Source organism: Boudabousia liubingyangii, from assembly GCF_001907245.1.
Taxonomy (GTDB): Bacteria; Actinomycetota; Actinomycetes; order Actinomycetales; family Actinomycetaceae; genus Boudabousia; species Boudabousia liubingyangii.
This window is the reverse complement of sequence record NZ_MQSU01000005.1, coordinates 1-57,671: the sequence shown is the minus strand read 5'-3', so window position 1 is coordinate 57,671 and position 57,671 is coordinate 1. Positions and strand designations below refer to the sequence as shown.

The following is a 57,671-nucleotide window of genomic DNA, read 5'->3' as shown; positions in this document are numbered from 1 at the left end:
GCCGCACTTCAAATTGTCACTGCCGCCAGCATTGTCACCTATGACCAGTTCCGTAAACGCCGTATTCCCGGTGGTTTCGAAGGCTTCCCGCACCTACCCCCGACCAGTGCTGAACTGGCCGGAAATGAACTCACCGTTTACACCAATGGCCAGCAACTCTACGACGATATGCTCAAGGCCATTAACGAGGCCGAACACAGCGTCTTCTTTGAAAGCTTCATCTGGAAGGGCGATGACACCGGTAAGGCTTTTAAAGAGGCCATGATTAATGCCGCGGCCCGCGGCGTACACGTCTACTGCATCTACGACACCTTTGCGAACCTGGTGGTCAATCCCGCCTTTAAAATCTTCCCACATCTAGAGAATCTGCATATTCTGCGCTTCCCGATCCTGCGTCCCGATATGTTCTTGATCAAGGGTCGTCTATTCGGACGCGATCACCGCAAGCTACTGATCGTTGATGGCAAGGTCGGCTGGGTCGGCGGCTATAACATTGGTGACCTCTACGCCACTGAATGGCGTGACACCCAGATCAAGATCGAAGGTCCAGCAGTCTGGGAACTAGAAAATGCCTTCGTTGAATTCTGGAACGAGTTCAAACGCCCACATCACCCGGAACTGCCTGACCGCGGAGCCCGAGCTTGGGATTCCAGAATCCAAGCAGTTGCCAATACTCCTTCGCGTTTAACTTTCCCGATTCGTGGCCACTACTTGGACGCAATTGCGAGGGCCTCCAAGCAGATCCTGATTACTCAGGCTTATTTCATCCCCGACCGCGAGTTCATTGACGCCCTCAAGCGGGCCGCCAAGCGCGGCGTGGAAGTCAAGATCCTGATCCCGGAGCGATCCAACCACGTGTTGGCTGACTGGGCGGCAGCTACCACCTTCACTGAACTACTCGATGCGGGGATTCAGATTTGGCTCTACCAGCACGCCATGGTGCACGCCAAGACCGCTACCATCGATGGTCGCTGGACCACGGTAGGCACTGCGAATATTGACCGACTATCCCTGCAGGGCAACTTTGAGGTCAATGTGATCCTGACCGGTAAGGAACCCGCCCAAGTGATGGAAAAGGTCTTCCTCAAAGACATGAGTACCGCCCGGGAACTGAAGCTGAAGAAGTGGGCAAACCGCCCTCGCTTCTGGCTGCTCATTGAACGGATCGTCCGCCCAATGCGTTTCTGGTTATAATCAGAGCTCTTCAAGCAGGGCCGCGCCTTTTTCTAGCAGTTCCCCAAAGCGTTCTGCCGGGATAATCTTCACGCCCAGGTCCTGGGCTTTGGTGGCCTTCGACCCCGCACCGGGACCCGCCACTAGAGCCGAGGTCTTCTTAGAAACCGAGGACGCCACGCGCGCACCCCGGACTGCCAGCGCTTCCTTAGCTGAGTCGCGAGTATAGCCTTCTACGGAACCGGAAACTACCAGGGTCAAACCGGCTAGCAGGTCTGCGGTTTCGGTATCCTGCTGTACGCCCACGCTGAAGTTCACGCCCGCGGCCTGCCAGTCAGCAATAATCTGCTGGTGCCAGTCCACTTCGAACCAGCTGCTTAGGGATTGGGCAATCTGCGGGCCGACGCCATCAACTTCGGAAAGTTCTTCTACACTGGCGGCCTGCAAGGCATCCAGAGATCCGAAGCGGGCGGCTAGGTCGCGAGCGGCAACCGGACCGACGTGACGAATGGACAAGGCCACGAGGATGCGCCAAAGGGGACTTTCTTTGGCGGCTTCTAACTGCTCCAGCAAAGCCACGGTGGACTTAGTTGGTTGCGGTTCGGCCACTACCTCGAGCGCATCTACCGGACCACGATAGGTACCCTGAGTGTAGAAATAACGCAGTTGACGCCAATCCCCCGTCGGTTGTCCCTCATTGAGGATCGGCTGCCAGATCATGACGTCTTTTAAGTCCTCAGCACGAAGGGCGAAAAGTGCGCCTTCCGTGTGTAGGACCGGCTGAGCGGCCGGCGGCATGAGGGCTTGGGCGGCCTCGCGTCGCTCTGCTTCTTGGCCCTCTGCCTGGAGTGATTCTGGGAGTTGAAGTTTTTGGCCAGTTTCTAGCTCTACCCGGTGGCCTCCCATAAGGGCGGCAGCTACCAGTTCCCGGTTCGCTTCCGGCTGGGTCAGGGCGAGGGCGCTCTGGTCACCTAGGCCCTCAATATCCAGGGCTGAGCGCGCCCCTAGGTGGGCAATACGTTCGGTGAGCTGTGCCGGGCAGGAGGCCGCGTTCAAACAACGCAGGTCCGCGTCACCTTCCTTGGCCGGTCGAATCGGGTGACCACAGGAGGGGCATTCGGTGGGCATGACGAAATCACGTTCCGAACCATCCCGAGCGGATAGTACTGGACCTAGGACTTCGGGGATCACGTCGCCAGCTTTACGCAGTACCACGAGGTCGCCGATTTTTACGCCTTTTCGGGCTACCTCGCCGGGGTTATGGAGGGTAGCGCGCGCAACCACGGAACCATCTAGGAGGACCGGTTCCATAATGGCGAAGGGGGTGACCCGGCCGGTGCGGCCAACCTGTACGCCAATGTCATGTAAGCGAGTATGAACCTCTAGGGGCGGATATTTGTAGGCGCAAGCCCAACGGGGCACGCGCGCAGTGTAGCCCAAGGATTCTTGAGCGGCGCGGTCGTTGATCTTAAGGACGACACCGTCGATCCCGTGCCGAAGGTTGAGGCGGTTCTTGCCTAGGTCGTCGATATAGTCGTGAATGTCTTTTAGGGAAGAAACTACCTTCGTCAGTTCTGAGGTTTGGATGTGCCACTGTGAGAGCTGCTCGAACCAACCCGAGAGCGTCTTCGGGGCTTCAAAACCGGCGGCCTCGGTAACTTGCCCGACGCCATGTGCTAGGAAATCTAGCGGGCGACGGGCCACTAGCCACGATTCTTTACGGCGTAGTGAGCCGGCGGCGGCATTACGGGGGTTAACGAAGATTTTCTGTTGTCCGATTCTGGTTTTGAGTCCGGCTTTGGCCATTTCTGCCCGGGTGAAGAGCGATTCACGGTTCATCGCTTCGCGGTCTTGGTTGAAGAAGGCAAAATCGTCGAGGGGGCAGAAGACTTCTCCGCGGACCTCCACGGTTTGCGGGTGCGGGGCGGGTAGGAGGCGTGGGATGGAGGTGATGGTCAGGACGTTGCTGGTTACGTCCTCGCCAATATTGCCATCGCCCCGGGTAACTGCGCGTACTAGTTGGCCGTCCTCGTAAACCAAGGAGAGGGCGAGGCCGTCGATTTTGGCTTCCGCGGTGATTTCCGGTTGTTTTTGTCCAAGGGACTTGGCCATGCGCGTGAACCAGTCGTCGACCTCGGCTAAGGAAAAGACGTCTTCAAGGCTGGTCATACGCTGCAGGTGCGCAACTTTAGTAAAGCCTTCCGCGGCGGTTACTGAACCGCCTACCTGCGCGGTGGGTGAGTCCTTGGTGGCCAGCTGGGGGAAGCGGCTCTCGAGTTCTTGTAGTTCACTGTAGAGCTGGTCGAACTGGGCGTCGGAAAGGGTGGTGAGTCCGGCTTCCAAGGCTTCCGGGGTGGCGTCGTAGTATTCGGCGCGGGCGGCCTCAATCTGTTCGGCTAGTTCCTGCCAGCGCTGTTTTTCCGCCTCCGAGGGGGTGGCGGGCTGAATCTGCAGGTCTTCTGCGAACAGGGAATCTTCTAGATTTTGGGGCTCACTCATTCCCCTATTTTCATACATGGGACGGACTTGTACCACCTGACAGTCGGGGTAGCTGTGGAGCTCACCCTTGGGGACTCGCATGTTTCCACAGGCATGCTTTTCCACAAAAGCGATTAGCGCAGAGGAGCCGGCACCTAGGTCCGTGTCATAGTCACCCCATGTCGTCACTGCAATACGTTTTGGCTCCGCACCTGGCGGTAGTTTCGGGCCCCGATCAGGGTTGCAGCCTGGGGCCTGGGTTAATCGGTCGAAATCGACTCTTATCGGACCCCAATCTGTCAAGATCCGCCGGCTATCTGGAGCTAAATGAAGACCGACTACTCTTGCACGTCCAAGAGAGAATCCGAAAGCTGCGGCCCGGTCAAAGCTTCAGGCTGGGCCAGAATCGATTCCAAGTTCGAAAAGCGGTGACCAGCCTAGAGCTACTTCCACCGAAGAATCCGCAGGCGAGGGGGATGGGAATGGGCGAAAGGAGTGGGCCCGATCGGGATCCGGGCCCGCGCTTTGATGGGGGCAAGATCCTGGCCCGGGTCTCTCCCCTACTGTCGATGTTCTTCCTCTTGTTGCTGATCCCCCGGCTAGGAGGGATGCTCTTCCCGACGGTCCCGACAACGAGTTTGGAAGCCAAAAATCATCTCCCGGGTGGGCCGCTTCCCGGTCAAAGTAGTTCGACTAAAAATCTAATGTTTTGGTTTCTGGTCATGATTATTGTGGGGGTGCTGATAAATCTGCTGTTCTATGTCCGGGGAAGAATCAGACGAACCTATCTGCCAGCTGATTCCCTGTTGGCCGCGCTTTACCTGACTCCCACCCAAGGAGGCTCAGGGGCACTTTCAGGGCCCGAATCCCACTTCCGCCGCGGGGACACGAATTCAAACCCGGGCCTTGCTAGTCAGAGTTGGAGCACTTCACTTTGGCTCAAAGATAGCCGCTTTCCGATAAAGCCAAAGCCTAGAGACTTTCGAAACAGCCCAATCCTGGACGTCCATTCCGGCAGTATTATTGCCCTTTTAGGTCCGCAGGCGCTGGGTACTGCCCGCTGGTTGGCGGCGCAGTTGATAGCCCAAGGTCAGGTCACAACCGTAGAAGAACTAGGTTCCGGCCAGGTTGAGGAACGCTCAAGGCTGGAAACTTCAGCCAGTACTGCTAGCGAATGTACTCGACGGGTACGAATCATCCAGGCGGAGGACTCCGGGGTGGTAGCTGAGGCGTATCGACTTCCGGAAAAGAGCTCAATTAACTTGCTGGTAGTTTCCAGTCATCTGCAAGTCCCGGCTGGTTGTAGCCAAGTGGTCAAGACTCCCCCACAGCCGCCAGCATCTGAGACTTGGTGGCAGCAGTTCACCTCTGCTTTGGGGACGCCTATCGCAGAGTCTCAAATGGGTAGGTCAGGTACCTTTTTGAGCGCCCAGCCAAGGTTGAGTAGCAGTCGCGAGATCTATCGCATTTGGGAACAGGGAGAAGCTGGAACCCTGCGTGTCCCGGTGGGGACTAGTTTGAGTTCTGGTCGTTCAGAGAAGCTGGTCTATTTGGATCTTGCCGACCAGGGCCCACATGCGCTACTTGGGGGCACTAGTGGGGCGGGAAAGTCTGAAGCGTTATTAACTTGGGTGCTGTCCATGGCCTGTCGGTATTCGCCTCGGCAGCTTAGCCTGGTATTGATTGACTATAAGGGCGGGGCTACTTTTCAGAAGCTTGAAAAGCTACCACATGTCCAAGGGGTGCTTTCTGACTTAGATGAGGCGCAAAGTGAGCGAGCTTTAAATGCGTTACTTCTTGAACTCAAGCGCAGAGAAAGTCTGTTCCAGTCTATGCGGGTAAGCAGTTTTGGCGACCTTCGTTCCCGGTATCCGACTGAACGACTTCCCAGAATCGTGATCGTAGTGGATGAGTTCAGGGAGTTGGCGCAAAAGTTCCCTGAGCATCTAGAGATTTTGAACCGCTTGGCTGCCCAGGGCCGTTCCCTAGGGCTACATCTGATTTTGGCAACCCAGCGACCAGCCGGAGCGATCACAGCTGAGATCAAAGCGAATTCACAGTTACGAGTCGCGCTGCGGGTGACCGATAAGGCTGATTCTTTTGATCTATTAGATAGTGACCGGGCCTCACGTCTTCCCAAGCAACCCGGGGTATTTCTGACCTCAGAAGACAGCGATGAGCCAGGGAGATTTTGGCTTACCACCGATTCTGAGTTGCGTCTCTTAATGGAAAAGATTCAAGCTGCTAGTGGCTACGAGCCAGCCGCACGTGCCCTGTGGACTCCCGGTTTGCCCACATATTTGGAAGCGCCTACCGCAGGTGCCCCGATGTCGTCCGATTCGCTACCTTTCGCCCTGGTTGATTATTCGCCGGTGCAGGACGCCCAGAGGGTGTATTTGTCACCAGAACAGGTGGTGTTTTTAGGTTCTCACAATCCCACCTGGATTCAGGAGAGAATCGGACAGGCAACTGAAATCTTTGCCTCTCAGGGGTATAGCTTTGCGGAGCTAGATGGAGAAAACTTTTCCGGGCAGATCCCCACCCGAGCAGTAGTGCATCTGCGAAATGTTGAGGCTCTGCTGCGTAATCCAGAGTTGAATTTCGGTTTGGATTCGAAACTTCGCCAGTATCTTGAAGCCCTAAAGGCCGGGGGAAATATGGTGATTGCCTCGGGGGTACCGGAAGCTCTAGTGACGAAACTTGCTCCCCTTTTCGAGCAGGTGTTTATCCAAGCTGGGCTTGATCCCCTGACGATTGCCAAGCTAGGTTTAGGGAAGGTCCCGAAAGCAGAGCGAGAACAAGCGTGGATGCTAGATGGGCAAGTAGCACTGGTAGCAGCGTTTTGGAAGCATGAGGTCAGAATCCTAGACCCCTAATCCTAGGCGGATTCTAGGCTTCGCTGCCCTCACGACGAGCAGCACGATCCACAACCGCCGTAAAGATCGCGTCAGTTCCGCCTTCTTCGCGGCGGAGCCACTGGATCTGGCCACGCAGTTCAGCAGTCACCAGTGAAGAAACAATCTGGGTGCCTAAGCCTTTACCAGTCCGGTCTAGGTCAATACCTGGCCCAAAATCACGGACCGTGACTCGCACTGAGCGCTCCCCACGCTCAACAAGGACTTCAATACGACCCGCTCCCTCTGGGTAACCATGCTCGACCGCATTGGCAACCAACTCTGCCAAAACTGTTGACAGGGTGGAAGCACAGTCCGCGTCGACACGGCCGAAAGAGCCCTCTAGGACGGTCTCAATACCGGGCTTACTGGAGGCCAACAGTGCCGCGTTAGTAACAATGGTCCGGGCTACTGAAGTGTATTCAAGGTCCGGTTCCAAACTTGAAGACAGGGCCTCGTGGACGGTTGAAATAGTCGAAACTCGACGTTCAGCCTCGGCTAAAGCAGCCTTAACCTGAGGGTTATCAGACCGACGCGACTGCAAACGAATCAGCGCTGACACGGTAGCCAAGTTATTCTTCACCCGATGGTGGATCTCGCGGATCGTCGCTTCTTTAGACATAATCTCACGCTCAATGCGACGAACTTCTGAAACGTCACGACAAAGTACGATCGCACCGCAGCGCTCACCCGAAATCCGTAACGGCAATGCTCGCAAGGAAATCGTAGCCCCCGCGGATTCGACCTCGGTCCGCCAAGCCGCACGTCCCATCAATACCAAAGGTAGGGCTTCGTCAACGGTATTAATGCCATCACTGACCTTCGCAGTGACCTGTTCGACCAGAATCGTACCCAGAAGATGCCCGGAGACCCCCAGTCGGCGGAAGCAGGAACGAGCGTTGGGAGAAATACCTAAGACGACGCCCTCTTCATCAAGTCGCACTAGGCCATCGATGACGCGCGGGGCACCGTTAAAAGCTGAAGACGGGGTGGCCTCATACGGGTAGTCGCCCGTAGAGATCATCTTCATCAGTAAGTCTGCTGAATCGTAGAACCAACGGTCACCATTAGTGAAAGAGGTTGCCGCACCCAGATTGGATTCGGCGGTAAGTACGGCGATTGCGCGGCCCTGACGGACTACCGGTACCACGGTTTCCTGTACCGAATAGGAGCCAGCCCAACGGGGTGCTGAAGGAACTGAGACACGCTTTTCTTCTAGGGCTGCTCTGAGCGCCTCGCAGCGAGAAGTTGGGCGGTAAAGACCAACAATGTCGTCAAGGTGAACCGTCGCCGCGGTAGAGGGACGACAGTGAGCAGCCGCGATAAAGTTTCCATCCTCACGTAACACCCAGAGAATTAAATCCGCCGGAGCAAGGTCAGAGAGGATCTGCCAGTCGGCTACCAGCACGTGAAGCCAATCCAGATCTGCCTCGGAAAGATCAAGGGAAGAGTTCTCGCGAACAATCTCAGTCAAGTTTTGCACAGCAATATGTTATCGCAGTCGCCGATAGACCTCTAAAACAAGCCAGTACTACCAAAAATGTGGCAAGAAAAAACTTGCTTTCTCTATCGCCTAAGTCTTAGGCAGGCTAAAATAGGGGTAACTGTCTACCGATAGGAAAGTTACATGAAGGTATCACTGAATTTCCAGTACCCCGCGGCTCTGCCCGAAATCCTTAAGATGCTGGCAGATCCCGAATACCGCAAGTACCGTTTACCTGCCGGATACGTCAAAGACGTCCGCGCTACCGAAGAAGCCCCCGGGCAAACTCGCGTAGTCACTGACGTTGCCGTAGATACCAAAGACCTGCCGGCGAATCTGCCCCCGGCTGCTCTCAAGCTACTACCTAAGCACCCCACCGGTGAAGTAACTGAAGTTTTACGCACCAATGGGCCCGCGCAAGAAAACTGCACGATTTCCCTAAAACTTGCCGGAATCCCCGTAGAGGTAGCCCTCATGATGGTCTTTAAGGATCGGACAGAAACTACCGATGTTGATCTACAGGGCACCATCAACGTGAAGATCCCCTTCCTAGGCAAGAGCATCGAGAATAAAGCCGTCAGCAAGCTAGGCTCCCTAGTCAAGCTAGAAGTAGCTGCCGCTGAAAAGTATCTTTCCGAACACCGCTAAGCCTTAAAGTTACTGTTCTGCCCAGCCAGAGGGTCCGAAGTAGGCTTAGAATTAGTTCGTCAAAAATGCCACCCGGGAATAAAAACTGCTGCGAAAACGTAATACCAGTGGTCGAAAATTCATAAATAATCCCATCAAGGAGAAGTAATGAGCAAAGAAGATTTGAACATCAACGTTGAACCCGCTGCCGAAAATGGCCCTCATGCACCGCTCTGGGCCGAGCGCGTGGGCGAACGTCACTACGTGGCCCGCAATGCCCGTGGTGCTGAAGTTCAGGTCGGTATGGGCGAAGGCCAGTTCAGCCCCGGCGACCTACTAAAGATCGCCCTTGCTACCTGTAACTCCCTATCTGCGGACCACTCCCTAGCTCGTTCCCTAGGCAAGGACTTCAAGGCCAAGGTGGGCGTCTCTGGCAAGTTCATCGAAGAAACCGACCTCTTCGAATCCTTCCAGGTAGAAATCGTGGTTGAAGGCTCTGACCTAGATGAAGAAAACCAGGTCAAGACCACCGAATTCGCCTACCGTGCGATCGACAAGTACTGCACCATCGGACACACCCTAGCTGAGGGTGCCCCCTACGAACGCAACCTAACCTTCGAACCGAAAGCAAAGTGATTTATGCTAGGTAAGCTCAAGGACCAAAGTCGTCGACTAGTAAAAAAGGCCGGTAAGGTCACCTCAGTGGCGACCCTCGACGCCTCTGACGAAGAGGTACTAAATATCGTCGACCGGGCCTTGAACTTACCTGCGGGCATTATCAAAAAGCGCATCGAAAAACTGCGTGAACGTTACCCCCAAGAAAACGACGCGCAGTTAATCGATCGTCTTAATGACCGTTTCGTCAAGCAGGTTCAAACCACCGCCGGTACCGCCGGGGTGGCAGCTGTCTGGCCCGGCCTTGGCACTGCCGCTTCCCTAGCGGTTTCTACCGCCCAGTTCGCCACTTTCGTCTCCCAAGCAGCCTGGTACGTTCTAAGCGTTGCTGAAATCCGTGGGCTTCACCCGGATACCCAGAATGGCAAACGTACCCTACTCTTAACCGCCTTAATTGGCGAGGATGGTCCCGAGGTAGTCGCTAAAGCCCTGGGTGGTTCTGGCTTACTTTGGGCACAGGCCACCTTGGCCACCATGAGTGGGACCCAGAGTTCAAGTTTGAACCGTTTCCTAGCCAAATACATCACCAAGCGCGCCGCTAAAACTACCGGCAAGCACATGATTAAGCGTGCCCTCCCGCTGGGCATTGGCGCGGTCCTGGGTTGGCGCGGAGGTGCCAAACTGGCCGAGCAAATTATTGCCGGAACCCGGGGTGGAATTGATATGCTTAACCAAAGACAAGCAGCACTATCAAAGGCGAAGGAAAATGCAAACTAACACCCAGTACGAAGACCTGCTGCGTGACGTCCTCGAAAACGGCACCGATAAAGGTGACCGCACCGGTGTCGGAACCCGAAGCGTATTCGCCCGACAGCTGCGCTACGACCTTTCCGAGGGCTTCCCGCTAATCACCACCAAGAAGGTCTTCCTTAAGGGTGTGGTCGGGGAACTACTTTGGTTCCTACAGGGTGATTCCAATATTCGCCAACTAGTTGAACAGGGCATTCATATCTGGGATGACTGGGCGGACGAGAACGGTGAACTGGGCCCGGTTTACGGTGTGCAGTGGCGTTCGTGGCCTTCCCGGGACGGCGATGCGATCGACCAGATCACCCAGCTGATTGAAAATTTGAAAGCAGACCCGGATTCCCGTCGTCACCTAGTTTCCGCCTGGAACGTCTCTGAACTGGACCGGATGGCCCTGGCCCCCTGCCACGCTTTCTTCCAGTGCTACGTCAGTGAGGGCAAGCTTTCCCTGCAGGTTTACCAGCGCAGTGCGGACCTCTTCCTAGGAGTGCCCTTCAATATTGCGTCCTACTCACTGTTGACCCATTTCTTGGCTCAGCAGACCGGTTTGGAACCCGGCGAGTTCATCTGGACCGGCGGTGATTGCCATATCTATCAAAACCACTTCGAGCAGGTCAAAACTCAGCTTTCCCGCGAAGCCTACCCCTTCCCGGAGCTAGAACTGACCGCGCGCGACAGCATTTTCGATTACCAGCTAGAAGACGTGAAGGTTAAAAATTACCAGCACCACGCTGGCATTAAAGCCCCGATTGCGGTCTGAGACCCGCAGTTACCTTCTTAGTCCACACTCTTGGGCGGATAGGAATAGCAGATGTCGGACAAGCAGTTAAACCTGGGCCCGGAAGCTCTAGATTTCACTTTGGGTGCCATTTGGGCAGCTGATACCAATGCCCTGATTGGCGTCGATGGGGATCTACCCTGGCATATTCCGGGCGATTTTAAACATTTCAAAAACGCTACCCTAGGTTGTCCCATCATTATGGGCCGAGGTTGCTTGGAGTCACTCCCCAAAGCTCCCCTTCCGGGGCGGCTAAATATAGTCCTTTCGCGCACCTTGAACCTGTCGGAGCCGAATCTGGTTTCAGTACCCACGATCGAGGCGGTTATTGAGCTGCTAAATGAGCACTTCGCCCAGCTAAAGGCCCAGGCTGGCTCCCCTGCTGAAGGTGAGGGAGCGCCCTCGAACCCCTATGGGGTTGATGCTTGGGTGATTGGTGGGGCTCAGGTCTACGAGGCTTTCCTGCCCCTGACGTCGATTGTGGTGACCAGTCAGGTTCAGACCGCGGTGGAGCTCAAGCCTGAACACACTCGCGTAGTTCATGCTCCTAGGGTTGATCAGGATCTGTCCACTTGGCAGGTTTTACCTGATCTGAGTGACCAAGAAGTTCGTGATCCGCTGGGACCTTGGCCATGGCAGGTTGTCACCTATGGGCGGAAAATGTAGTTTTAACCACGCTATCCCCTGCCAAGGCCACGTCAGATAGGGCACAATAGAGGGGATATATCGTTTCATAGAAAGGAAATGACATGCTGCGTCTACTCGGCAAGCTCATCAAGTTCACCCTAGTCCTAGGTGCTGGTTTCTTCCTCGGTCGCGAGAAGCCCGACTTGATTGAAACCGTCCTAACCAAGGTTATGGGCTGATTTAACAGACTGAAAAGGAACCCCCAAGGTTTGATAACGACATCAACCTTGGGGGATTTCTTATTTTTGGGCGACCGCTAAGACTAAGACTTCCGCATGGTCCGTATGTGGGAACATGTCGAAAAGTCGTGCCTTGAGCACCCGATAGCCTTCAATGCGTCCTAGATCTTCCGCTAGTGACTGCGGGTTACAGCTGGAGTAGATAAAGGCCGCCGGGCGGGCTTGGCTGAGCCATTGGCATAGTTCCGGCCCGATCCCCCGTCGAGGCGGATTAACGACCACTAGGTCATAGGCCCCCATATCGATACTCTGAGCATCTGCGGCCTCGAAACTCACGTTTTCGAGCCCGGCTTGCTGCGCGGAAGCACGAGCCGCTAAGACCGCACTTTCTGAGATTTCAACCCCGAAGACGCGCTGGAACCCGGCTGCCATTGCTAAGGCGAAACCGCCCACGCCACAGAACAGGTCCAGTGCCTGCCCCTGGCCGTTGGCATAGTCTGCCGCCCAGTCCGCCGCCTGCTGGTAGAGCGCCTGGGCCACTTGGGTATTGGTTTGGAAGAACCCACCCGGGCGGGCATAAAGCACCAGTTCTGAAGTCTGCGGAACGTCCCCCACGGCCCTGGCGCGAGCTGCCTCGCCACCTGCTGAGTTAGCGAAAGTCAGACGCAACGGCATGGGCAGGAGTTTCTGCTCGGTTAATAGCAGTTCTTCATGCCCTTCAGTCAGGGCCACATGCTCTGGGAGGAAGTTGAGCGAAAATACTTCCGTCCCGGGCAAGGCCTGCAAGATAGCGGGCGTCAACTGACGGATCTGCGGCACTAGGCGCTTTGAACGCAAGACTAGGCGCAGCATAAAGCGATTCTTGGGGGACTGCGTTACCAGCACGTATTTCAGCTCCCCACGGCGAGTATTCAACTCATAGGGCGGCAGTTTCAAAGCCGCTAAGAGGGCAGGTAGCTTCGCCAGGTAAGCGCGCATTTCGGAATCATAGAGTGGGCACTGCAATAGGTCTTGGACCTTCCCGTCAGGCAGCATGATCCCTAGGGTGGGCTGTTGGCTACTTCCCCCGACGGCCAGTTTTGCTTTATTACGGAACCCCTCTTCTGCGGAGGCCTGTGGCGCTACCCAGGCCGCGGCGGGCACGTGAGCAGACAAGATCTGAGCCACCCGGTCTTGCTTTTCTGCCAGCTGAACCGAAGGGGCTAAATGCAGGTCTTTACAAGATTTGCACAGGTCGGCCTCGTAATAATCACATCGCATAAACCCATCATAAAGCCCCGGAAGCTTGACGGCTGTGGCACAATTGCGAAGAGGTTTCATTTAGGAAGGTTCGGGAATGTCTGATCGTACTCTGGTTATCGGTATTGCTGGTGGAACTGCCTCCGGTAAATCCACCCTCACCCAAACCCTAGCGAAGCACTTCGCCGGGCATGTCACGGTGATCCAGCACGACTCTTACTACAAGAACAACGATCATCTGCCCTTTGAGGCCCGCACGACCCTGAACTATGACGCGCCCACCGCTTTCGATAATGACCTGATGATTGAACAGGTCAAGGAGCTGATCTCTGGGAAAGCCGTTGAGTGCCCCACCTACGACTATGCGCTACACACCCGCGCGAAAGAGACCGTCCGACTGGACCCCTCCCCCATTTTGATCGTGGAAGGCATCCTGATTTTTGCCGAACCGCGCCTGTGCGAACTATGCGATATTAAGCTCTTCGTTGATACGGACGCTGACGTGCGCATCTTGCGTCGAATCCGTCGCGATGTGGTTGAGCGTGGGCGCTCCCTTGAGTCGGTTGAAGCCCAGTATCTAAAGACCGTTAAGCCCATGCATGAACTGTATGTGGAACCTTCGAAGCGCCAGGCCGACATGATCATCCCCGAGGGCGGCTCCAACCTGGTGGCCCTAGACATGTTGGTTCACCGGATCGACCGAGTTTTAGGGCTAGATCCGAATGCGGTACCTTTGAACGCGCCGATCTTTGAGGTTGATCCCCAGTCCGCTCAGACTTCTACGAATGACTGAGTTTTCTGCTTCTTTTAGTCCCGACGAGGGCGCTGGCTTCCTTCCCGACGAGGGCGCTGGCTTCCTTCCCGCCGGGGGCTTTACTGCGCGCGTACTACGCCAGGCTCCACATTTACCGTTCCGTACCGGCTTAGGGGCACTGTTGGGACTCTTTGGGCAGGATCGCCGACTGGTGGTTTGTGCGCCTCCGGGCTCAGGTAAAACCACCTTGGTGCCACCCGCGCTAATCGATTTTGTGGATGCTCAAAACCTAGGTGATAAGAGGATTGCCTTGGTGCAACCTCGGCGGGTAACCGCGCGGGCCGCCGCGCGCCGACTAGAGGAGCTAACCGGGGCCCCTAAGGGTACTTTCGCCTATACGATTCGCGGGGAAAGTACCTGTAATCGCAGCACCCGTCTAGAGGTTATGACTCCAGGAGTTCTGGTTCGTAAACTCCTAGCGGATCCAGAGGCTGAATCCTATGCGGGGATTATCTTCGACGAAGTCCATGAGCGTTCCCTTTTTAGCGATCTAGGATTAGCATTTGCTATCGATTTAGCGCAGGTTCTGCGGCCCGACCTGTACGTGATCGCGATGAGTGCCACCCTGCAAGCCACCAAGGTGGCTCAGGTTTTGGGTTCAGAACCGGCTGAGGCGGAAGTGCCGGTGGCGGAGGCAGGCCAGTTTGAAGGGGTTTCGATTATTCCGGCGACTACGGATCAGGCCCCGATTCTGGACGTTCCGGGACAGATCTTTCCCCTGGACCAACAGTACTTTCCCCCACCAGCCCAGGTTCCCGTGCTAAGTGCGGGCCCCAGCGGCAAAGTACGTCCTGATCGCGCCTACCTACAGCATGTTGCGCAGCTGGTACGGAAAGCCTACGACTCAGATCCCCATGCCGGAAATATCCTGGTTTTCCTACCCGGGGTGCCAGAAATCGATCAGGTCAGCGAGCACCTAGCGGGCTTACTACCCGAGGCGACGATCTGGCCCCTACATGGATCATTACCCGCCAAGGAACAAGACCGGGTGCTCTCTGCTTCTGAGGGCAGAGCCATTATTCTCTCCACGGATTTAGCGCAGAGTTCATTGACAGTTCCGGGCGTTCGCACCGTGGTAGATGCCGGCCTGCAAAGGCGTCCTCGTTTTGACCCGGCGCTAGGTGTGGCAGAGCTAGTCACGGGGTGGGCCTCTGCAGCTGACTGTGAGCAGCGGGCTGGTCGTGCCGCCCGTCTGGGACCGGGTCGAGCCTGGCGGACCTTCAGCGAGGCTGATTACTCTAGGCTAGTCCCGCAGCCCAAACCAGAGGTAGAAAGCGTTTCCCTAGACCAGTTCGTACTCTATTTAGCAGCTTGGAATGCCGCCCTAGGGGAAGGACTCAGGTGGCTCTCCACCCTACCGGCAGCCAGCCTCAAGCAGGCCCAGTCGAATCTTAAAGCTCTGGGGGTGCTGGAAGCTGATCTTTCCCTAACACCGATCGGCACTGATCTTTGCCGACTCTCTATGGAACCCAACCTAGGCGCAGCCCTGCTGCGCTTGCAAGCTCGCTTTTCCACCCGGACCCTGGCAGAGGCCGCCGCGGTCCTCACCGTCCTAGACCGTCCTCATCAGGCAGACCTGCTGGGGGCTTTGCCCCGGCTTTCAGCCACCCAGAGGAATGAAATCAAGCAGTTCCGTGGCCAGTTCGAAAACCAGCTTAAGTCCCTGCCGACCCGCCCAGATATCGCGCCGGAGCCCTCACCGGCCCACAGTCAGGCACCAAACTTTGACCTTTCCGATGCTCTGATGGAACTTGCGGCTTTTGCCTTCCCCCGGTGGGTTTGTGCGCAAAGACGGCAGCTACCTCGGGTCGCTGGAAAGGACAGTAAAGCTGCCAAGTCGGGGGCGTCCTCAAAGGGGGGCAAAACTACCGCCAAGGCGACTGTCGGTGCTGCGACGGTAGGGGCCAACGGGCCTGAAACCTATCTGACGGTTGCGGGAACTGCCGCGCGCCTTCCGGCGGGATCCGCCCTAGCTTCCAGCCCTTGGTTAGCGGTTTCCGGCCTGCGAAGAATCGGTGGCGGCCAGCTTGAAATCTCGGCGGCCCTAGCGATCCCGGCTGACCTAGCCCGGGAAGCAGCCGCCGCAGAGCAGCATGCGAAGCGCACCCAATCCCTTGACGAGGACGGTCTAAAGCTCAGTGAGCAAGACTTCCTAGGGGCGATTCCGCTCTCGCAGCCACGTCGCCTGCAGGCTTCCGAAGACAACATTTGGGCCGCGGTCATGGAACAGTTGGCGGAACTGCCGGCTTCAGCCTGGGAGTGGACGACAGAGGCTCGTAATTATCTGTCTCGCCTGCGTTTTGCCGCTGAGCACTGGCCGGCCAACCAAGATTTTGAGATCCTCCCCGGACAGTTGTGGCCACAGCTTTCGGATCAGGATTTACAGGATCACGTCGAAGACCTATTTGGGCATCGGCGGGCGGAAATCGTGCGCCAGACCAAGCTCCCTCGGGTCCTAGTCGCCGACTTGCAGCAGGTGCTACCCTGGCAGGTGGTAGCTGCTTTAGACGAGGTTGCGCCCCCAGTTTTCTTACCCCCAGCCGGCTCTGAAGTACCGATTTCTTACCCGCCCGAGGGACCCCAGGCTTCCTTGAAGCTGCAGCGCTGTTTTGGTTTGGCGCAGACGCCGCTCTTGGCGGGTGGCCGGGTACCGTTGAAGTTGGAGCTGCTTTCCCCCGCTGGGCGGCCTTTGGCTGTGACTAATGATCTGGCTAGTTTCTGGCAGGGCCCTTACCAGGGAGTCAGGGCGGAAATGCGGGGCCGCTACCCGAAGCACCCGTGGCCCGAGGACCCGCTACAGGCTCAGGCGGTAACGGGCACTAAGAAAGAGGCCCTTAGGGCGCAACAGAAAACTGAAGGTAACGGATAGGAAGGCTGGGCATGAAACGTATTTACACGCCTTTGATGCTGGGCTTCATTGGGGTACTTTTGAGTTTTTTGGCGCTCACGGGGGAATCTAACCGCTATCTGTTGCCAGCTTTTCGTCCCTGGTTGGGAGTCTGTGGTGGCTTCTTGCTGTTGATTGCCCTCTGGGCTTTAGCACGTCCGGCGGCGCATGATCATGCAATGGAGCGCAGCTCATGGTTGATGGTCTTGCCGGTCGCACTGTTGGTTTTTTCGGCCCCGGCCTCGCTGGGTGCCGTAATGGTTGACCAGAATGCCCCGGCTCCCGCTAGTCCGGAGTCCGCTGCTAGCGCGGATGGGGTACCTACTGATGAGGATCCCGGGCAAATCCTTACGGGCGATCCCAACGTGAAACTCACGGGGGCAGGTCCGAATGGTTCCCACCTACCGGCCCCTGACTTGCCCACTGGGCGAGCTAAAAAAGCGGTGGTGCAGTATCCCGATCTACCGGCCGGTGAGGCTCCCCTGGAGCCCATCGACGATCTGGTAGACCGCTACCATTTTGGGGATCCGAACCAGATCCGAGGTCGCGTCGTGACCTTGGAGGGGTTCATTTCTAAGGCGCATAAGGACGATTTACGTAGCGGTGCGGGTCCGGCTTGGCGGATTTCCCGGTTTAAGATTTTCTGCTGTGCCGCGGACGCCCAACCGTTCTCAGTCGTTATCCCGGGGAAGGCCCCGGGCGAAGTTAATCAGTGGGTCCGGGCGGTAGTCGAGATCGTTCCCGGTGATGGTCCATGGCCCACGGCAAAGCTCCGTTCTGTTGAGCTTATTCCTGAGCCGGCTACCCCTTACATGTAGGGAGGATAAAAGATGAAGACTCCCCTGAAGAATCATTCCGTAAAGCATCAGAACGCCGTCTTTAGCCGTTCCTCCCTGGTGGCTATTGCGCTAATCCTAGGTCTAGCTGCGCTGCTTTGGCTGCGCCGGTTAACCGGTCCGCTTTGGGTTGCCGAGGGGCGTCTACAGGCCTGGCAGGTATTGTTCCTTTCGATCGTATTGCAGGCACTACCATTCCTAGTGTTGGGAAGTATTATTTCTGGCCTATTGGCGGCTTTCCTACCTACGGGTTGGGCACAGCGTTGGTTTAATACCCGTCCACTTTGGGGAGTACCAATTGCGGCGGCCAGTGGTTTTGCCCTACCCGCCTGCGAATGCGCGTCCGTTCCGGTAGCGTCCTCGCTCATGCGTAAGGGGGCAAGTCCGGCAGCAGCTCTGACTTTCTTGCTGGCAGCCCCGGCAGTTAATCCGGTCGTGATTGTTTCGACTGCGGTGGCCTTCAGGAACTATCCGATTATGGTTTGGGCTAGGCTAGGGGCCTCTTTTACCGCCGCGGTCCTGATAGGTTGGATCTGGTGGTGGAAGGGGCGCAACTACCCGCCTAAGCCCAGTAGTAGTGCCTGTGAGCTTCACCAGCACGAGGGTGGCTGGACCGAGTTCCGGCAGACCTTCGGACATGATTTCCTACAGGCGGGCGGTTTCTTAGTTTTCGGGGCGGCAGCAGCGGCCGCACTGAAAGTTTTTATCCCCCGCTCCCTGTACCTAGAGTTAAGCAATTGGCCGATCCTGATGATTCTTGTGATGGCTCTGCTGGCGGTTGGCCTGTCCCTGTGTTCGGAGGCGGATGCCTTCGTCGCGGCTGCTTTCACTCAGGTAAGCCCGACCGCCCAGTTAGTGTTCCTGACGGTCGGCCCGATGGTGGATATTAAGCTGATTGCGCTGCAGGTGGGTAGCTTCGGAGCTCGCTTTGCCGTGCGGTTTATGAGCCTCACGTTCTTAGTCTCTACCCTAGTAGCAGCGCTCTTTGGCTTTATCTGCTTCTAGAGGTTTATCGGTGTGAAACTACCTTGGTACCCATGGGGGCCCAGTGGTAGAACCACTTGGCGACATCTACCGGAAGGTTTACGCAGCCGTGGGAGCCACCGCGACCCGCGTGGCCGAAGTGTGAACGCCAAGGTGCACCGTGTAGGGCGTAGTCACCGTGGAAGTATAGAATCCAGGGTACACCGGGAGTGACGTAGTCGGGACCGCGCATGGTCTGGCTACGGACCTTGGCCCAAACCGGGAAGATGCCTTCAACGGTGGGGGTATCGGGCTTACCGTTAACCATGGCGATCGGGCCGTAAACGACCTTGGTGCCCTGGTAGGCGGTAGCGGTGTGACGGGTTAGGTTTACGTCAATCCACTTTTCACCTTCAGCGGGTGAATAAGGTAGTGCGGCCGCATTGGCGTTCCCGCCACCGTTGCTGGCTTCGGCCGGCTTCGGTTCAGGTTCGACCACCTTGTTAATGATTTCAGCGGGCAGTTCCTTGAACTTAACCTCTGCGTTGACCGGAGTGCTGTCGCGGAAGGCAGCTAGGACCTGCTTTTGCAGATCATCACGGTTTGCAACCTCACGACCGTCACGCTTTTCGCTGGGTTCACCAACTTTTTGACCGTCAGCCAAAATCTTTTGGACACCATTACGCGGGGTAACGTGAAGTTCCGAAGCGATCTTGTCGACCCACTGAGTAACGGCTTCATCCTTTAGGACTAGCTTAAAGCCGCCTTCATTCTGGGGCTCGATGTTGAAGAAGTCTTTGCGGTCTAGCGGGTCCGGAGCGAAGCTACGATTGGCACCAACTAGGACGACCTCAGTGTTGAACTGCTTGTTGGCAGAATCAGCTAGTGCCTGAGCGGTCTGAGTGTTGAAGCTGGGTTCTTTCTTCGTAATTTCAACGTCGAGGTTGACGCCCTTGAGTTGCTGGGCGGCAGTTTCGATGGGCTTGACTAGTTTTTCGGTATCGGGGCGTTCACCGGGGACGGCAGGCTTAACTTCGAAACCGGTAGCGTCCTCTTTCAGGTTTACTTCCGCCGGCTTGCCCTTTAGCGCGTCTTCACCCAGCTTTTCGTTGAGGAAAGCCTGGAGTTTTTCCTGGTTGATCTTGACCGGGGTTGGAATCTGCTGTTTCTTCCACGGGGTGAGGTAGCGATTCCATGAGGACTTGGTAACCGCATTTTGTGCCACTGCGGCACTGTCTAGGGTTACCCCTAGGTCCGCATAGTTAGCCTTAATGACCTTATCTTTTAGCTTGAGTTCTGCGGGTAGAGCAGCGAATTTCTGGTTCAGGTCGGCAGAAATCTGCGCGGCCTTTTGACCCGAGACGCTGACTCCGGCGATGCTGGTTCCGGGTAGGGCGCGATCATGGTAGTACCAGCCGTAGGTACCGGCGCCAGCTCCAACACCAACTAGTGCTAGGAGCGCGACAACCCAGGGCCACCGGCGGCGGCGGGGCTCGTCGTCCTCGTTAAGTACAGCCAAGGTCTCTTCGTTAATGGTCACAGCCTCATCCTTGTTACGTATAGAAAACCAGAGACGATTCTATCGGTCTTCGTAAACGTTTTCTACGGACGCACCAAGAAATCCAGCATAAACGTGGGACGGTTAACGCTTTTCAGCACTCGTTCTAGCACAATCAGCGCTGACAGCCCGGACAGTAGAAGAGTTTTCGGGCCTGCATAACTTCCATTTTTACGGTGGAACCGCACTTGAGGCACGCTTGTCCGTCTCTTTGGTACACGTAGAACCGCTCTTCCCTCTCGGGCACTTCTTGACCAACTAGTCGGGTCGGTTCCGCCTGTTCCAATAGTTCCAGTTCGGGTAGTCGCGTATAGATCAGTCCCATATCAAAGCCGTCAGCTAGCCCGGCAACTAGGTCTTTCCAGAGCTGCCGCAGGCGCTTTTCGGAGACTTTTTGGCCGGGTCGCCAAGGGTTGATCCCGGTTCTGAAGAGGCATTCGGCGCGGTAGATATTTCCGGGGCCGGCTACCACGGACTGGTCCATTACGAGCTGCCCGATGGGGCTCTTTTTGGCGCGTACTAGTTTGACGAAACGGTCTTCGTCTCCGGGTTCGTTTCGGAGCGGGTCGGGTCCTAGCCGGTTGATGATGGCTTGCCGTCCTTCGGGGTCTAGGATCTGGCATTTGGTGGGGCCGGAAAGGTCTGCCAGTAGGTAGTCGTTCGCTAGCCGGAGGCGGACTTGGCCTTTGGGTTCGGGCCACTGCCAGTTTTCTTCGTGAGCGTTCGGTTCTGCTTTGGGGGACGAGGACGCTGGGTCACCTGCGGTGCCCGTGGTGCGTTGGTCCTCCCCTACCGTGACGCGGGGTGCGCCGATTACCGGGGGTAGTTTGGCGGCCTGCCGGGGGTCGGCTTGGAAGGTCCAGGAGCCGTAGAGTCCTAGGTGGACGTGCAGGTAGCGTTGGTCTTCCTCGAAGGGTACGAAGAGGTGTTTACCCCAGGCGTGGGCGGGGGCTAGGCGTTGGCCGTCCATGAGTGCGGCCCCGGCGGCGAATCTTCCCTGGGGGCTGGAGGCGTGTACGGGCGCTACTTTCCCGTGGGGTTCCTTGGGTTCAGCGAAGGCTAGTGTGAGGGCTTTTGCGACTCGGTGGATTGAGTGTCCTTCAGGCATTTATTTCCTTTGCTTCCTGCATTTGGGGATGAGTGCTGGGGTGGTATCCGGCGGCAGTGAGCGCGTCGATTAGCGCCTGTCTTAGCGGCCGGCCGGTTTCGGTGAATTGGCGTTGCTGGGCAATGTACTGGGCTTTGCCTTCGACGGTTTCGATCTTAACTGGGGCTAGGCCTAGGCCAGAGCAGTCGTAGGGAGAGGCAGCCATGTCTAGGGTTCGTACTTCGAGGGCGAACTCGAAGCAGTCTAGAAGCAGTTCGGTCGACACTAGGGGGCCTAGCTTTAGGGCGTAACGCAGCAGGTCCATGTTTTGGTGTAGGCAGCCGGGCTGTTCTAGGGCCAGCATGCTGGGAGCGCTACCGTCTGGTTGGTGTTGGTTGAAGGGCCGGGCTTCTGGGGTGAAGAAGCGGAAGGCGTCGAAGTGGGTGCAGCGGATGGGTAGGCTGCTGGTTAGTTGGTCGGCTCCTTGCGCGCCAAGGCGCAGTGGTAGGTCATGTCGGGGTTTTCCTTGGTAGACCATGGCCCATTCGTGTAGTCCCAGGCAACCGTAGAAGCCTTCCCGATTGGCGACGGTACTGAGCAGGTCGATGATGAACTGTCCGCCTCTACCTCGTTGTTCGACCCAGCTTTGGACGTCTAGAGTGACAGCGGGTCCCGCGGGGGTTTCAACTTGATGGTAGAAGCGTTTTTGGCCTAGTTGTTCCCAAAACTCATATGCTGCTTGCGAGTCCGAGTCGGCTTGGGTGGGAGCTAATAGGGCGAGTCCGATTCCGGGGTGCCATTGGGTTAGGTGCCGGGGTTTGATCCCGTAGTATTCGAAGAGGAAATCTGAGATGGGTTCGACCTGACTGCGCGCGGCCCGGTAGCGGCGTCCCGCACCTAGGGATTCCCCGCGTTTTATTTGGGTACGCCACTGAGGGACCCAGCTTTGGGCGGGCAGTACTTGTAGGTCTTCCAGTTTTTCCACGCTTTCTATTGTGCCCGCCGGTGGGCGAAAATGCCGTCTTCCCTGCTATGTTTGAGGCTAGTACAACAAGCTTTGGTAATGGGTGTGAACTCTTTACCGGTTTTCTTCTAGGTGCGCATGGAGGTCCTAGTGGCAGTGCCCGATACTTTCTCAATTCCTGCAGATAAGCCAGAGGTAAAACTGGTTTTGGTTGATTTGGATGGGACGCTGCTTGATACCCAATCACATCCCACGCCGCAGAATCTGGCGGCGCTAAGGGCCCTTTCTGAACGCGGCATTACCTGTGGGATCGCTTCCGGGCGCGACGTTTATTCGATTGAAAAACTGGTCGATTCTTGGGGTGCTCACGACATCATTGACCTGGTGGTGGGACAGAACGGTTCTGAGGTGCATCAGGTTTCCACCGGCGAGCTCAAAACCGGCTACCTGGTGGATCCTGAGGTGTTCCGCCGGGTGATTGACCATTTTGCTGATTTTGACCTGAACTTCTGCATTGCCCAGAAAGGGATTTATCAGTGCTACCGTGATGACCGCTTCGTGGTCAATCTAGAGAAGATTGGTCGCTTTGAAGTGGGTGTGGACCCAGAGTTTAAGCAACTACTACAGTCCCCGCAGGCCAAGCTGCACATCATGTGCGAACCGTCCCTGATGCCCCAGGTCATTGAACGGGCCGCCTCACTAAACGAACCGGAAGTACAGGGAGTCCGGACGGGCCCCTACCTGTTTGAGTTCCAGCACCCGAAGGTTTCTAAAGCCGTGGGGATCGAACTGGCTCGGGAACTTTTAGGACTGCCCTCTGAGGCTGCCGTAATGGCTTTTGGCGATGCCGAAAATGACCTAGAAATGATTGCTGCAGCCACCGTGGGTGTGGCCATGGCGAACGCCTGCCCCGCCGTTAAAGAGGTCGCTAACTACCAGACCCTAGACAATAACCAGTCCGGGGTGGCAGTGTTCCTTAACCAGTGGTTTGGTTTGGACTAAGCCTGCTGGGATTCCCAGAGGACGTACTTTTCAGAGCGGCGGATCCGCAGCGTCAATAGTAGAGTTGCCACCAATGAAATAAATACAAAGCAGGCGGCCATTAGGACTACCCAGCCAATGCCGGCGCGCGATAGGATCCAGCCACCGGTGAAGGCTCCCCCGCCGATTCCAAAGTTAAAGCAGGCATTGTAAATGGCCGCCAAGAGGTCACGGTGCTTAGTGGGGGAAATATTCAGCAGACGCATTACAAAGAATGAGGGAATGAAGGCGGCTGCGGCGTTCCACAGTAGAATCCAGAAGATTCCCAAAGAGGTGGGGAAGGGAATCATCCAGAGCATTCCCAGAGAGAAAACGACGATCGCCATCATGGCGACCAGCATGCGGTTCCCGAAGCGTTCGAACATTCGACCGGATGTCAAGGAAGACCCAAAACCCAGTAGACCAGCGGCCAACAGGACCAATGCTAGGTATTTCAGGCTGACGCCCACCTGCTGGTTAATGATCACCGAAATATAGGTGTAGGCGGTGTACTGACCAATGACGTACAGGGCCACCGTGAAGCACAAGCCCAGGGCGGCCGCGAATGACTGGCGGCGAATCAGTACTCGCGGACGATTTACGCGCACGCTAGGCAGCGCTTCGGCGGCACCAAGGACCGGTTCTTGACGGTTTTCCGAGGGTGCTACCGCCTCAGCACTTAGACCTTCAGTAGGTGCGCCCGCGTCAACGCAATTGGCGCGTTCTTGAGCCTGCCGCGCTTCCTCGTCACGCGCATCACCACCGGTACCAACCAGGGGAAGCAGGCGGTAAAGGAAGACTAGGAGGATCGCTAGGCCCACCCCAATGCCAGCAAGGGAGGTGCGCCAACCGAACTGCTGGCCCATCCAAGTTGAAAGCGGAACACCCAAAATGAAGGCAATCGAACCACCCACAGAAGTGTAAACAACCGCCCGCGGGATCAGGTTGGGCGCCACCAGGTAGGCCGGGTAGGCGCTAATAATCGCCCAGAACAGGCCGTGGGCAATACCGGTGAAAATACGCGCCCCCATTACCGTCCAATAGGTCGGGGCTATCACAGTCAAAAACGTGCCGATTAGATAGGTTATGATCACCATCCGCAAAAGACGGGTGCGGTCGATATTGCGCGTTAAGTGAGTGAGCGGGATACAGGTGACTACCACGGTGAAAGCGTAGCCGGACATGAGGTAACCAGCATAAGATTCTGAAACCCCAAGATCCTTTGAGATCAACTGCAGAACCCCGGCGGGTAGCATCTCGGCGGTGATCACCAAGAAGGTAGCGCCAGCTAGGGTAAGTAGCTGCGGGATCGGCAGACGGGTGGCAGGTGCAGGTGGAGTCATTAGTACCTCGGTCGAAGAATTGAACATTTCAGTATATCGCTTTTCAGGGTGAGCGGTACACCTTTGTGTTAGCCAAGTATTGGGGAGTTAAGCCTCTCTTTGGGGCGTTGCGAATAGCCCACCAACACGTGACCGGACACACAAGTAGGTCTTTAGGCATGCTAAGATTATTCGAAGTATCCGCGCTTGGATACCGACCATTGGCCTCCTTTCGAAAGGGAAGAATGCTAAAGATCAATCAGTTAACCAAGACCTTCGGGAGTCTCAAAGCTGTCAACGAACTCAGCTTCGAAGTCCCCGATGGCGAAATCGTCGGATTCGTTGGCTCCAACGGTGCCGGCAAGTCCACCACCATGCGCATTAGCATGGGGGTCCTCTCCCCCACTAGTGGCAGCGTCACTTGGAATGGCCAACCGATCGACCGGAGCGTTCAACGCCTCTTCGGCTATATGCCTGAAGAACGCGGCCTCTACCCGAAGATGAAGGTCGGCGAACAGCTAAACTACCTAGCCCGCCTACACGGCCTCGATGCTCCTTCCGCTAAGCAGGCAGTTGATTTTTGGACTGAGACCCTAGGGGTCAAGAAGCGGATCAACGATGAGGTTCAGAAGCTTTCCCTGGGTAATCAGCAGCGCGTGCAGCTGGCCGCGGCCCTAGTTTTTAGCCCTGAAATGCTGATCCTTGACGAGCCCTTCTCTGGTCTTGACCCGGTAGCGGTCGAGGTTATGTCTGAGGTCCTTTTGGAACAGTCCAAGGCGGGTATCGCTACCCTGTTCTCTTCCCACCAGTTGGACTTGGTGGAACGCCTGTGCGACCGAGTAGTCATTATTCGTGAGGGCCAATTGATCACCAACGACACGGTGCAAAACATTAAGTCCCAAGGAACCCACGAGTTCCAGCTCTCCGTAGTGGCCCCGGAGGCCGAGGTGGCCGCGCTAGCTGACCGCGTTGGCGGGCAGGTATCCGCAGGCGAGGCAAGTGGCGAATCACTGCTACGTTGGGATGGTTCCGACAGTCAAGGCGTCCTGTCCTCTGCCCTACAGTTGGGACAAGTACAGAACTTTGGTCCGCTTGTGCCCACACTGACCGAACTATTTAGAGAAGTCGTAGCCGCCCCTACTGCTGAAGAGACGGAGGCCAAGTGATGAAAAAGCAAACTCAGATGAGCCGCTGGCAGGAAATCTCACTGGTTTCTGGCCGTGAACTAAAGGTCACCCTGTTCAAGAAAGCCACCATTATTTCAACCCTCTTGATGATGGTTTTGGCGATTGGTGGCGTGCTGGCCATGCACTTCATTGGCACCGGAAACTCCAAGCTAGTCGTCGGCATCGATGACCCGGCCAAGATTCCTGCGATTTCTCAGATTAAATCACTGGATGAGGATCAGGACCCGGTAGAGGTCGTCACAATGGACCGCGCTGCCGCAGAGAAAGACCTGAAGGATGGCGATTCCCTAGATGTCTACGTGGATACCTCTAAGACCCCGATTGAGGTCTTGGGTTGGCGTAGTGTTCCCAGTGGATTCATTTCTCAGTTGAGCACGCTTAGCGCCCAGCAGGCTCTTGATAAAGAAATCAAGGATCTGGGTGGCGACCCCCAGGGTGTTGCCCAGAAGCTGGCAGAAGCCCAACCTAAGGCGGTAATTCTAAAGAACCTAGAGGAGCCAAATTCGGGCGGAACGGCAGCGACCTTTGGGATTTCCTTCGTCGTTCTAATCCTGCTATTCATTCTGATTCTGAGTGGTGGCCAGATGGTTGCCATGAGTGTGGTTGAAGAGAAGGTTTCTAGGATTGTGGAAATCCTTTTGGCCACCGTGCGCCCCTCTTCCCTGCTAACGGGCAAGATCTTGGGCACGGGTTTGGCTTCAATCCTTTCCACTGGGGCGGTGATCTTGTCTGGGGTGATTACCGCTGCGATCGTTGGCGATCTGAGCTCCATGCAGTTCAATTTCGGTATGACGTTAGCAATTTCTCTGATCTGGCTGGTCGTGGGCTTCCTGACCTTCGCGGTCCTCTATGCGGCCGTCGGCGCTACCGTTTCACGCCAGGAAGACCTAGGCCAAGCTATTATGCCGCTGCTCTTCCTAATCATGATTCCCTACTTCGTGGGCGTTTCCGTTCTGCCGGCCAATCCGGAATCCACGATGATTCGCTGGATGTCTTACGTGCCCTTCTTTGGCCCGTTCTTGGCCCCGGCGCGTTATGCTCTGGGGGTCGCAACCACCATGGATACGGTGCTTTCCCTAGCGATCGGCATTCTGTTCTGCCCGCTCGCGATCTGGGTCAGTGCCCGCATCTACAAGGGCGCGATCTTGCGGACGGGTGCCCGAGTCAAACTCAAGGACGCCTGGAAAAACAACTAATCTGTGGGTGCTCACCTAAGGCGACAGCCCTAAGGTGACTTTCCCTTTGGCCGAGGGCGCGTGGTTTAGTTACTGCGCGTCCTCGGCTTATTTTAGGTGCGCAGCCCTAAGGAGCGCGTTCGTATCCCGGTAGCGGTTTTCGTCAGTGTCAGAACTTAGAATCACGGTCAGGTACTTGCGATTATGGTGCTGGTAGAGGCCCACAAGGTTCGTTAGGTCCTCTAGGGAGCCGGTCTTCACCCCCGCAAAGTTGGGATCGTAGAAGGGGCTTTTCGGCTTGAGGAACAGGTTCGTGGTTTTCATCGTGAGTTCTTTACCGTCGGGCTGTAAGAGCACCTGCTCGCTGGTGGAAACTATCTGGGCCAGGAGGGGATTTTCTAGGGTCAACATGGCGATCTTCGCGGCTTCATTAGCCGTCGTATAAGAGCCGGGTTCAAAGCCGCAGGGCTCATGAATGTAGGTGTGTTTGAATCCCTGCTGGGCCAGGTGCTCATGCATCTTCTCTAGGAAGAAATCGATCTGTTCTTGAGGACTACCCTGTTGGCCCATCTTTCGGGCAGCACCCGCGGCTAACGCATAGGCGGCATCAGAGCCCGAGGGGATCAAAGCAGCGCGGGCTAACTGCCGGGCCGAATAACGTCCCTTGATTAGCTGCGCCCTAGAGGTGTGTTCGGGAACCAGCGCTAGTTCATCCCCCACGGCCACGGAATCTAAGGGCTCTAGGATCGTCATCGCATACTGGGTGACAAAGAGTTTTGCCAGTGAGGCGGGTGGGAGTTTCGTGTCCCCACCCTTGGCCATGAGCGGGTGGCTGGGATCCTCAAGGTTGATCAAGAGTGCCGCTTTGGCGTTTAGATCAGGTTCCGTGTAGTTCTCTTCGACTGCGGTTTGGTTAAACTGCCATCTTTGGCCTAGGACTACCTGGTTGACAAAGAAGAAGCCCAAGATGACTAGGATGAAAGCGACGAAGGCCGCGAAGATACGCACCCAGTGACGTGTCCGACTGGAGGCTAGGACCTTTTGTTGGACGGGTCGTGGATTTTGGCGTGGCCGCTGCTGAGGTTCCCCGTTCATGGATTAATCTTTCCAAACCGGGACTGAAGAAACAAGCATTTCCGGGCTGTTTTTGGGCAAACAAAAACGGAACTGAACGATTAATCGTTTCAGTTCCGTTTTATCTTGGTAGCGGGGGCAGGATTTGAACCTACGACCTCCGGGTTATGAGCCCGGCGAGCTACCGAACTGCTCCACCCCGCGTCAACGTCCTCTAGCTTACGGCCCCTGAGGGTCAGAAGCAAGTCTTAGGACGGTGCCATTGCTCACGATTGCCCATAAAACCGCCATTTTCGGGGTGACACCCAGGCAAAGCGTCAGCTCTTTAAACCAACCTTGAGGACCTATCACTGGGGCCTAGAAGGCTGTTCTTAGTCCACCATGGGCAACAGGCAGAAAGCGAAAGCTGCTAGTTAGTCAGAAAGCGAAAGCTGCTAGTTAGAGGGCTTCGCGATCAACCGGGCAGGACATACAACGCGGGCCACCACGGCCACGACCCAGCTCAGCACCAGGAACGGCAATAACCTCAATCCCCTGGCTTTCTAGGTAGGCATTAGCCTGCTCGTTACGTTCGTAGGCCAGTACCTTACCGGGCGCTAGGGCAAGCAGGTTACAGGCGTCATTCCACTGGTCGCGTTCAGCGGTCAACGGGTCTACCTCATTGACCAATACCTTAATGGCATCCAAGCCTAGGGCTTTAGCGATGACGTCGTACATGCCCGGGCCATCATCAGTGGTCTCTTCCAGCTGCCCGTTGGCCCCGGAACGCATGGTAATGGACGGTACCTTCCCCAGACCCTGGTAGGCTAAGAAAGTTCCTTCATCAGCCATGGTCATGACGGTATCGAGGTGCATGAACGCTCTAGAAATGGGCAGTTTAAGGGCGATAACGGTCTTTGCGGCTCCCTGGTTGAACAGGCTGCGAGCTAGATTTCGGACGCCATCAAGGCCCGTGCGTTCAGAGACGCCCACCATCACGGCACCATTTCCAATAATGCAAATGTCACCTCCCTCAATACTATGTTCCAGATCGCTGAACTCAGGGTTCTCTGGTTGGGCTAGGAAGGCTTCCGTATCCCAGCGTTTGAAATCCTGTCCGGCAAACTCCGGGTGATAGGTGTAGAGGGTGTGCAGGTTGATCGATTCACGTCGCCGGGCCGGCATCCGCATTAGGTTCACGCTCACCCCGCCGTAGGCCCAAGCGGAAGCGTCGCGGGCAAAGAGGTGGTTGGGCAGGCAAGGAAGGACCATGCCACCTCGGGAAGCAACCCGTTCGGGAAGTTTTTGTCCCACTAGTTCCTCATACTCAGATTCCGTGACGCCGGCAATCAGCAATTCTGCCAAGTCAGCACCAGAGAGTTCAGAGGCGTGATCCCGAAGCGGAACCAAGATTTCTGGGTCCACAAAGGCTGGAGCAAATGAGTGTTCAAGAATGAAGTCTCTACCCTCAGGATTTTCTAGAGCCTCCCCTAGCAGGTGCTCGAAATGCAGCACCCGCACCCCGTTAGCGGCCATCGCCCCGACGAAGCGATCATGCTCCTGTCGGGCGCGATTGAGCCACAAGACATCATCGAATAGTAAGTCTTCCTTGTTGGACGGTGAGAGCCTGGTGAACTCTTTCCCCGGACGGTGCACGATGACCGTCTTGAGACGTCCAACCTCAGAAGCGACTTGAAAACTCACGATTTTCCTTTACTTGTTTGCTTCCTGCAGTTTGACAGCTTCTTCCAAAGCCTGCTGCAGGCGCTTTTGTGCTTCGCCATAGCGGGCCCAGTCGCCCGCCTTCATGGCCTGTTGTGATTCCTCCATGGCCTGTCGGGCATTCTCTAGAGCCTGCTTTAGGTCACCAGAAGGTGCCGCGGGCGCTGCCGGCGGGGTTACCGGTTTAGCCGGGGCCTCAACGGAACCGGGGGCCTCAACGGAAGCGCTAGGTTCAGAAGCCGGCGGGGCGTCCTCGCTCAAGGAAGGCTTCTTACCGGCAATAGCTTCATCGCCGGTAGCCGCACCTGCGTCGCCACCAAAGACCTGGTCTAGGGCCTCAGCTAGGGTCGGGGCGAAGCCCACCTTTTCACCGAAGGAAACTAGCACCGAACGCAAGAGCGGGAAAGCCGTACCCTGTGAAGACTTAACGTAAACCGGCTGCACGTAGAGCAGGCCACCACCGACCGGAAGGGTCAAGAGGTTACCGCGGATAACCTGCGAACCACGCTGGTTCATCAGGTTAAGTTCCTTAGAGACCTGCGGCTTGGAGGAAAGGTTCGACTGAACCTGACCGGGGCCGGGAACCGTAGTTGAAGACGGCAGGGCCATAATGCGCAACTTACCGAAGCCTTCACGAATCTTGCCGGGTTGATCACCGGTCTCAGAGTCAACCGCAATGTAGCCGGCCATGGCTTCACGCTTTGAAGAACCACCCGGGACGTAGACGGAGGACAGTGAGAACTGTGCCTTGTCCTGGCCAGGCATCTTAAGCGTCAAGTAGTACGGTGGCTGCGAGGTAGCGTCGCCACCATCAACCGTGGGGTCGCCGGGGATACGCCAGCGGTCGCCACCGGTGTAGTAGTCCTTCGCGTCAGTGACGTGGTAGGTAGCCAGTAGGTGACGCTGTAGTTTGAACAGGTCCTCCGGGTAGCGGAGGTGAGCCATTAGGTCACCAGAGATCTCAGTGGTCGGCTTGACCTTACCGGGGAAGACACCCATCCAGGCCTTCAGGATCGGATCGGACTGATCCCACTGGTAGAGCGTGACCTTACCGTCGTAAGCATCAACTACGGCCTTCACGGAGTTACGGATGTAGTTCACGCGTGAACGGGGGCTGTACAAGCCGGTGTTCCCGGTGGTCGAGTCCTGGGTTACCCGATCGATTTCCGTGTGCTGTGCATACGGGTAGTTATCGGTCGTGGTGTAGGCATCCAAGATCCAAACTAGTCGCTTAGGGGTCTTGGGATCGCCGTCCATATCGACCACTGCCGGGTAGGCTTTACGTTCCAAGGTCAGGTACGGGGCCACGGCGGCCACGCGATCCTCGGGAGTACGGGTGTAAAGAATCTGCGACTTGGGGTTGACCTGGTCAGAGAAGAAGAGGTCAGTGGAACGGAACTTAATGGAGTACAGAAGCTTGTTCCAGAAGTTACCCACGGACGGGCCACCGTCACCCTGGTAAGTGGTCTTTACCTGGCCGCCCTCGGCCTTATCATCCGGGTAGTCAAGTTCCTGGCCGTTCTTACCATCACTCTTCGGTCCACCCACAATGGAGTATTCCGGCATGGAACGACCGAAGTAAACCCGCGGCTCATAGTCGCCAAGGAAGCCCACGGACGGGATGGAGCTTTCAGAGAAGTCCGGGCGGCCGTCCGCGTTCGCGGTATTACCGTAAGCGGCTACGACACCGAAACCGTGGGTGTAAACCGTGTGGTCGTTAACCCAGTTACGCTGTTCGGGGGCTAGGCCGGCCTGGTTTAGTTCACGGACGGCAATCACGGTATCGCGTAGTTGGCCGTCAATGTTGTAGCGGTCAACCGAGAGCTGGTCATCGAAACCGTAGTAGAGGCGGTTTTGCTGAACCTGGGTGAAGGTCGGGGAAACCACGTTCGGGTCCAGAAGACGAATCTGGGCGGTGGATTCAGAGTCCTTACGCAGCTGCCCGGCACTGGCGGTAGTTACCGCGTCCGAGGTCGTGTAGTCGACATTGTCCATCCCGTAGGCTTTCAGGGTGGCGTCGATATTGTGCTGAATGTAGGGGGATTCTAGCTCTTGCGCGTTAGGGACAACCTTGAACTGCTGGATTAGAGCCGGGTAAGCAGAGCCCACCACTAGCTGGGAGACAATCAGTACCGCCAAAGCCGCGGTTGGTAGTTTCCAGGTATCGCGGAAGGCAGCTAGCACGAACATTGCGGCCACAATCACGCAGGTGATCGCGAGGATCGACTGGGCCGGCAGCTGAGCTGAGATTTCCCGGTACATACCACCGTCAACGCCCAGAGCTGTGTCATTAACCTGGGCTAGTAGTGCGTAGCGACGGACCCACATACGGGCGCCGTAAATCAGGGCTAGTACCGCGGCGGTTAGCCCCAGTTGGATGCGGGTAATCTTGAGGACACGCCACTTGGGGAAAAGCTGAATGCCACCGTATAGGTAGTGGATTACGGTGCCGGCAATTAGGCCCACGATTAGTAGTTGGGAGAGGAACTGCAGGACTAGCTGCAAGACCGGCAGGGTGAAGACGAAGAAGGAAATGTTATAGCCGAAGATCGGATCGACATCCGGGAAGGGGCTAGAGTGCCACCAGAGTAGGACTTCCCGCCAATTCGCCATCAAGCTCAAGCCGGTGGTGGCACCGAAAACGATCGGTAGCACAATGAAGATGAGCTTCCGGCTATTTTCTAGGCCTTCCCGGTAGGACTTCATATTGGGATTTAGGGCAATCCCCTTATTTACCAAAGCCCGGTATGAGAAGGTCAGGTAGAGCCACAAAACCAGTGCCTGCAAAACGGTTCCCAAGAGGAATAGTCCGCCCATGACTAGGATGCGCGTCCAGAAGACCGAAGCGTAACCAATCTGGTTGTACCAGAGGACATCGGTCCAGATCCCGGAGACGCCGTAGATGAAGCCGCCCGTTAAGAGGACGATCAGCAGCACGATGGTGCCCGGGTGCTTAAGGATGGGTTTCATTGATCCGAAAGAAAATCCGGGGCCTTGGGGGCCTCGAGGACCGCGCGGGCCGCCCATGCCGAAGCCACCGAAACCGCGACCATTACCGTTACCAGAACCTCCTGATCCACGGTTGCCATCCTCCTGATCGCGCTGATTGCCGGCGCCCCCTAGGGTGCCGAATAGGGCGCTTAGATCGAAGGGGAAGGCTCCGTTAGCGTCGGACGAGCGGCCGTTTTCTGCGCGCTCTTCGCCCTCCTTTGGGTCTTCCGGGCGTCCGCCCGAGGACTCAGGTTGCTTCTTTGGATCCTCGTCTTCAGGGATCCCAGACCAAGAGTTATTGAACACGTGTCGCCTTTCGGTTCGGTGAACGGTGTCCTTATATGGTGACTGAAAAACCTCAAAACGTCTATCTCAGTCAACAAAGCGAAATATTTTTGGGACAATGGTTTTCATGGATATTGAAGCACTTGGGGTAGATCCCCAGGCTGTCGCGCTTGCGCTGGCAGTGAAAGAGATTGAAAAAGAAGCCTCCCGCAACGGTTGGGACCACGCCCCGACCGTCTATGCCCTGGTCCCCTCAAAAGACCTTTTAGAAGACCCACAATTGCCCGAAGGCTACCGGGATTACCTAGAGCCTCAACTAGCCGCTAATCCCGCTCACCTGACCGCGGTCATTCAGGAAGACCTCTCCAGTGCCGACGTCATGGAAACCCTAGGTTATCTAGCTTGGCCCGAACAGGTTGCCGGCATGGCTGTCACCTTGGAACGCGTCTCCGTTCCGCCCGAGGTAGAAGCCCAAGCCCCCGAAGATGCCGAGGAAGCTGCCCGCTTCTTTGCCGAGCACCCCGACCGCGACGAGGTCCGTATCTGCGCCGGCGTACTACGCACGGGGCAGCAGTGGTGCGCACTGCGGGCTCGTTCGCACGACGATGACGACTCAGTCGTAGAAAGCTCAGATCTGATTCCTGATCTGACCGCCGCCCTCCTAGCCACCTTCGAACCCGAAGGACCCGAAGCCTAGCCAGCCGGGCATGAACCCGGCGCGTCTGCCAGCCAAAAATCTAAGGTAGGCGTGGAAATAGTTTGGGCCACTCCCCGGCGGGAGTGGCCCAAACTATTTACGCTCGAAAAGGTGCGCTAGCGCCCTCGGCAAGGAAACTATTCTGCCGGACAGGTGGGCAGATCATCGGTCTTACCCTGGTTAATAGACTCTAGGTTATTGATCGCCATCTTGAAATCATCAGTGCGAACAATCTGAATCCCGGAAGGCAGACGGTGGCCAGATAGGTCCTTACAGTTCTCATTAGGAATCAGGAAGAACTTAGCCCCGTCACGCTTAGCACCATAAATCTTCTGCACTACCCCACCGATGGGGCCGACCTCACCGTCCGGGGCGATCGTACCCGTACCGGCTACCGAACCAATGCCAGAGAGTTCATTACCCTTAATGCGTTCATAGATCGCCAAGGCGAAAATGGTACCGGCGGACGGGCCGCCAATGTTTTCGGAAACATTGATCTTGATGTCCATGGGGAACTCGAACTTGGTGCCGATATAAACCCCGAAGCGCGAACCAGACTTACCGTCATCACGAGGTAGCGTCTTTACCTCTACTTCTTTATTCTCACCCTTGTCGGTTTCTAGGCCCACGGTAACTACCGTGCCACCGGGCGTATTGTTAAGGAAGCGGTATAGTTCCGCGGTTGAATCCACGTTTTCGCTGCGCTCCCCCGCTTTCAGGTGACGAATAATATCGCCGGGTTCCATTTTCCCGATCGCGTCAGAGTTTTTGGCGACGCCGGCGACGCGAATCTCAGACTTGAATTTGATGCCCGCGGCAGTCAGGGCGGCGGCTTTCGCATTGTCCATGGAGCTTTCCATGTATTGACGCTGAATTTTGGTTTCTTCGGCGCCAGAGATCTGCTCTGGGAACATTTTTTCGTAGGGCTCGATCTTCATCGAGTTACTGAAGTATGCCTGGAGCATTTCGATCCCGGTAACGTTACGGTTCCCGGGGCCGCCACGTAGGCTGACAGTAACCATCCGGAGTTTGCCTTCCTTTGGGCCGGGCTCATGGCCGGGGACCTGAACGAAGGGGACACCGTTTTCTACTGCCAGGACGTTGAGGGTCGGGCCGGGTGATTCAATGACGTATGGGTAGTGTTTGATAAATCCAAACCAAGCGCCTAGGCCCACCACGAGGGCGGTGACCAGCAGTGTGGGCAGGCCCTTACCGCGGCGCTTGCGTCGCTTGGGGGCGGCTCCAATGGGCTGGTAGCCGAAGACTTGAGTTTCGTTTACGGGATCTTTCATTCTCCCATTGTGACATTAGGAGACCCTAAAAGTGTAGTTTGTGTGCGCGAGGGCGCAGGTTTCGCCCTCGGTAAAAGCGCGTTTATGGGTTCCCTCCATCTGAATGCCTAAGGCATGATTTAAACAGTTATATTCATTGGAAAGGAACCACATGGCATCCCCTTTTGACCCCTTAAACCCCGGCGACGGCGACTTCTCTGAGATCTTTGAGTCGCTAAAAAATCTGCTGGGACCAGAGGCGGCCGAACAGCTTGAAGCTGAACTTAAACGCCAAGGTTTAACCCCGGAAGACCTAAAGAATGTCTCCCTAGGCGGCTTTGGCCCCAACGGTGGCTTTATGATGCCTCCGGGTGGCTCACCTTTCGCGTTTGCAGCGAATATCTTTAACCCTAAGGATGATGGTTCGCCCGTTAACTGGCAGCTGGCTAAAGAGATTGCACAGCAGACCATTAACGCGGCCGGCGATCCCCAGTTGATGGCCGCGCAGGCCGAACAGTACCGACAGGGCCTGCAAGTTGCGACCCTTTGGTTGGATGCCGTCACTGAGATGACTCCGCCTCAGGCGAAGGCGGAAGCTTGGACCAGAGAGAAGTGGCTAGAGGCCACGTGACCTACGTGGAAGCAGATCTGTGAGCCCATTGCAGTTAACGCCACCAAAGCCATCACTGAGGGTCTATCTAAGAACTTTGGCGATCTGGACCAACTACTGGGTGATTTCAACCCCGAGGATGCTCCCCTCCCCCCAGAGATGAAACAACTCTTTGGGATGATGGGTGACAATCCGGGCGGTGGTCTAAAGAAGATGATGGACCGGATCAGTGCCGCCGTATTTGGCATGCAGTTGGGTCAGGCACTGGGTGCCCTAGCGAAGGAAGCCCTTGGCTTCACCGCGGTTGGTTTGCCCATGATGGGTGATCCTCGTTTAGCTCTGGTGGTTCCGGGCGTTTTGGAATTCGGTAAGGGTTTGGATATTCCTGCCGATGAAGTGATGGCTTTTGCTGCTGTGCGCGAGGCCGCTCACGCTCGACTATTCGCTTCCGTCCCGTGGCTACGCCACCATATTTTGAACCTGCTGGATCAGTATGCGAAGGGAATCGAGGTGGACTTCTCCATCGTTGAAGAAGCCACCCGGGACCTTGATTTGAACAATCCGGAAGCGATCCAGGAAGCACTTTCTGGCGGCATGTTTAGTCCGCAGATCTCTGAGCGTCAGCAGCGTATGCTCGATGAGCTCACCACCGCTTTGGCAGTGGTTGAAGGCTGGGTCGAGGACGTTACGCTAGCGGCTACTTTGCCGCACCTACCGCATGCGGTGGCCTTGGACGAGATGATGCGTCGCCGTCGGGCCTCTGGTTCTACGGCAGAGAAGTTGTTCGCTAAGTTGGTGGGCCTGCAGTTGGCCCCGAAGCGTTCCCGTGACGCCGCGACCCTGTGGCGGACGCTTACGGCCGCGTGGGGGCCGGCGAAGCGTGATGCGCTTTGGTCTCACCCGTCGCAGATTCCTACTGCGGAAGAGCTAAATGATCCAACTGGGATTGTGGCTGCCCGGGAAGCAAAATCTCAGTCTGATGAAATCGATGCTGAGCTGGAAAAGATGCTTTCGGGAACTTTGGAGTGGGCTGATGGCCTATCCCCGGAGGTGGAGTCTGAGGGTGACCGTCGAGTTTCTACGGCCGAGGAAGGCCCTTCCACTAGTGCGGACGATACTGATCCGGGGGTTCCTGATTCCGATGCGGGCACGGACCCGCAAGCTGAATAGTTTTCCTAGGTGTAGGTTTTCCACAGATTATTTTTGGGTGACTTTTTCTGCGCGTTCCCTGTGTCAAGGTAGATAGCAGTTCTACTGTTTACCGTGCCGCTGATAGACAGTCCTAGCCTTGGCTGGGTTCCTTTCAGTGGTGGCTACCTGTCAGGGGGTCTGTTTTGCCATACCGTTTACGTCCTGGTTTTGCGGTGATTGACCGTGGCCCTAGAGGCATCCAGATTGGTAGCGATCCGAACTATTCGGTGATCTTAGATGATTTAGATCTGCCTGAACGCCGCTTTCTTTTTGCCCTTGCTAATAGGCCGAATAGCGCTCAGATTCGCATTGCCCAGCAGCAATGTGGTTTGAGTGATGAGGGTCGGGATCGACTTTTGGCCCGTTTAAAACACACTGAGGTATTGGAAGAGTTCATTCGTTTTGAACCTGGAGCTTTGCATCCAGAGCAGATTGCCTGTATTCGACGCGATGGCCACAGTGATGCCTTTGACCTGCGGGCACACCGAAAAATTCAGGTTTGGGGTGCTAGTGCGCTGGGCACACTGGTTTTTGAGCTGGCCCGAAGAAGCAATATTGGTGAGGTGCAACTTGCCCCATGGTTGGATACTCCCGAGGTCAGTATTCAGGCCCCTTTTCCTTTCCCGAGGGAGTTTGCGGGCTGTCAGTTAGAGCGGGCAATCGAGCATTGTTACCCAGAGGGACAAATGCCTAAAGGTAGTGCCGCTAGGGAGGCAGCCGAGCGCAGTGCCGACTTACATGTTTTTATCTCTCGGGGTGTTTTTGATCCGACGACGGCTAGGTTAGCTGGAACTAGCACTTACCTGCCGGTGGTGGAGCATGAGATGGGGCTTAGTATTGGCCCGCTAGTTTCTCCCTTGGGCGGCCCCTGCTTTGAGTGTTTAGAGCGGCACCGGCGTGATCAGGAAGTGAGTTGGGGTGATTCCTTTTTCACCTTGAATCATCAGATGCTGGCCCGTGAGAGTGCACTTTCTTCAGTGTTGCTCTCGCTTGGCGCCGGGCAAGTCTTGAACTTCGTCCTAGATTATCTTGATGGCCGGGGCATGATCCCCGCTGGCACCAGCATGTATTTACCGGCATATTCTCCATCCCCAGGGATTAAACGCTGGCGGATTCACCCACAGTGTCAAAACCACCCAAAGTGAGCACTATTCTTCCCGAAGCTGCGCTAGGCATTGCAGGACCTGTTCACCGTAGCGGGCTAGTTTTACTTCTCCCACGCCACTGATAAGCCCCAGGGACTGTCGACTCTTGGGGTCCACCACCGCGATCTGCCGCAAAGTATGGTCAGAGAAAATCACATAGGCCGGCTTTTGCGCGCCTTCCGCTACTGCCTTGCGCCAAGCCTTCAGGGCTTGGAAGCGTTCGATAACTTCCGGGGTCTGTTCTTCATCAAAGGCGGCCTGCGCAGCCTTGGCGCGCTGCCTTGGGTCAGCAGTATTCGTTGCGCTCTTTGAGTGGGCCTTAGTTTTTGCATTGGGGGCCTCAATACTGGGCCAAATTCCCTGTAAGAAGGGGGAAAGCTTTCGCTGTCCCCGCCCCCCGGGGCGGGCCTTCGCGTAGCTGATCTGCAGGTGGCGCTTAGCACGGGTTACGCCCACATAAAGTAGGCGTCGTTCTTCAGTTTTCATCTCCGGGGTATTTGCCAGAGAAATGGGGATGAGTTTATCTGAGGCTCCGATCAGGAAGACTGCTTCCCACTCCAGCCCCTTGGCAGCGTGGAAGGTAGCGAAGGTTACGCCCTCCACGGTGGGTGCATGGCTGGACAGCGCGCGCTGCCCCAGCTCGTTAGCGAAAGCCTTCGGGTCGATGCCTTCAGCTTCTCGGTCTTCTGCCAGGGTTACCAAGGCATTCAGGGCCTCATAGCGTTCGCGCACTGCCCCACTGGCAGTAGGTGGATTCGGGGTCCAGCCGGCCCCCTGGGCGGCCTGCTTCATTAGTTCCGCGGTAGATGCAACCTCCAGCGCCCCCACCATGGTGCGGAAAGAGTTAATAGTCCGCTTAACCTCATCGCGTTTGAAGAACTCTTCTCCACCTCGGACCAGGAAGTTCACACCCCCCTTAGCAAAAACCTGCTCGTAAAGTGCCGACTGGGCGTTAGTCCGGTAGAGGACAGCCATCTGAGAATAGGGGACGCCCTGCTCGTGGAGTTTTTTAACGCGTTCTAGCACGCCCTCGGCCTCGGCTTGGTCATCTTGGTAGGTCTCAAAACGCACTGAAGGCCCGGAGGGTAGCTGACTCTTCAGCGCCACTGAGCCCTTTTGCCGACCGCCCGGAGCCAACTCAAGGATCCGGTTTGCCAACGACACCACCTGCGGTGTCGAACGGTAATCACGGACCAGTTCCACGGTCCGAGCGCCGGGGAAGCGCGAAGCAAAGTTTATTAAGAAGGCCGGCTTCGCCCCAGCGAAAGAATAAATCGTCTGGGCAACGTCACCAACCACGCACAGGTCATTGCGGTCCCCCAGCCAAGCTTCCAAGAGTCGCTGCTGTAGGGCTGAAACGTCCTGGTATTCGTCAACCACAAAACTGCGGTACTGCTTACGTACGGTTTGCGCAATATCGGGGCGCTGTTCCAGCATGCCCACAGTCAGCAGCAGGACGTCCTCAAAGTCGATGACGCCCTGATCCCACTTCGCGTCCTCATAGGCACTAAGTAGTTGCGCGATCTGCTGGTAATCCACGTCCGCCGGCGGAATTCTTCCGGCCTTCGGAGCCCGGGTGGGGTACTCCCCCGGTTCAATCATGCTGACCTTGGCCCATTCGATCTCTGCCGCGTAGTCCCGAACTAACTCGCGGTCTACGGGCAGGCCCAGGCGGATCGCAGCGGCGTTCACCAGGGAAGCCTTGTGGTTGATTAGCGGTGGGATGGTCCCACCGATGGCCGTGGGCCAAAAATAACCCAGCTGTTTTAAGGCCGCGGCATGGAAAGTGCGGGCGTTTACCGAGGGCACCCCTAGGGTGGCCAAACGGGTACGCATCTCGCTGGCGGCACGGGCCGTAAACGTTACGGCCAGTACTTGGTCGGGGCGATACACGCCCGTAGCTACCCCGTAGGCGATGCGATAGGTGATGGCCCGGGTTTTACCGGTCCCCGCACCGGCTAAGACAGCCAGTGGGCCCCGCGTCTGTAAGGCGACTGCGGCCTGTTCCGGGTCCAGTGCGGACAGTAGCACCTCGGGGTCTAGACCGTAAGGATTCTTGGGTACTAAAAGCTCCGGGTCCGACCAGGCGGCGCCACCGGAACTGTGATTACTAGGCTGGTAGGGGTCAGTCAACGGAGCCTCCCGCCAGCCAGTAGCGGATAAAAGCCCGCGCAATAGAAGTGCCAGCCGGCGGCGTGATCGTCCCGGCCGCGACCTCTTCCCGGTACTGTTCCCGGCTGAAGAAACGGGCCTCACGGATTTCGGAAGGATCCGGGTGCAGGGCCTGGTCGGCCTGGTCCCCAGAAAGTTCAATCCGGCTAGTGTGTAGCAGCATCAGGGAGCGCGGGAAGGGCCAAACTTGGGTGGCCAGCGGGCGTACCGGCCCGGGCAGTGGGAGCTTTACCTCTTCGAAGACCTCCCGACGGACCGCATTTTCGGCGCTCTCACCGGCTTCCACATATCCGGCGAGCAGTGAGAAACGACCCTCGGGCCAACGCTGATTATTGCCCAGTAGCAGTCGGTCATCCTGATCTAGGACGGCCACAATCATGGCCGGGTCGATTCGGGGGTACGCGGGACGACGGCACTGGGGGCAGCGCAGCGCCCAGCCCAGTTCCTCCACTAGGTAGGTCTCCGCATGCTGCGGGCAGTAGCGGGTCGCACGACGCCATTGCCACAGGGCCAAGGCGCTTAGCGCGGCCTCGTCAATGGCGGGTAGGGGCGTTCCGGTAATGGGCTCGGGGGCTTTTCCGGACGGTAGTTCTTGGCGCAGGTTCAGAAATTTGGGGGCCGGGTTGCCCAGTAGATCCGAGGTCGACCAAGGTAGTTGGCCGTCAAAGTCGAAGATTGCTAGGACGGGACCGTCTGGGCTGGTTCCTAGGTAGGCGCCGGGCACGCTAGCGGGGGCACCGACCCCGAGGATGCTCCCTACTAGGTCTGCGGGCAGGTCTTCCCGAGGGCGCGCAGCTAGGGCGACTTCCTCGTCCGGGTTGATGAGGATCAGGGCGCACTGGGGTGCGTTTAGGATGCTGGCAGCTACCTGTTTTTCGTCCCGGACCGGTTCTGGGCGTTGGAGGATGCCCGCTTGGGTGAAAACCGGGTTCAGGGTTGAGGGGTTTTCACTTTCAGGTCCGTTTTTGGGTTCAAGCTGCTTTTCCACTCTACTAAGCTATGTCCCCTACCGGCATGATGCGCGGGCTATTGGTAGCCTTGTGGCTATGAGTGAAACAAGTATTCCGGCATTGCGTGCCGATGGTCGTGTCCCCAGTCAACTTCGTGAAATCAAAATTACTCGCGGCTGGCAGGCCGCTGGTGAAGGCTCCGTCCTGGTGGAGTTTGGTAATACCCGCGTCTTGTGCGTGGCCTCTTTGACCGAGGGCGTGCCGCGTTGGCGTAAGGATAGTGGCGAAGGCTGGGTTACTGGCGAGTACGCCATGTTGCCGCGTGCGACCGCCTCGCGTTCGCAGCGTGAATCCGTGAAGGGTAAGGTTGGTGGCCGCACCCAAGAGATCTCTCGACTGCTGGGCCGCTCACTGCGTGCCGTGGTGGATATGAAGCAGTTGGGTGAAAACACCATTGTTTTGGACTGTGACGTACTGCAGGCTGATGGTGGTACCCGTACGGCAGCGATTACGGGGGCCTATGTGGCTCTAGCTGATGCGATTGAGTTCGGTAAGGCCAATGGTTGGATCAAGCCCAACGCGAAGGTGCTGCTAGATTCAGTTTCCGCGATTTCGGTGGGCATTATTGATGGCCGTCCGTGCTTGGATTTACCCTACGTTGAGGACGTCACCGCGGGTACCGATATGAACGTGGTGATGACTGGTGAGGGCCAGTTCGTGGAGGTTCAGGGCACTGCCGAACACGGTGCTTTTAGTCGCGCGGAACTCAACGATCTTTTGGCTTTGGCTGAGGCCGGTAACGCTCAGTTGCGCGATTTGCAGCAGCAGGCGCTGGCGGCCGAGGCGGGCACTACGGTCGTGCTTCCGGTTGAGGATCTGAGCGGCACCCCGGCTGGCACCTCTGAGACTGCTGAAGGCGGCGCAGAGGCATGAGCACCCCTGAACTCGACCCTGAGGTTCGGCTAATCCTAGCCACCCATAACGCCCATAAGGTGGAGGAACTGCGTGCGATTTTGACTGACGCGATTCCGGGCTTCCAGCCGCAGTGGTTGGCTAGTGCCGCTGGTTTGGGCATGCCGGAGCCGGTAGAAGACGGCGTTACGTTTGCGCAGAACGCACTGATTAAGGCTCGAGCAGTAGTGGCCGCGACCGGTCTGCCGGCGATCGCTGATGATTCAGGTATTTGCGTGGATGTGCTGGGTGGTGCGCCGGGGATCTTCTCTGCGCGCTGGGCTGGCTCTCACGGTAATGATCAGGCGAACCTGGATCTGCTATTGGACCAACTGTCCGATATTGCTCCCGAGCACCGCGGGGCAGCCTTCGTTGCGGCAGCTGCCCTGGTTTTGCCTGATGGTACGGATTATGTGGAACTGGGCGAGGTTCGTGGCCAGTTGCTCTTTGCCCGTCAGGGCGAGGGTGGTTTCGGCTATGACCCGATTTTCCAGCCGGAGGGCTATGAGGTTTCGACCGCGCAGTTAGATCCGGCAGAGAAGAACCAGATTTCTCACCGAGGGCGCGCCTTCCGGGCACTTGCCCCGCGCCTACTTCCGATTCTGCCGCTTTAGACGACGAACATGGCGCCGGCGTTGGCGGTGGCGAAGGGCCCGTCCCAGTTGCGACGGACTTCGTCCCAGACAGCGCCGGCTTCAGTCCATGGCTGGATGTGGGTGGCGATTAGGGCCCCGACTCCACTGTTGTTGGCTAGCTGACCGGTTCGTTCCGCGGTCATGTGTACGCCACGGCAGATGGGGGTCTCTGGGGTACCGTCTGCTTCTAGGAAGCCAGCCTCGGCCAGCAGTAGGTCAACGCCCAGGGCCATTCGTTCGATGGATTCGCAGTAGTCGGTGTCGCCCGTGTAGGCGAAGATAGCGGTTTCACCGTCGACAGGCTTGCCCAGTGGCTGGACGTCACGTAGTCGGTCTGCGGGGAAGCCAGAGGGGCCTTCTACGCGGAATCCGAAGGTCGGAACGGTGTGCCAAGCCTCGTGGGCAGAGATCTTGAAGGGACCGATCTGGAACTCACGGTTGTCTTCGCTGAGTTCACGGAAGTCGAACTCGGGTTCATAGTCTGCGTTGGGGTCGCCGTCGATCTGGCGAATGCGCTGTTCTAGTCCTACCGGACCATAGATCGGCAGGATCTTCTTGGGTGCGCGGGGTGCCCAGCGGTGGAAGACATGCATGGAGATGATGTCGCCGCAGTGGTCGGCGTGCAGGTGGGACAGGATCAGGGCGTCTAGTTTGGCCGGATCAATGTAGTTCCACAGCTGGCCGTAGGAGCCGGGGCCAAGGTCGAAGAGGATATTCCAAGTGCGGTCTTTCCCGTCCTCGCCGGGGCCAATGGCCTGTAGCAGGTAGGAAGAAGCAGCGGACTTGGGTCCGGACATGGAGCCGGTGCAACCAATGATTCGGAGCCTCATGCTGTTTCCTTCCCGTTTTCGATCGTCTTTACTTCCCCTAGCGCCGGTCCAATGAATCGAGTAGCCAGTCGACTAAAGGCGTCATTGGGGCCGGTAGTCAAGAACTGATGAACCGGCGGTGGCGCTTGCGGATCCCGGAAGGAATCCGTGCGGGCCAGAGAAGTATATATGTCTTTGGCCGTCTCATCAGAAGAAGAAACCAACGCCACTTCAGGCCCCATAACGTAGGAAATCACACCTTGGAGATGTGGGTAATGCGTACAGCCCAGGACTAGAGTGTCGATCCCCTGCTCTTTAATCGGGTCTAGGTATTCGTGAGCGGTTTGAATGGCGTCCGCTCCAGAGGTCACGCCCGACTCAACTAGCTCTACGAAGCGGGGGCAAGCCTGCTGAAAAACGGTTAATCCGGGGACTACGGAAAGCACATCCTCGTAAGCGCGGGAACGTACAGTAGCTGGCGTAGCGATCACGCCCACCTTTTTATTTCGGCTAATGGCGGCCGCGGCACGGGCAGCTGGGCCGATAACTTCGACCACGGGAATCTGGTAGCGGTGGCGTGCGTCGTGAAGCACAGCAGAGCTAGCTGTATTACAGGCAATCACTAGCATCTTAACGCCACGGGAAACCAGTTCATCCATGACCTCTAGCGCGTAGGCACGTACTTGGTCTAGAGACTTGGTGCCATAGGGAACATGTTTGGTGTCACCAATGTAAATAATTTCCTCATTCGGCAGCTGGTCAATTACCGCGCGAGCCACGGTTAGGCCACCTACCCCTGAGTCAAATATGCCAATCGGTGCGTTATTCATCTATAAAATGTTAACGCAAACTAAGGTTAATATCTGAGTAAAAGACGGTGATTGCTGCCACCCTTAAAACCACCACTTTTCCTATAGATTTCGGACACTATCTAAACAAAAAGCGCCTTCGGCGGAAATCCGCGGTACTGTTTACCTCATGAGCGCATCATGGTCTACTTCCCTGCTGACAGATATGTACGAGCTAACAATGGTGGAGGCCGCCCTTAAACACGGCACCGCCGAACGTCGCTCCGTATTCGAACTCTTCGGGCGTCGCTTGCCTACCACTCGCCGCTTTGGCGTCGTAGCTGGCACCTCCCGCATCCTCGAAGCGCTAGAACGCTTCGTTTTCTCTAAAGAAGACATTGACTACCTGCACCAGCAGAAGATCGTCAATGATGACACTTTAGATTTCCTTAAAGACTTCCACTTCCAGGGCAACATCTGGGGCTACCAGGAAGGCGAATGCTACTTTGCTGGCTCTCCCCTGTTGACCGTGGAAGGCACGTTCGCAGAAGCGTGCCTCCTAGAAACTGTTCTGCTGTCGATTCTCAATCACGACTGTGCAGTTGCCTCTGCGGCTTCCCGTATGACGATTGCCGCTCACGGCCGACCCTGCCTAGATATGGGTGCCCGCCGGACTCATGAGCGTGCCGCAGTTTCAGCCGCCCGCGCCTCGATCATTGGTGGCTTCAAGGCCTCCTCTGATCTAGAAGCTGGCAAGCGCTACGGCATTGGCACGCTAGGTACTTCCGCCCACTCCTTCACGCTACTGCATGAGACCGAGGAAGAAGCCTTCCGCGCTCAGGTAGCTACCCTAGGCCCCGGCACCACCCTGCTGGTTGATACCTACGACATCCCCAAGGGGGTTGAGACGGCAGTGCGGGTGGCCCGCGAGGCTGGCGGCGAACTAGGTGCCGTCCGCATTGACTCTGGCGACTTGGTTGCTCAGGCCTTCAAGGTGCGAGGCCAGTTGGATGAGCTCGGCGCCAAGACCACAAAGATTACCGTCACCTCTGACCTTGACGAATATGCTATTGCGGCCCTTGGTGCCGCCCCGGTTGACGCCTATGGTGTGGGCACCAAGCTGGTTACCGGTTCTGGTATTCCGACCGCCGCCTTGGTCTACAAGCTAGTCGAGCGCGAAGGTGCTGAAGGCTTCATGGAGGGCGTCGCAAAGAAGTCCAAGTCCAAGTCCACTGTGGCGGGCCGTAAGTGGGCCGCACGCGCCTTTGACGAGGACGGTTACGCCTCTGAAGAGCGCCTCTACGTTGGTTCTTATGAGGACTTCCAGAAGACCCTAGCGGCCGAGGAAGCCGAAGGCACTCACCTACGTCCGCTACAGGTCAAACTGGTAACTGATGGCAATATTGACCGCACTTGGTACGACGAGAGTTCCTTGGAACGGGCCGCTAACTTCCACCAGGAAGTTCGTAACCAGTTGCCGTACTCAGCTTGGCGCCTATCCGCTGGCGAACCGGCGATTGAAACCCGCGTAATTCCCTTGGAAAGTGCCAGCCCGCTGAACTGAATACTTCAGTAAATAGCTAAGGACCTCAACCTGTTGGTTGGGGTCCTTTAGTTTTAGGGTAATGAGCCACTTGCGAGCGGTATCACGTCAGGGCACCGCTTAGGTCGCGGACAGACCTTGCGGGCAGTTAGGAGCCTAGCGGGCCTTGCCCACTAGCATGCGACGCAATAGGTCAATCCGGGACTGGATTTCTTCCGTAGACGCTTGGGGAACTTCCGGTCCCCCGCAGCGGCGACGTAGTTCAGCGTGGATCTTGGCGTGTGGGTCGCCGGTGCGACGGGACCAGCCAGAGACCAGGTTCTGCAGTTCTTTACGCTTTGCCGCGCGCAGACGGTGGGCGCTGATGCCCGAGTTTTGGGCGCGTAGAGCCTCGGCGTCTTTGATTCTGGAGCTGCGGGCCTTTTCGGCCTTAATCTGTTCGCTCTGACGGGCCCGCAAGAGAGAGGTCACCTGTTCGGGCTCCAGCAGCCCGGGAATACCTAGGAAGTCTTGTTCTTCCGCGCTGCCCACTTCGGCACCTAGGCCGAACTGGTTGCCATCAAAGAGTACCCCGTCGAATTCGGCTTCTGCCCCTAGGGCTTCGAAACCGGGTAGCAGGTCTGAGCTGGCGGCCTCGTTCTGATTGGCGCGGGCCAGTTCCATCTCTTCCGGGTTTAGCAGACCGGCATCGGGGTCCTCAGTTTGGGGTCGATCTAGGGCGTGATCCCGCTGGGCTTCCATCTGGGAGGCTAACTCTAGTAGCGGGGCCACTGAAGGTAGGAAGACCGAGGCGGTCTCGCCGCGTTTACGGGCGCGTACGAAACGTCCAATCGCCTGGGCGAAGAACAGTGGCGTAGAGGTGGAGGTGGCATATACGCCCACCGCCAGTCGGGGTACGTCCACACCTTCAGAGACCATGCGGACGGCCACCATCCACCGGTCGTTCCCCTGCGAGAACTGATCAATCTTTTCTGAAGCCCCCGAATCATCCGAGAGGACCACAGTAGGGGCCTTCCCGGTGATTTCGTGTAGCTGTTTCGCGTAGGCGCGGGCCGCAGTCTGATTAGAGGCGATCACTAGCCCGCCGGCGTCGGGCACGGTCCGCCGCACCTGGGTGAGGCGCTTATCTGCCGCAGCCAACACGGCCGGCATCCACTGTCCCTTTGGGTCTAGGGCAGTGCGCCAAGCCTGCTTGGTCATGTCTTTGGTGAGGGGCTCACCTAGGCGCGCAGCAACCTCATCCCCGGCGGAGGTCCGCCAGTGCATATTGCCAGAATAGGAAAGGAAGATTACCGGTCGCACTACCCCGTCGCGCAGAGCGTCCGCGTAACCGTACGTGTAGTCGGATTGGGAGCGGCGAATCCCGTTGGCATCCTCGGCATAGCGGACGAAGGGAATGGGGGCGGTATCGGAACGAAAGGGCGTACCGGTTAGGGACAGACGTCGGGTGGCGGTTTTGAAGGCCTGTCCGATGCCATCACCCCAAGTGAGATTGTCGCCACCGTGGTGAATTTCGTCCAGGATCACCAGGGTGCGTTCAGCTTTGGTGCGGGCCTCGTGGACTTCCGGATTGGCGCCGACCTGCGCGTAGGTGACGGCGACCCCGTCGAAGTGCGCACCGGCGAAACGCTGGGAGTTCGTAAAGGCGGGGTCTAGTTGGATACCCACGCGGGCGGCGGCCTCGGCCCACTGGTTTTTGAGGTGCTCCGTGGGGCAAACGACGGTGACTTTTTGGACGACACCGTCAGCCATGAGGCCAGCGGCGATCCGCAGTGCGAAGGTGGTTTTACCGGCGCCGGGGGTTGCGACTGCGAGGAAGTCTTGGGGGCTGGTTTCTAGGTATTTGTCGATCGCGGCAGCCTGCCAAGCGCGCAGTGAGGACGCGGTTCCCCAAGCGGCGCGACGCGGGTAGGCGGGGGAAAGATTTTCGGCAGCGGCGGGCGAGGCGTGCCCGGGTAGAGGCAGGGAAAGCTGCCCCGAGTCTGGGAACTCAGGCATTTTTCAGTGATTCCCCTAGTTTTTGTCCCCGTCGTCACCGCGGAAGGGCCAGCCTTTTCCATGGTTTTTGGAGGCTTCTAGAATGGCCTTGCAGGTGGGGCAGACTGGGAAGTCTTTGGGGTTGCGGGTGGGGATCCAGACCTTGCCGCAGAGGGCGATTACCATGCGTCCGGCTACCTGTCGGCCACCGCGGACGTAGTGAGCGAAGCGTTCGTTGTCGCCGTCATTCTTCGAGGGCTTGACTTCGGGTTTTTCCAGTACCCCGACGGAACCTGCCTGTTGGGGTTCTGCTGCTGGGCCGCCGGGTTGTTCGGGGCCGCTGGGATTCTGGTAGTCGCTCATGTTTCTATTGTATGGTTCCCCCACTGGTGTGCATTTTCAGGTGAGTTTCACCGCAGTATAGTGACGCGCCCTCGGCGGTCCTTTTTTTGGGTGCCGAGGGCGCGTGGGGTTTTTCAGTTTTTAGGCCACCTTTTGGGGTGGTTTAGCCGGGCCAAAGGCCTGCGGGGAAACTTACGGGGAAGCTTGGGCCGGTCAGGCTTCGCGGGCGGCTTGGATTTCGCGGTAGTAGTCGGCCAGCTTTAGTTTGGCAGCGGCAGCTTCATCCACGAAGACGTGTGCGTTGGGGTGCATCTGCATGATGGTGGCGGGCCAGAGGGCTGAGATGCCACCTTCGATTAGTTCGCGGACGGCGTCGGCTTTGCCGGCACCGGTGGCGACTAGGCAGAGTTCACGGGCTTCCATAATGGTGCCTAGGCCCTGGGTGACGCAGTGGGTGGGAACCTTGCTTAGGTCACCGTCGAAGAAGCGAGCGTTGTCTTCACGGGTCTGCTTGGTCAGGACACCTACGTGGGTGCGGGAGACTAGGGAGCCGCCGGGTTCATTGAAGGCGATGTGGCCGTCAGAGCCAATGCCTAGGATCTGTAGGTCTACGCCACCCTGGTCTTTGATGAGCTGGTCGTATTCTTTGACGGCTGCTTCTAGGTCGGGGGCGTTGCCTTCGGGTCCGTGGACGTTGGCGGGGTCAACGTCTACCTTGGAGGCGATTTCGGTGGTGATGACGTTGTGGTAGCGCTCGGGGTGGTCTTCGTCGATGCCGACGTATTCGTCAAGCATGAAGAAGTGAGCGTTCTTGAAGGATAGTTTTCCGTCTGCAACGCGGGCGGCTAGGGCCCGGTAGGTGGGCAGCGGGGAGGAGCCCGTCGCGACGCCTAGGTTGGCGTTGGCATTGTTTTCAAATACTTTTTGGATGCGATCTGCGATGGCTTCGCCGATTGCGTCCTCGTCGGGCAGGATGTAGACCTCCATGGGATACCTTTCTAAGTATTGCTCTATATTTAGCGTTTTGGACAGTTTTAACGCAACTTTGCGCAGGTTTCCTTGCTGTCCATATTCTACTATATGTGTTCCGGGACTCAAATTAAAGAGCCTGCCGGTTTTTCCGGGCCATCAGATTCTTGGTGGGTATAAAACAATCCCCCGCTACCCTGTTGGGTGCGGGGGATTTGAAGTGTTTGTTAGCCGTTGGGCTTAACTCACTTGGCAACAGCCTTCTTTAGGGTGGAGCCAGCAGAGATCTTCACGCCGTAACCAGCGGGGATCTGGATTTCTTCGCCGGTGCGGGGGTTGCGACCGGTGCGAGCGGCGCGCTCAACGCGTTCCACGGATAGTAGGCCGGTGACCTTGACGGCTTCGCCCTTGCCTAGGGAGTCAACTAGGACTTCCTGGAAAGCGGATAGAGCAGCGTCGGCCTGGACCTTGGTTAGAGAGGCGCGCTCAGCGATGGCGGCGACCAGTTCAGTGCGGTTCATGAAGATTTCCCTTCTATAGTTTTTGGCGGGGCACTCCCTTGGAGTTTCCCGGATTTCCATGGCAGTTTACCGGTGACATTTGCTGGTAGTCAACGGAATCTGACCGTGTAAGCCTGAGATTACACGACAAAATGAGATTTCTCTATAGTTTGCGCCGTTTTTTCCAAATTTTTCACTCATTTTCCGCCCTGCGCGCAGAAATAGGGCTTTAAATCAGCATTCACGGCCAGATTCCGCTTTAATGTCCCGTTTTCTTTTGCTCTACTTCCCTGCCGTCGGTTGGGCTCCGGCGGTGTCCTTCAAGAAGTAGGGTGTGGCCTCTCTGATGGCGTTCGTACCGCAGTGCAGTTCTCCACCATGCACGTAGAGGGTCCGGTAGGTGTCTGCGTAGAGTACTTTCATCCCAGCTTGGGCGAAGGCTTTTTCAACCGCTTCTTGGTAGAGGTCCTTGCCGCCGATGACGGGGCCAAACTGTCGTGGGGCAATGAAGGTTTTATTGTTGGCCACTACCCCGTTGACGGCGTTGGGGATGAAGTCTGCCGCATAGGTTTTCGCATCAAGGTTGACACCGTTGGGGTCATCGTCGTCTACTTCTGCGCGGTAGAAGACGGGCACACGAATGATGTCTGCGTCGGTGATACCGGTTTCTTTCTTGATGATGTCGATATTCTTTTGGATGATCCTTTCGGCATTGCCGTTTACCCAGTCGGCTCGCCCCTTTTCTAGGGCGCCATCAATGGTGTTGCCCTGTGCGCCCTCGTGACTCATGAGCTGGTCTTTCCCGTGCCCTTCAGCCTGTAGTTTCTTGAAGATTTCTAGGCCGGCCTGCGGGGAGCTGACCACTAGTTTCCATCCCAGTTTGGTATTGGCTGGGACGGTGGTGATCATTTCGTCGATGTGGCCCACGGACAGGAATGAGGTGTCTAGGTAGATGGGCTTTTGGACTTTTTGGGCGGTGAAGAAATCGCGGATGGACTCTGAGGGTTCTAGGGGTTCGTTTTCTTCAGCGTCGGCGGGGATGTTCGCGGCGGTTCGCTTACCCATGAGGATTCGGCCGGCCGGGTAGCCGGGCATGGGCGGTAGGGTTTCGATATTGCCGCCGGAATCTAGGGTGTAGTTGGCTTGTCGCTTGCCAATGTCGAGGATGCCCACGCCCGGGCCGCGTAGGCCATAGAGCGCCTGATAGATGCTGGTTTTATCGGTGGCATCGGGTTTTTCGTTGGGGCGATCTTCGTCGGTGTAGACGCCGCGCACCTGGTCAGTTTTGAGCATGACCCGCATGATTCGCGGGCCGTTTTCGGTGGGCATAACCTGGTACATGGGTTCGAAGGAGTCTTGGACCCAGACTTCACGCGAGTCCCCGAAAGGTTGCGCTTTGAAGGCTGCCTTGGAGGCTAGCCCGGCGATTTCACTGGTTAGGCGGCCACTGAAGTGACCGCTGTGCTTAGTTAGGGCGTAGAGGGTTTGCAGCTTCTGCAGGTGGTTTTGGGTGATTAGCGGGGCAGCTTTTAGGTGCGCCTGACTGCTGGCACGGTGTCCCCCGTCGGCGACCTCTAGGGTGACGGTAACGTGACCGTCCCAGCTTTGGTCTTTGACGACGTCGATTCCTTCAAGGCGTAGCTGCACGTTCTGTCGTAGTTCGTTCGCGCTTAGGCTTTGACCTTCCTTGAGGTGTTCCCATTTTCCGTTGCGGTTAATGAAGAGGTTTACCTTTTTCTGCGAGGCCGCGTCGAGTTTAATTTTGCCGCTTCCCTGTTCACTGATCGTGGGGATGGCTTTGATGGTTAGCGGGGCTAGGTCTTTTAGGTCTTCCGCACCGTTGATTTCGGTGTCGTTGGCGTCCGAGCAGGTCCGTAGCTCTTCTAGTTCTAGGGGTTTGCCGGCTTTGTTCTTTAGCGGGCAGCGTTTGGCTGAGTCGTCTAGGTTGGCTAGGAAGACCGCTCCGCTGGTGGCGGTTGCCGCGGCCGGGTTTTGGTCTGCCGGGTCTTCCGGGTTGGCTTTTCCGTCACGGTTGGCGTCGGAGACGATGAGGACTTTGCCGGTTAGAGGGTTATCTTCGGGCCGAGGTTGCGGCTTTCCTGGTTTTGCGGGCGCCGGCAGCGGTTTGGGGCTTGGTTGTTCTGACGTTTGGCCAGGCTCCGGCTTGGTGCCTGGTTTAGGGGTGACAGGTTTTTTGATGCCATTGGGTTCCGGGCTGGGTGCCGGCTTTGTTTCCGGGCTTGTGGCCGGGGTCTGGACCGGTTCTTTGGTGCCGGCTTGCTGGTGGGCGCCGTGTTTTTGCGGGGCCTTTTGATAGTCGGGGTCTAGCGAGGCTTCGTAGTGGTATCCCTTTGGGCAGGTTTTTGGAGTACTAGCGTTCGCTTGGTCTGGCATATTGATGCCTACCGCGACTAGCGCTAGGGCTAGCGGTGCGGCCAGGGCGGCGCGTTTGGATTTACGCATTAGGATCAGCGCGATTCCTAGTGCAGCTAGCAGGAGGGCGGTGATGGCGACCGTTTGGGCTACGGTTCCAGTTTTACTCAGGTCTGGAAGGCAGTAGCCGGGGATTCCGGTCCGGTCTTGAGTTGTTAACACATTCATTGATATTGACTCCCATTATTAATAGTTGGTCAATGGAAGTATATTTATGAAAACGTTTTCTAGGGAAGCAGTGAACTTCCTACTGCTTTTTTGGCCTGAATTTAAGCTACTTTTCACCTCTTTATGTCAACCGCGACTATTTTGCTGGCTATTTATTTAGGCAAAGTACATCGTTGGGACGTATTCGCTTTGCAGTTGTGCGGGCGCCTGGTTACCTAGGCTTTCATTATCACTGCCTGAGGCTAGATAGGAGTAGAGGAAGTAGCCACCTACACAGAGGCCAATAACCACTATGACGCTAAGGATGATCCACAGTAGTTTCCGCTTCGAAGAGCCCTTTTGTGAAGTTTCTTCATTATTGGGACGATACTGCGGCACATCCGGGAATGCCGGCGGCATTACTCCGCTTGGTGTCGGTGCCGGTTCATACTGCGGGTTCGGTGCAGGCGCCGGAGCGTACTCGGTGGGAGCGGGCGCGGGTGCCGGTTCATAGTCGGCTGGACTGGGTGCCGGCGCTATCTCTAGATCCTCCGGTCCTGGCGCGGGGGCAACCTCGTGAGCTTCAGGACTGGGTGCCGGCGCGGGTTCAAAGTCGACCGGGCTAGGCGCAGGAGCGGCCTCGGCCTCAACTGGGGTAGGTGCTGGAGCAGCCTCGAAGTTGCCCGTGCTAGGTGCAGGTGCGGCGTCGACCTCAACTGGGGTAGGTGCTGGGGCGCCCTGGGACTGCTGAAGTTCAGGGGCGATAAACGGTTTGTGGACGCGGGGAACGACACGGGTCGCTTCTAGCTCGTCATAATCAGATTCCGGTTCGGATTCTTCAGATGACTGCTCACCATGATCGGGTTCCGCCTCACCCTCTTGGGGGTTCAATTCGCTTGGAATCGAATCTACAAAGAACTCCCCCTCCGCCGGAGCTGCTTCCGCTTCGCTTTCAGGTTCAGGCTCAGGTGCCGGGGCAACTTCGGGTTCCGGTTCAGGTTCGGGAGCAACCTCAACCTCAGGCTCCGGCGCAGCTTCCATCTCCGGCTCAGGTGCCGGCTCGGGTTCCGGAGCGAAGTCCGCCTCAGGCTCAGCCTCAGGGGCAACCTCCGACTCGGGCTCGGGTACGGGGGCAGCCTCAGGTTCGGGAGCGACCTCCGCCTCGGGTTCAGGTACTGCTTCTGCTTCCGGAGCGGGAGACTCTTCAACGCTTGAAGGCACGTAAACCCCATCCCCTGCAGCCGGAAGGACCACGCGGGGAACTAGACGCGTAGCGTCATCCTCAGGCAAAGGTGCCTGCGCACCCTCGGCCTCAGGCAAGGTAACCCGGGGAACATAGCGCGTCGCTTCGGTCTCATTATCTGACGCCTGCACGTTCTCATACCTGGGGCGCGCAACTAGCCTGGTAGCCTCAAGTTCTGAATAGTCATCGGCAGGCTGTTCCGCCTCGTTAAAGGGCTGCGCAGCATCATTAGCAGGCAGTTCAAACTCGTTACCAGCGGGAGCGACCTGATCGCCAACGGGCGAAGGTTCGCCGCTAACAGGCTGGGCTTCATAACTAGCGGGGGCGGGTTCATTCGCGGGTTGCGGGTAAGCCTGCTGATTGTGCTCAAAAGTACCGAAAACCTGCCTACGAACCGGAGCCGTCCCAACGGTCTGAGTAGGCTGCGGATACTGAGGAACCGCAGGCGCAGCAGGTGGCGCGGGAGGTGCCGGGGGCATAGTGGGCTGAGCAGCATACGGGTAGTTCAAGGGGTAACCCTGGGCCTCAGCATTTCGACGATTTTGTACTGCCATCCGCACTTGGTCATCACCATACTGCTCCAGGTACGAAATCAGTTCCGGGTATGCAGCCGGGTGGAAGACAATCGTGGGCCAAAGATCCGGGCGATCACTGGCAATCTGGGCCAGCACGAAAGGATCCAAATTGGGGTTTTGCAGGGCCTGCAAGGCAGGATCAAAAGGGGGCACAAAATCAGTCATAGCCCAAAACTACCACATTAGGCTTTTCGGCTAACTATTAATTGGTTCACGAAATAAAACCGGTACCACGCTGGTTGTTTATTTCAGACTAAAACGGCAGAAGGCATATTTCTTAGCTTTTTGGTTTACTCCAATCTCTTTGAGGCATAGAATAAGCCGGAAACTAGAAGCTGGACGTAACGGACGATGAGTTCGTCGATACCAACTTAGATTTAACCCAGATATCAACGTAAGAAGCCCAATGGAAACACAGCAGATCACAGAAAAGCCCAGCTCTAGCGAAACCTGTAGCCCGAATGGGTTTTGCCTACCGGTTAACTACTTCAGTATCGCCCTGGGCATGCTCAGTGGCGGGCTGGCTTTCCGGCACGGCTCGGCAGCACTAGGAATCCCGGGGATTTATGCCCACGTTTTTCTGGCTATTGCGGCCACCATCTGGGCGGTACTGATTGTCAGCTACGTTTATAAGTGGATTTATTTTGCCTGCGTAGCCAAGCAGGAGCTAGGGAATATCATCCAGTGCTGTTTTATCAGCCTCATTCCGATCACTACCATTTTGATGGGTCTGGTGATTTTGCCTCTTCACCGCGCTACCGCGATTGGGTTTATGACGGTGGGCATTATTGGTCAGCTACTGTTCGCAGCCTACCGGGCGGCTGGCCTTTGGCGAGGTACTCACACGATTGAAGCCACCACCCCGATCATCTACTTGCCCAGCGTGGCCTCGCCTTTCGCTAGTGCCATGGCGCTGGGAGCACTGCACCAGCAGCACTGGGGAATGCTGTTCTTTGGGGCGGGCATGTTCTCTTGGCTCAGCCTAGAATCAAGCATCCTGCACCGTCTACGTACCGCCACTCCTCTACCCGGGGCTACCCGTCCCGTGATTGGTATTCAGCTGGCCCCAGCTTTCGTTGGCTGCGCGGCTTACCTAGCGACCAATGGTGGACACGTGGACCTTTTCGCTGAAGCTCTGATTGGCTACGGGCTACTTAACCTGGTTTACCTAGTCCGCTTGATCCCGTGGGTCTTCGAGGGCGGATTTACCCTTTCGATGTGGGCCTACTCCTTCGGCTTCGGCTCCATGGGCAATGTCGGAATCTACCTTTACGAGGATCGTGGTTTTAACGACCTAGGAATCATCGGGATTCCCCTATTCGTACTTGGTTTAAGCGGGATTGCCCTGCTGGCGATTGCTAGCTTGGCAACCGTTAAGCGCCGTTCCTAGGTGGGTTCTTAAATAGATTTAGGGGGGAGTCTTGAGCGATCGCTCAAGACTCCCCCCTATTTTAAAACTGTCGTCGGCGAATCCCTGAAGGATTACTTGGACTTAAGGACCTCTTCTTTGGCACAGGAAGATGATGCTTCAAAGACGGCCTCGTGGTCTGGGCTATCGGGCATGATGTCCTTACCGGCAGCTAGTTTCTGCTTTGACTCTTCAGAGATCTTGTCATCGAGCTTTTCGGCGACACAGCTGGAAATATTTTTCACTTGCTCATCGTTGAGCCCCAACTGGCCCTTGCTGCGATCTAGGAGCTTGACAAGTCCCTGTTCGACTTCTTGCTTGCTGGTACCGTCAGACGAGGAAGAGCCGGAGCACCCAGCTAAGCCGAACGCCATTGGTAGAAGGCTCAGGATCGCAACGGCTTTTAGGCCTCGTTTGCGGTTAGTTGCGGTTGTAGCTTGGTACATTTTGCACCCTCCTTTATTTTTGCGGTCCCCTCCACCATAGAGGATTGTAAGCTAGGCAACAAGTTTTGTATGCTTAGATTTAGCTAAACAACCCTTGATTTTTTTCCCCCCCCCGGGTGTATATAGAAGTTATCCATAGGCTCACCCTCTGAGGGTTTTCTGAAAGAAGCAAAACATGAACAAGCGATTTATTTCCGGGATTGCCGTAGTCGCATTGATTGGCTCAGTTGCCGGAGGTTACGCGTACGCTACCAGTACGAACGCGGTCACTTCGAAACCGGTACACGGCACCGCTTCCACACCGGCTTCCCCCGAGGCGATTAACCAACCAAGTGCAGCAGAGGCCAAACTTAGGAATAACCTAGAACAGGCCCAAAAGCAGCGCGATGAGGAACTAGCACAGATTCAGCAGAACTATTCTCTGCCACCGTCTGGGGGAACTTTTGAAACCCAGGACAGTTTCTCGCTCATTACCGACCAGTTAGCGGAACTTGAAAAACTTCGCCAAGAGGGCGCCTCTCCCGCTGGACTTGGAAAAGTCACCCCTGAGACAGTCTGGTTTGAACCCGGAAACTTTAAATCAGATGCCCTGACGCAATGGCAGTGCGCCTGGCTGAGAGAGGGGATCATCGCGGTTCAGGCTGACGACACCAAGAGGCGGGACAATGCTGTCCAAACTCTAGTGGGCTTCAAACAGGCGCCAGAAGCTTCTATGTTCCCCAACTATGAAGACTTCCTAAAAGACAACGTCTATCCCTTACGCGAAGGTAAAACTGAAAACGGCTTAGCTTTCTTAAACCATGGAGAAAACTGCGTCCCCGAGAACCAGCTGAAATAAAAGACAAAGATACTGGGAAACTCTATTACGAGACCGTATTCTGCCCCGTTTTCAGGCCCATTTACTCCCCGTTAGCAGCATTAATCTATGCCGGCGTATGCTCTATTAGAAGTGTATTAGTTTTACGACCGGGAACAGTTAGGGAAGGAGATAAAACGCTATGGCCAAAGCAGAGCAGATATTAAAGTTCCTCTTCGTCCTTGCCACTCTAATGGCTTTGGCCTGGTGGATAAAGAAGTATAGTACCGATTCTTCCGACTCTTATACTCCCTTTGTTTTAAATATTTGGTTACTACTTGTGTTACTCACAGTATTCGGTATTACTCATACGATCCTCTACTTTTCGATCGCGAATCGGACGATGTTCACTACCCTTAAGTTACCTTCGGTGCTTTTACTAACGGCAACCACGGCTGCTATCTCCACTGGCCAGATGTATAGCTGGAAACTCCCAGAAAGTCTGGACTCGCCAGAGGTCGGGTGGATGATTTATTACCCAGCTATCGCACTTTCAACAGTCCTACTTAGATACTTCTGGCTGCGAAGAACAAGTCAGATAACGGCAGCACTGCCTAAAACGCCTTAATTTCGCAGAACACACGGCTCAGCCAAGTTCCAGGCAGCCCCTACAGTCACCACAACATAAAATAGTAAAGCTCCCGGCTTAGGATGAACCTATGCTGGGAGCTATTGTTCTTTAGTGTCAGCGAATGACACAAGAGGCCTGCTGGGTGCATTTTTCCCAAGGTGGGTGCAATCGTGTGTGGGGTGGGTGCACAACTTAGTTTAGTGGTTGCATCGTCGCTAAAAATATCTACCCATCTCACCACTACTGGGAAGGGTTCGTTTCAAGCAAGCGTTAACATCCGAGGGTTGTTGAGGTCGCCGAGCGAACAAGTGTTCCCGTTTGCGTTATACCACCTCGTTTCATTGCTTTGACATTCAAACGAGAGAACCTCTTGCTAGTGCTAGAGCGAGGATTCACTACTGCATAACCAGCATCACTAAGACTCGCCGCAGTCTTTTCCTGCCCGTGGGAGCAGCAGGCCATTAGAGGTGCCGTCGCACACGTACACACACCCGCGGAGAGGGGCTACGCGGCTGAAGAATGACAATTTGGGGACACTCTCTCAGGACAGCCTCTAGCGCAACTCGAGCCCCAGTATCAAACTGCTCGGTGACATTGTCACCCGAGTTGGTGCCTACT

General features: G+C 56.6%; 44 protein-coding genes, 1 tRNA gene and 1 pseudogene (1 of these 46 running past the window's edge). 23 read left to right on the top strand and 23 right to left on the bottom strand.

Annotated elements, in window-relative coordinates; genetic code table 11:
- On the top strand, nt 1-1,194 hold the 3' portion of the coding sequence (locus tag BSR28_RS08575; protein ID WP_083563263.1) for a phospholipase D-like domain-containing protein. It extends 96 nt beyond the left edge of the window; the window shows 1,194 of its 1,290 coding nt (coding positions 97-1,290); its start codon lies off the left edge, out of view; its stop codon occupies nt 1,192-1,194.
- Here BSR28_RS08575 and ligA read toward each other — a convergent pair whose 3' ends face one another.
- On the bottom strand, nt 1,195-3,840 hold the full coding sequence (gene ligA, locus BSR28_RS08570) for an NAD-dependent DNA ligase LigA (RefSeq protein ID WP_233120643.1): 2,646 nt from the start codon (nt 3,838-3,840) through the stop codon (nt 1,195-1,197).
- Nucleotides 3,841-4,133: 293 nt separating this feature from the next.
- On the opposite strand from ligA, the gene BSR28_RS08565 reads away from it, so the two are divergent.
- Nucleotides 4,134-6,527: an FtsK/SpoIIIE domain-containing protein gene (locus tag BSR28_RS08565; RefSeq protein WP_158020339.1), complete on the top strand. Its 2,394-nt coding sequence runs from the start codon at nt 4,134-4,136 to the stop codon at nt 6,525-6,527.
- A gap of 13 nt (nt 6,528-6,540) precedes the next feature.
- Here the strand turns inward: BSR28_RS08565 and BSR28_RS08560 are convergent, their stop codons facing one another.
- Nucleotides 6,541-8,028, bottom strand: coding sequence for a sensor histidine kinase (locus BSR28_RS08560; RefSeq protein ID WP_073713952.1), 1,488 nt, complete (start codon nt 8,026-8,028; stop codon nt 6,541-6,543).
- A 144-nt stretch (nt 8,029-8,172) separates the two neighbouring features.
- Between BSR28_RS08560 and BSR28_RS08555 the strand changes: the two genes are divergently transcribed.
- The 5 genes from BSR28_RS08555 (at nt 8,173) to BSR28_RS08535 (ending at nt 11,521) form a co-directional block, all read left to right on the top strand.
- The gene (locus BSR28_RS08555; RefSeq protein ID WP_073713951.1) at nt 8,173-8,676 is read left to right on the top strand and encodes a DUF2505 domain-containing protein; all 504 of its coding nucleotides are present in this window, start codon (nt 8,173-8,175) and stop codon (nt 8,674-8,676) included.
- A gap of 147 nt (nt 8,677-8,823) precedes the next feature.
- Nucleotides 8,824-9,291, top strand: coding sequence for an OsmC family protein (locus tag BSR28_RS08550; protein ID WP_073708727.1), 468 nt, complete (start codon nt 8,824-8,826; stop codon nt 9,289-9,291).
- Nucleotides 9,292-9,294: 3 nt separating this feature from the next.
- Nucleotides 9,295-10,047 carry a hypothetical protein gene (locus tag BSR28_RS08545; RefSeq protein ID WP_073713950.1) on the top strand — a complete coding sequence of 251 codons (753 nt, stop codon included), beginning with the start codon at nt 9,295-9,297 and terminating at the stop codon, nt 10,045-10,047.
- Nucleotides 10,037-10,837 (top strand): thymidylate synthase, encoded by an 801-nt coding sequence (locus BSR28_RS08540; RefSeq protein ID WP_073713949.1) that lies wholly within the window; start codon nt 10,037-10,039, stop codon nt 10,835-10,837. Before BSR28_RS08545 ends, BSR28_RS08540 begins: the two co-directional genes overlap by 11 nt.
- A gap of 51 nt (nt 10,838-10,888) precedes the next feature.
- The gene (locus tag BSR28_RS08535) at nt 10,889-11,521 is read left to right on the top strand and encodes a dihydrofolate reductase (RefSeq protein WP_073713948.1); all 633 of its coding nucleotides are present in this window, start codon (nt 10,889-10,891) and stop codon (nt 11,519-11,521) included.
- A gap of 260 nt (nt 11,522-11,781) precedes the next feature.
- Here the strand turns inward: BSR28_RS08535 and BSR28_RS08530 are convergent, their stop codons facing one another.
- Nucleotides 11,782-12,981, bottom strand: coding sequence for a methyltransferase domain-containing protein (locus tag BSR28_RS08530; RefSeq protein ID WP_073713947.1), 1,200 nt, complete (start codon nt 12,979-12,981; stop codon nt 11,782-11,784).
- 76 nt (nt 12,982-13,057) lie between these two features.
- Between BSR28_RS08530 and udk the strand changes: the two genes are divergently transcribed.
- The 4 genes from udk to BSR28_RS08510 are packed head-to-tail and all read left to right on the top strand — an operon-like array spanning nt 13,058 to nt 18,502.
- Nucleotides 13,058-13,753, top strand: a complete 696-nt coding sequence (gene udk, locus BSR28_RS08525; protein ID WP_073713946.1) for a uridine kinase — start codon at nt 13,058-13,060, stop codon at nt 13,751-13,753.
- The gene (locus BSR28_RS08520) at nt 13,746-16,643 is read left to right on the top strand and encodes an ATP-dependent helicase C-terminal domain-containing protein (RefSeq protein WP_073713945.1); all 2,898 of its coding nucleotides are present in this window, start codon (nt 13,746-13,748) and stop codon (nt 16,641-16,643) included. Before udk ends, BSR28_RS08520 begins: the two co-directional genes overlap by 8 nt.
- A gap of 11 nt (nt 16,644-16,654) precedes the next feature.
- Nucleotides 16,655-17,479: a TIGR03943 family putative permease subunit gene (locus BSR28_RS08515; protein ID WP_073708720.1), complete on the top strand. Its 825-nt coding sequence runs from the start codon at nt 16,655-16,657 to the stop codon at nt 17,477-17,479.
- Between the two features lie 12 nt (nt 17,480-17,491).
- The gene (locus BSR28_RS08510; RefSeq protein WP_083563259.1) at nt 17,492-18,502 is read left to right on the top strand and encodes a permease; all 1,011 of its coding nucleotides are present in this window, start codon (nt 17,492-17,494) and stop codon (nt 18,500-18,502) included.
- Between the two features lie 4 nt (nt 18,503-18,506).
- Here BSR28_RS08510 and BSR28_RS08505 read toward each other — a convergent pair whose 3' ends face one another.
- The 3 genes from BSR28_RS08505 to BSR28_RS08495 form a co-directional block, all read right to left on the bottom strand.
- Nucleotides 18,507-20,000, bottom strand: coding sequence for a L,D-transpeptidase family protein (locus tag BSR28_RS08505; protein WP_073713944.1), 1,494 nt, complete (start codon nt 19,998-20,000; stop codon nt 18,507-18,509).
- 133 nt (nt 20,001-20,133) lie between these two features.
- The gene (locus BSR28_RS08500) at nt 20,134-21,126 is read right to left on the bottom strand and encodes an Fpg/Nei family DNA glycosylase (protein WP_073713943.1); all 993 of its coding nucleotides are present in this window, start codon (nt 21,124-21,126) and stop codon (nt 20,134-20,136) included.
- Entirely contained in the window at nt 21,119-22,090 is a 972-nt protein-coding gene (locus tag BSR28_RS08495; protein ID WP_198928954.1) for a 3-methyladenine DNA glycosylase, read from the bottom strand. The genes BSR28_RS08500 and BSR28_RS08495 overlap by 8 nt, the downstream gene beginning before the upstream one ends.
- Before the next feature lie 129 nt (nt 22,091-22,219).
- Between BSR28_RS08495 and BSR28_RS08490 the strand changes: the two genes are divergently transcribed.
- Nucleotides 22,220-23,071 carry a Cof-type HAD-IIB family hydrolase gene (locus BSR28_RS08490; protein WP_158020338.1) on the top strand — a complete coding sequence of 284 codons (852 nt, stop codon included), beginning with the start codon at nt 22,220-22,222 and terminating at the stop codon, nt 23,069-23,071.
- Here the strand turns inward: BSR28_RS08490 and BSR28_RS08485 are convergent.
- The gene (locus BSR28_RS08485; RefSeq protein WP_073713941.1) at nt 23,068-24,459 is read right to left on the bottom strand and encodes an MFS transporter; all 1,392 of its coding nucleotides are present in this window, start codon (nt 24,457-24,459) and stop codon (nt 23,068-23,070) included. The two genes, BSR28_RS08490 and BSR28_RS08485, sit on opposite strands and share 4 nt — an antisense overlap.
- 197 nt (nt 24,460-24,656) lie before the next feature.
- On the opposite strand from BSR28_RS08485, the gene BSR28_RS08480 reads away from it, so the two are divergent.
- Both BSR28_RS08480 and BSR28_RS08475 read left to right on the top strand, forming a co-directional pair.
- The gene (locus BSR28_RS08480) at nt 24,657-25,577 is read left to right on the top strand and encodes an ABC transporter ATP-binding protein (RefSeq protein WP_073713940.1); all 921 of its coding nucleotides are present in this window, start codon (nt 24,657-24,659) and stop codon (nt 25,575-25,577) included.
- Nucleotides 25,577-26,794: an ABC transporter permease gene (locus BSR28_RS08475; RefSeq protein WP_073713939.1), complete on the top strand. Its 1,218-nt coding sequence runs from the start codon at nt 25,577-25,579 to the stop codon at nt 26,792-26,794. The genes BSR28_RS08480 and BSR28_RS08475 overlap by 1 nt, the downstream gene beginning before the upstream one ends.
- 87 nt (nt 26,795-26,881) lie before the next feature.
- On the opposite strand, the gene BSR28_RS08470 is transcribed toward BSR28_RS08475, so the two are convergent.
- From BSR28_RS08470 to BSR28_RS08455, 4 genes are all read right to left on the bottom strand, one after another.
- Nucleotides 26,882-27,868, bottom strand: coding sequence for a D-alanyl-D-alanine carboxypeptidase family protein (locus BSR28_RS08470; RefSeq protein ID WP_073713938.1), 987 nt, complete (start codon nt 27,866-27,868; stop codon nt 26,882-26,884).
- A 106-nt stretch (nt 27,869-27,974) separates the two neighbouring features.
- Nucleotides 27,975-28,051: transfer RNA gene (locus BSR28_RS08465), tRNA-Met, on the bottom strand.
- Between the two features lie 234 nt (nt 28,052-28,285).
- Complete coding sequence (locus BSR28_RS08460) at nt 28,286-29,530, bottom strand: arginine deiminase (RefSeq protein WP_073713937.1); 1,245 nt, start codon at nt 29,528-29,530, stop codon at nt 28,286-28,288.
- Nucleotides 29,531-29,539: 9 nt separating this feature from the next.
- A complete protein-coding gene (locus tag BSR28_RS08455) occupies nt 29,540-32,845 on the bottom strand; it encodes a UPF0182 family membrane protein (protein ID WP_073713936.1) in 3,306 nt (1,101 codons plus the stop codon).
- Between the two features lie 106 nt (nt 32,846-32,951).
- Here BSR28_RS08455 and BSR28_RS08450 point away from each other — a divergent pair, with 106 nt between their 5' ends.
- A complete protein-coding gene (locus tag BSR28_RS08450; protein WP_073708777.1) occupies nt 32,952-33,521 on the top strand; it encodes a PPA1309 family protein in 570 nt (189 codons plus the stop codon).
- Nucleotides 33,522-33,658: 137 nt separating this feature from the next.
- Here the strand turns inward: BSR28_RS08450 and BSR28_RS08445 are convergent, their stop codons facing one another.
- Nucleotides 33,659-34,813, bottom strand: coding sequence for a YlbL family protein (locus BSR28_RS08445; protein ID WP_073708710.1), 1,155 nt, complete (start codon nt 34,811-34,813; stop codon nt 33,659-33,661).
- Nucleotides 34,814-34,964: 151 nt separating this feature from the next.
- Between BSR28_RS08445 and BSR28_RS08435 the strand changes: the two are divergent.
- Nucleotides 34,965-36,572, top strand: a pseudogene (locus tag BSR28_RS08435) (zinc-dependent metalloprotease).
- A gap of 164 nt (nt 36,573-36,736) precedes the next feature.
- The gene (locus BSR28_RS08430) at nt 36,737-37,738 is read left to right on the top strand and encodes a hypothetical protein (protein WP_073713933.1); all 1,002 of its coding nucleotides are present in this window, start codon (nt 36,737-36,739) and stop codon (nt 37,736-37,738) included.
- Between the two features lie 3 nt (nt 37,739-37,741).
- Here the strand turns inward: BSR28_RS08430 and BSR28_RS08425 are convergent, their stop codons facing one another.
- Nucleotides 37,742-39,871, bottom strand: a complete 2,130-nt coding sequence (locus BSR28_RS08425) for an ATP-dependent DNA helicase UvrD2 (protein WP_083563256.1) — start codon at nt 39,869-39,871, stop codon at nt 37,742-37,744.
- Nucleotides 39,864-40,898, bottom strand: a complete 1,035-nt coding sequence (gene nudC / locus BSR28_RS08420; protein WP_073713932.1) for an NAD(+) diphosphatase — start codon at nt 40,896-40,898, stop codon at nt 39,864-39,866. Before nudC ends, BSR28_RS08425 begins: the two co-directional genes overlap by 8 nt.
- 58 nt (nt 40,899-40,956) lie before the next feature.
- On the opposite strand from nudC, the gene rph reads away from it, so the two are divergent.
- Complete coding sequence (gene rph, locus BSR28_RS08415; protein ID WP_083563255.1) at nt 40,957-41,793, top strand: ribonuclease PH; 837 nt, start codon at nt 40,957-40,959, stop codon at nt 41,791-41,793.
- Nucleotides 41,790-42,425, top strand: coding sequence for an RdgB/HAM1 family non-canonical purine NTP pyrophosphatase (gene rdgB, locus BSR28_RS08410; protein WP_073713931.1), 636 nt, complete (start codon nt 41,790-41,792; stop codon nt 42,423-42,425). The genes rph and rdgB overlap by 4 nt, the downstream gene beginning before the upstream one ends.
- Here the strand turns inward: rdgB and BSR28_RS08405 are convergent.
- Entirely contained in the window at nt 42,422-43,276 is an 855-nt protein-coding gene (locus tag BSR28_RS08405) for an MBL fold metallo-hydrolase (protein WP_073708705.1), read from the bottom strand. The two genes, rdgB and BSR28_RS08405, sit on opposite strands and share 4 nt — an antisense overlap.
- Nucleotides 43,273-44,085 carry a glutamate racemase gene (gene murI, locus BSR28_RS08400; protein WP_073713930.1) on the bottom strand — a complete coding sequence of 271 codons (813 nt, stop codon included), beginning with the start codon at nt 44,083-44,085 and terminating at the stop codon, nt 43,273-43,275. The genes BSR28_RS08405 and murI overlap by 4 nt, the downstream gene beginning before the upstream one ends.
- A 148-nt stretch (nt 44,086-44,233) precedes the next feature.
- Here murI and BSR28_RS08395 point away from each other — a divergent pair, with 148 nt between their 5' ends.
- Nucleotides 44,234-45,607 carry a nicotinate phosphoribosyltransferase gene (locus tag BSR28_RS08395; protein WP_073708703.1) on the top strand — a complete coding sequence of 458 codons (1,374 nt, stop codon included), beginning with the start codon at nt 44,234-44,236 and terminating at the stop codon, nt 45,605-45,607.
- A gap of 135 nt (nt 45,608-45,742) precedes the next feature.
- On the opposite strand, the gene BSR28_RS08390 is transcribed toward BSR28_RS08395, so the two are convergent.
- The 6 genes from BSR28_RS08390 to BSR28_RS09265 form a co-directional block, all read right to left on the bottom strand.
- Complete coding sequence (locus tag BSR28_RS08390; protein WP_083563254.1) at nt 45,743-47,584, bottom strand: DEAD/DEAH box helicase; 1,842 nt, start codon at nt 47,582-47,584, stop codon at nt 45,743-45,745.
- Nucleotides 47,585-47,599: 15 nt separating this feature from the next.
- Entirely contained in the window at nt 47,600-47,926 is a 327-nt protein-coding gene (locus BSR28_RS08385; protein ID WP_073708702.1) for a DUF3039 domain-containing protein, read from the bottom strand.
- 192 nt (nt 47,927-48,118) lie between these two features.
- The gene (nagB, locus tag BSR28_RS08380) at nt 48,119-48,892 is read right to left on the bottom strand and encodes a glucosamine-6-phosphate deaminase (protein ID WP_073708701.1); all 774 of its coding nucleotides are present in this window, start codon (nt 48,890-48,892) and stop codon (nt 48,119-48,121) included.
- A 227-nt stretch (nt 48,893-49,119) separates the two neighbouring features.
- A complete protein-coding gene (locus tag BSR28_RS08375; protein ID WP_073708774.1) occupies nt 49,120-49,401 on the bottom strand; it encodes an HU family DNA-binding protein in 282 nt (93 codons plus the stop codon).
- Nucleotides 49,402-49,656: 255 nt separating this feature from the next.
- Entirely contained in the window at nt 49,657-51,975 is a 2,319-nt protein-coding gene (locus BSR28_RS08370; protein ID WP_073713929.1) for a protein-arginine deiminase family protein, read from the bottom strand.
- Nucleotides 51,976-52,131: 156 nt separating this feature from the next.
- The gene (locus BSR28_RS09265; protein ID WP_073713928.1) at nt 52,132-53,937 is read right to left on the bottom strand and encodes a variant leucine-rich repeat-containing protein; all 1,806 of its coding nucleotides are present in this window, start codon (nt 53,935-53,937) and stop codon (nt 52,132-52,134) included.
- A gap of 241 nt (nt 53,938-54,178) precedes the next feature.
- Here BSR28_RS09265 and tehA point away from each other — a divergent pair, with 241 nt between their 5' ends.
- Nucleotides 54,179-55,162, top strand: a complete 984-nt coding sequence (tehA, locus tag BSR28_RS08360; protein ID WP_073713927.1) for a dicarboxylate transporter/tellurite-resistance protein TehA — start codon at nt 54,179-54,181, stop codon at nt 55,160-55,162.
- A gap of 92 nt (nt 55,163-55,254) precedes the next feature.
- Here the strand turns inward: tehA and BSR28_RS08355 are convergent, their stop codons facing one another.
- A complete protein-coding gene (locus tag BSR28_RS08355; RefSeq protein WP_073713926.1) occupies nt 55,255-55,626 on the bottom strand; it encodes a hypothetical protein in 372 nt (123 codons plus the stop codon).
- A 175-nt stretch (nt 55,627-55,801) separates the two neighbouring features.
- Here BSR28_RS08355 and BSR28_RS08350 point away from each other — a divergent pair, with 175 nt between their 5' ends.
- Both BSR28_RS08350 and BSR28_RS08345 read left to right on the top strand, forming a co-directional pair.
- Nucleotides 55,802-56,464, top strand: a complete 663-nt coding sequence (locus tag BSR28_RS08350; protein WP_083563252.1) for a hypothetical protein — start codon at nt 55,802-55,804, stop codon at nt 56,462-56,464.
- A gap of 160 nt (nt 56,465-56,624) precedes the next feature.
- Entirely contained in the window at nt 56,625-57,050 is a 426-nt protein-coding gene (locus tag BSR28_RS08345) for a hypothetical protein (RefSeq protein WP_073708696.1), read from the top strand.
- Nucleotides 57,051-57,671: the final 621 nt, after the last annotated feature.

Excerpts from the sequence above, each read along its gene's own strand:
- BSR28_RS08390 (WP_083563254.1), bottom strand. The coding sequence starts at position 47,584 with ATGCCTGAGTTCCCAGACTCGGGGCAGCTTTCCCTGCCTCTACCCGGG.
- BSR28_RS08530 (WP_073713947.1), bottom strand. The coding sequence starts at position 12,981 with ATGCGATGTGATTATTACGAGGCCGACCTGTGCAAATCTTGTAAAGAC.
- rph (WP_083563255.1), top strand. The coding sequence starts at position 40,957 with ATGAGTGAAACAAGTATTCCGGCATTGCGTGCCGATGGTCGTGTCCCC.
- BSR28_RS08350 (WP_083563252.1), top strand. The coding sequence starts at position 55,802 with ATGAACAAGCGATTTATTTCCGGGATTGCCGTAGTCGCATTGATTGGC.
- udk (WP_073713946.1), top strand. The coding sequence starts at position 13,058 with ATGTCTGATCGTACTCTGGTTATCGGTATTGCTGGTGGAACTGCCTCC.
- BSR28_RS08520 (WP_073713945.1), top strand. The coding sequence starts at position 13,746 with ATGACTGAGTTTTCTGCTTCTTTTAGTCCCGACGAGGGCGCTGGCTTC.
- BSR28_RS08450 (WP_073708777.1), top strand. The coding sequence starts at position 32,952 with ATGGATATTGAAGCACTTGGGGTAGATCCCCAGGCTGTCGCGCTTGCG.
- BSR28_RS08345 (WP_073708696.1), top strand. The coding sequence starts at position 56,625 with ATGGCCAAAGCAGAGCAGATATTAAAGTTCCTCTTCGTCCTTGCCACT.
- BSR28_RS08535 (WP_073713948.1), top strand. The coding sequence starts at position 10,889 with ATGTCGGACAAGCAGTTAAACCTGGGCCCGGAAGCTCTAGATTTCACT.
- BSR28_RS08565 (WP_158020339.1), top strand. The coding sequence starts at position 4,134 with ATGGGCGAAAGGAGTGGGCCCGATCGGGATCCGGGCCCGCGCTTTGAT.
- BSR28_RS08355 (WP_073713926.1), bottom strand. The coding sequence starts at position 55,626 with ATGTACCAAGCTACAACCGCAACTAACCGCAAACGAGGCCTAAAAGCC.
- murI (WP_073713930.1), bottom strand. The coding sequence starts at position 44,085 with ATGAATAACGCACCGATTGGCATATTTGACTCAGGGGTAGGTGGCCTA.
- BSR28_RS08485 (WP_073713941.1), bottom strand. The coding sequence starts at position 24,459 with ATGTTCAATTCTTCGACCGAGGTACTAATGACTCCACCTGCACCTGCC.
- BSR28_RS08470 (WP_073713938.1), bottom strand. The coding sequence starts at position 27,868 with ATGAACGGGGAACCTCAGCAGCGGCCACGCCAAAATCCACGACCCGTC.
- BSR28_RS08540 (WP_073713949.1), top strand. The coding sequence starts at position 10,037 with ATGCAAACTAACACCCAGTACGAAGACCTGCTGCGTGACGTCCTCGAA.
- BSR28_RS08545 (WP_073713950.1), top strand. The coding sequence starts at position 9,295 with ATGCTAGGTAAGCTCAAGGACCAAAGTCGTCGACTAGTAAAAAAGGCC.
- BSR28_RS08370 (WP_073713929.1), bottom strand. The coding sequence starts at position 51,975 with ATGAATGTGTTAACAACTCAAGACCGGACCGGAATCCCCGGCTACTGC.
- BSR28_RS08515 (WP_073708720.1), top strand. The coding sequence starts at position 16,655 with ATGAAACGTATTTACACGCCTTTGATGCTGGGCTTCATTGGGGTACTT.
- BSR28_RS09265 (WP_073713928.1), bottom strand. The coding sequence starts at position 53,937 with ATGACTGATTTTGTGCCCCCTTTTGATCCTGCCTTGCAGGCCCTGCAA.
- nagB (WP_073708701.1), bottom strand. The coding sequence starts at position 48,892 with ATGGAGGTCTACATCCTGCCCGACGAGGACGCAATCGGCGAAGCCATC.
- BSR28_RS08475 (WP_073713939.1), top strand. The coding sequence starts at position 25,577 with ATGAAAAAGCAAACTCAGATGAGCCGCTGGCAGGAAATCTCACTGGTT.
- tehA (WP_073713927.1), top strand. The coding sequence starts at position 54,179 with ATGGAAACACAGCAGATCACAGAAAAGCCCAGCTCTAGCGAAACCTGT.
- BSR28_RS08445 (WP_073708710.1), bottom strand. The coding sequence starts at position 34,813 with ATGAAAGATCCCGTAAACGAAACTCAAGTCTTCGGCTACCAGCCCATT.
- BSR28_RS08500 (WP_073713943.1), bottom strand. The coding sequence starts at position 21,126 with ATGCCTGAAGGACACTCAATCCACCGAGTCGCAAAAGCCCTCACACTA.
- BSR28_RS08555 (WP_073713951.1), top strand. The coding sequence starts at position 8,173 with ATGAAGGTATCACTGAATTTCCAGTACCCCGCGGCTCTGCCCGAAATC.
- BSR28_RS08385 (WP_073708702.1), bottom strand. The coding sequence starts at position 47,926 with ATGAGCGACTACCAGAATCCCAGCGGCCCCGAACAACCCGGCGGCCCA.
- BSR28_RS08510 (WP_083563259.1), top strand. The coding sequence starts at position 17,492 with ATGAAGACTCCCCTGAAGAATCATTCCGTAAAGCATCAGAACGCCGTC.
- BSR28_RS08480 (WP_073713940.1), top strand. The coding sequence starts at position 24,657 with ATGCTAAAGATCAATCAGTTAACCAAGACCTTCGGGAGTCTCAAAGCT.
- rdgB (WP_073713931.1), top strand. The coding sequence starts at position 41,790 with ATGAGCACCCCTGAACTCGACCCTGAGGTTCGGCTAATCCTAGCCACC.
- BSR28_RS08395 (WP_073708703.1), top strand. The coding sequence starts at position 44,234 with ATGAGCGCATCATGGTCTACTTCCCTGCTGACAGATATGTACGAGCTA.
- BSR28_RS08405 (WP_073708705.1), bottom strand. The coding sequence starts at position 43,276 with ATGAGGCTCCGAATCATTGGTTGCACCGGCTCCATGTCCGGACCCAAG.
- BSR28_RS08550 (WP_073708727.1), top strand. The coding sequence starts at position 8,824 with ATGAGCAAAGAAGATTTGAACATCAACGTTGAACCCGCTGCCGAAAAT.